The sequence below is a fragment of the Macrococcus sp. 19Msa1099 genome (assembly GCA_019357535.2).
Taxonomy (GTDB): domain Bacteria; phylum Bacillota; class Bacilli; order Staphylococcales; family Staphylococcaceae; genus Macrococcoides; species Macrococcoides psychrotolerans.
This window is the reverse complement of sequence record CP079955.1, coordinates 1,095,760-1,153,430: the sequence shown is the minus strand read 5'-3', so window position 1 is coordinate 1,153,430 and position 57,671 is coordinate 1,095,760. Positions and strand designations below refer to the sequence as shown.

General features: G+C 36.5%; 64 protein-coding genes, 1 other RNA gene and 1 riboswitch (1 of these 66 running past the window's edge). Of the genes, 55 read left to right on the top strand and 10 right to left on the bottom strand.

The window, feature by feature from the left end; translation table 11 throughout:
- Positions 1-38 precede the first annotated feature (38 nt).
- Positions 39-1,517 (bottom strand): glucose-6-phosphate dehydrogenase, encoded by a 1,479-nt coding sequence (zwf, locus tag KYI10_05870; GenBank protein QYA31924.1) that lies wholly within the window; start codon positions 1,515-1,517, stop codon positions 39-41.
- A 106-nt stretch (positions 1,518-1,623) separates the two neighbouring features.
- On the opposite strand from zwf, the gene rnz reads away from it, so the two are divergent.
- Entirely contained in the window at positions 1,624-2,544 is a 921-nt protein-coding gene (gene rnz / locus KYI10_05865) for a ribonuclease Z (GenBank protein ID QYA31923.1), read from the top strand.
- A gap of 82 nt (positions 2,545-2,626) precedes the next feature.
- Here rnz and proC read toward each other — a convergent pair whose 3' ends face one another.
- A complete protein-coding gene (gene proC / locus KYI10_05860; protein ID QYA31922.1) occupies positions 2,627-3,430 on the bottom strand; it encodes a pyrroline-5-carboxylate reductase in 804 nt (267 codons plus the stop codon).
- 78 nt (positions 3,431-3,508) lie between these two features.
- Here proC and KYI10_05855 point away from each other — a divergent pair, with 78 nt between their 5' ends.
- Entirely contained in the window at positions 3,509-4,255 is a 747-nt protein-coding gene (locus tag KYI10_05855; GenBank protein QYA31921.1) for an SDR family NAD(P)-dependent oxidoreductase, read from the top strand.
- On the opposite strand, the gene KYI10_05850 is transcribed toward KYI10_05855, so the two are convergent.
- Both KYI10_05850 and KYI10_05845 read right to left on the bottom strand, forming a co-directional pair.
- Positions 4,256-5,197, bottom strand: coding sequence for an alpha/beta hydrolase (locus KYI10_05850; GenBank protein ID QYA31920.1), 942 nt, complete (start codon positions 5,195-5,197; stop codon positions 4,256-4,258). It lies immediately after the preceding gene.
- A complete protein-coding gene (locus KYI10_05845) occupies positions 5,194-6,105 on the bottom strand; it encodes an aldo/keto reductase (GenBank protein ID QYA31919.1) in 912 nt (303 codons plus the stop codon). The genes KYI10_05850 and KYI10_05845 overlap by 4 nt, the downstream gene beginning before the upstream one ends.
- 65 nt (positions 6,106-6,170) lie before the next feature.
- Here KYI10_05845 and KYI10_05840 point away from each other — a divergent pair, with 65 nt between their 5' ends.
- The 3 genes from KYI10_05840 (at position 6,171) to xerD (ending at position 8,264) form a co-directional block, all read left to right on the top strand.
- Positions 6,171-6,707: an NUDIX hydrolase gene (locus KYI10_05840; GenBank protein ID QYA31918.1), complete on the top strand. Its 537-nt coding sequence runs from the start codon at positions 6,171-6,173 to the stop codon at positions 6,705-6,707.
- A gap of 115 nt (positions 6,708-6,822) precedes the next feature.
- Positions 6,823-7,302, top strand: a complete 480-nt coding sequence (locus KYI10_05835) for a Fur family transcriptional regulator (protein ID QYA31917.1) — start codon at positions 6,823-6,825, stop codon at positions 7,300-7,302.
- A gap of 74 nt (positions 7,303-7,376) precedes the next feature.
- Positions 7,377-8,264 (top strand): site-specific tyrosine recombinase XerD, encoded by an 888-nt coding sequence (xerD, locus tag KYI10_05830; protein QYA31916.1) that lies wholly within the window; start codon positions 7,377-7,379, stop codon positions 8,262-8,264.
- 120 nt (positions 8,265-8,384) lie between these two features.
- Here the strand turns inward: xerD and KYI10_05825 are convergent, their stop codons facing one another.
- Positions 8,385-8,903: a DUF309 domain-containing protein gene (locus tag KYI10_05825; protein QYA31915.1), complete on the bottom strand. Its 519-nt coding sequence runs from the start codon at positions 8,901-8,903 to the stop codon at positions 8,385-8,387.
- A gap of 29 nt (positions 8,904-8,932) precedes the next feature.
- Here KYI10_05825 and KYI10_05820 point away from each other — a divergent pair, with 29 nt between their 5' ends.
- The 9 genes from KYI10_05820 (at position 8,933) to KYI10_05780 (ending at position 17,581) form a co-directional block, all read left to right on the top strand.
- The gene (locus KYI10_05820) at positions 8,933-9,649 is read left to right on the top strand and encodes a segregation/condensation protein A (GenBank protein QYA31914.1); all 717 of its coding nucleotides are present in this window, start codon (positions 8,933-8,935) and stop codon (positions 9,647-9,649) included.
- Positions 9,642-10,187, top strand: coding sequence for an SMC-Scp complex subunit ScpB (gene scpB, locus KYI10_05815; protein QYA31913.1), 546 nt, complete (start codon positions 9,642-9,644; stop codon positions 10,185-10,187). The genes KYI10_05820 and scpB overlap by 8 nt, the downstream gene beginning before the upstream one ends.
- Positions 10,184-10,921: a pseudouridine synthase gene (locus KYI10_05810; GenBank protein ID QYA31912.1), complete on the top strand. Its 738-nt coding sequence runs from the start codon at positions 10,184-10,186 to the stop codon at positions 10,919-10,921. The genes scpB and KYI10_05810 overlap by 4 nt, the downstream gene beginning before the upstream one ends.
- An 84-nt stretch (positions 10,922-11,005) precedes the next feature.
- Positions 11,006-11,539 (top strand): thiol-disulfide oxidoreductase ResA, encoded by a 534-nt coding sequence (gene resA, locus KYI10_05805; protein QYA31911.1) that lies wholly within the window; start codon positions 11,006-11,008, stop codon positions 11,537-11,539.
- Positions 11,540-11,555: 16 nt separating this feature from the next.
- Positions 11,556-13,175: a cytochrome c biogenesis protein ResB gene (locus tag KYI10_05800; GenBank protein ID QYA31910.1), complete on the top strand. Its 1,620-nt coding sequence runs from the start codon at positions 11,556-11,558 to the stop codon at positions 13,173-13,175.
- Complete coding sequence (ccsB, locus tag KYI10_05795; GenBank protein QYA31909.1) at positions 13,168-14,376, top strand: c-type cytochrome biogenesis protein CcsB; 1,209 nt, start codon at positions 13,168-13,170, stop codon at positions 14,374-14,376. The genes KYI10_05800 and ccsB overlap by 8 nt, the downstream gene beginning before the upstream one ends.
- Before the next feature lie 18 nt (positions 14,377-14,394).
- Complete coding sequence (locus KYI10_05790; protein QYA31908.1) at positions 14,395-15,102, top strand: response regulator transcription factor; 708 nt, start codon at positions 14,395-14,397, stop codon at positions 15,100-15,102.
- A complete protein-coding gene (locus KYI10_05785; protein ID QYA31907.1) occupies positions 15,102-16,859 on the top strand; it encodes an ATP-binding protein in 1,758 nt (585 codons plus the stop codon). Before KYI10_05790 ends, KYI10_05785 begins: the two co-directional genes overlap by 1 nt.
- A 24-nt stretch (positions 16,860-16,883) precedes the next feature.
- A riboswitch (FMN riboswitch) is annotated at positions 16,884-17,001 on the top strand.
- 49 nt (positions 17,002-17,050) lie between these two features.
- Positions 17,051-17,581: an ECF transporter S component gene (locus tag KYI10_05780; protein ID QYA31906.2), complete on the top strand. Its 531-nt coding sequence runs from the start codon at positions 17,051-17,053 to the stop codon at positions 17,579-17,581.
- 62 nt (positions 17,582-17,643) lie between these two features.
- Here the strand turns inward: KYI10_05780 and KYI10_05775 are convergent, their stop codons facing one another.
- Complete coding sequence (locus tag KYI10_05775; GenBank protein QYA33920.1) at positions 17,644-17,868, bottom strand: ferredoxin; 225 nt, start codon at positions 17,866-17,868, stop codon at positions 17,644-17,646.
- 132 nt (positions 17,869-18,000) lie between these two features.
- Between KYI10_05775 and KYI10_05770 the strand changes: the two genes are divergently transcribed.
- The 5 genes from KYI10_05770 to KYI10_05750 all read left to right on the top strand — a co-directional run bounded on the left by KYI10_05770 (position 18,001) and on the right by KYI10_05750 (position 23,119).
- On the top strand, positions 18,001-18,945 hold the full coding sequence (locus KYI10_05770) for a helix-turn-helix domain-containing protein (protein QYA31905.1): 945 nt from the start codon (positions 18,001-18,003) through the stop codon (positions 18,943-18,945).
- Positions 18,935-20,317 (top strand): RecQ family ATP-dependent DNA helicase, encoded by a 1,383-nt coding sequence (locus tag KYI10_05765; protein ID QYA31904.1) that lies wholly within the window; start codon positions 18,935-18,937, stop codon positions 20,315-20,317. The genes KYI10_05770 and KYI10_05765 overlap by 11 nt, the downstream gene beginning before the upstream one ends.
- Before the next feature lie 76 nt (positions 20,318-20,393).
- A complete protein-coding gene (locus tag KYI10_05760; GenBank protein ID QYA31903.1) occupies positions 20,394-21,428 on the top strand; it encodes a LysM peptidoglycan-binding domain-containing protein in 1,035 nt (344 codons plus the stop codon).
- A gap of 17 nt (positions 21,429-21,445) precedes the next feature.
- A complete protein-coding gene (locus KYI10_05755) occupies positions 21,446-22,093 on the top strand; it encodes a CBS domain-containing protein (protein QYA31902.1) in 648 nt (215 codons plus the stop codon).
- Positions 22,094-22,138: 45 nt separating this feature from the next.
- Positions 22,139-23,119 (top strand): YpdA family putative bacillithiol disulfide reductase, encoded by a 981-nt coding sequence (locus tag KYI10_05750; protein QYA31901.1) that lies wholly within the window; start codon positions 22,139-22,141, stop codon positions 23,117-23,119.
- A 15-nt stretch (positions 23,120-23,134) separates the two neighbouring features.
- Here the strand turns inward: KYI10_05750 and KYI10_05745 are convergent, their stop codons facing one another.
- Positions 23,135-24,100: an asparaginase gene (locus KYI10_05745; protein ID QYA31900.1), complete on the bottom strand. Its 966-nt coding sequence runs from the start codon at positions 24,098-24,100 to the stop codon at positions 23,135-23,137.
- A gap of 74 nt (positions 24,101-24,174) precedes the next feature.
- Here KYI10_05745 and cmk point away from each other — a divergent pair, with 74 nt between their 5' ends.
- From cmk to KYI10_05635, 22 genes are all read left to right on the top strand, one after another.
- Positions 24,175-24,825, top strand: coding sequence for a (d)CMP kinase (gene cmk, locus KYI10_05740; protein QYA31899.1), 651 nt, complete (start codon positions 24,175-24,177; stop codon positions 24,823-24,825).
- An 80-nt stretch (positions 24,826-24,905) separates the two neighbouring features.
- Positions 24,906-26,069 carry a 30S ribosomal protein S1 gene (gene rpsA / locus KYI10_05735; protein QYA31898.1) on the top strand — a complete coding sequence of 388 codons (1,164 nt, stop codon included), beginning with the start codon at positions 24,906-24,908 and terminating at the stop codon, positions 26,067-26,069.
- Between the two features lie 108 nt (positions 26,070-26,177).
- Entirely contained in the window at positions 26,178-27,488 is a 1,311-nt protein-coding gene (gene der, locus KYI10_05730) for a ribosome biogenesis GTPase Der (protein QYA31897.1), read from the top strand.
- Between the two features lie 10 nt (positions 27,489-27,498).
- Positions 27,499-28,497, top strand: a complete 999-nt coding sequence (locus KYI10_05725; GenBank protein QYA31896.1) for an NAD(P)H-dependent glycerol-3-phosphate dehydrogenase — start codon at positions 27,499-27,501, stop codon at positions 28,495-28,497.
- Between the two features lie 27 nt (positions 28,498-28,524).
- On the top strand, positions 28,525-28,713 hold the full coding sequence (locus tag KYI10_05720) for a DUF2768 family protein (GenBank protein ID QYA31895.2): 189 nt from the start codon (positions 28,525-28,527) through the stop codon (positions 28,711-28,713).
- Complete coding sequence (locus tag KYI10_05715) at positions 28,706-29,407, top strand: hypothetical protein (GenBank protein QYA31894.2); 702 nt, start codon at positions 28,706-28,708, stop codon at positions 29,405-29,407. The genes KYI10_05720 and KYI10_05715 overlap by 8 nt, the downstream gene beginning before the upstream one ends.
- A 111-nt stretch (positions 29,408-29,518) precedes the next feature.
- A complete protein-coding gene (locus KYI10_05710; GenBank protein QYA31893.1) occupies positions 29,519-29,791 on the top strand; it encodes an HU family DNA-binding protein in 273 nt (90 codons plus the stop codon).
- Positions 29,792-29,891: 100 nt separating this feature from the next.
- The gene (gene hexs-a, locus KYI10_05705; GenBank protein QYA31892.1) at positions 29,892-30,323 is read left to right on the top strand and encodes a hexaprenyl-diphosphate synthase small subunit; all 432 of its coding nucleotides are present in this window, start codon (positions 29,892-29,894) and stop codon (positions 30,321-30,323) included.
- Entirely contained in the window at positions 30,316-31,038 is a 723-nt protein-coding gene (locus tag KYI10_05700) for a demethylmenaquinone methyltransferase (GenBank protein QYA31891.1), read from the top strand. The genes hexs-a and KYI10_05700 overlap by 8 nt, the downstream gene beginning before the upstream one ends.
- Positions 31,039-31,043: 5 nt before the next feature.
- Entirely contained in the window at positions 31,044-32,021 is a 978-nt protein-coding gene (gene hexs-b, locus KYI10_05695; GenBank protein ID QYA31890.1) for a hexaprenyl-diphosphate synthase large subunit, read from the top strand.
- Between the two features lie 71 nt (positions 32,022-32,092).
- On the top strand, positions 32,093-32,539 hold the full coding sequence (gene ndk / locus KYI10_05690; GenBank protein ID QYA31889.1) for a nucleoside-diphosphate kinase: 447 nt from the start codon (positions 32,093-32,095) through the stop codon (positions 32,537-32,539).
- A gap of 119 nt (positions 32,540-32,658) precedes the next feature.
- Positions 32,659-33,819 carry a chorismate synthase gene (gene aroC, locus KYI10_05685; protein QYA31888.1) on the top strand — a complete coding sequence of 387 codons (1,161 nt, stop codon included), beginning with the start codon at positions 32,659-32,661 and terminating at the stop codon, positions 33,817-33,819.
- 9 nt (positions 33,820-33,828) lie between these two features.
- Positions 33,829-34,902, top strand: a complete 1,074-nt coding sequence (locus tag KYI10_05680; GenBank protein ID QYA31887.1) for a 3-dehydroquinate synthase family protein — start codon at positions 33,829-33,831, stop codon at positions 34,900-34,902.
- On the top strand, positions 34,899-36,200 hold the full coding sequence (aroA, locus tag KYI10_05675) for a 3-phosphoshikimate 1-carboxyvinyltransferase (GenBank protein QYA31886.1): 1,302 nt from the start codon (positions 34,899-34,901) through the stop codon (positions 36,198-36,200). The genes KYI10_05680 and aroA overlap by 4 nt, the downstream gene beginning before the upstream one ends.
- The gene (locus tag KYI10_05670; protein ID QYA31885.1) at positions 36,200-37,414 is read left to right on the top strand and encodes a tetratricopeptide repeat protein; all 1,215 of its coding nucleotides are present in this window, start codon (positions 36,200-36,202) and stop codon (positions 37,412-37,414) included. The genes aroA and KYI10_05670 overlap by 1 nt, the downstream gene beginning before the upstream one ends.
- Positions 37,401-37,928, top strand: coding sequence for a YpiB family protein (locus KYI10_05665; GenBank protein ID QYA31884.1), 528 nt, complete (start codon positions 37,401-37,403; stop codon positions 37,926-37,928). The genes KYI10_05670 and KYI10_05665 overlap by 14 nt, the downstream gene beginning before the upstream one ends.
- A gap of 2 nt (positions 37,929-37,930) precedes the next feature.
- Positions 37,931-38,356 carry a DUF2487 family protein gene (locus tag KYI10_05660; protein QYA31883.1) on the top strand — a complete coding sequence of 142 codons (426 nt, stop codon included), beginning with the start codon at positions 37,931-37,933 and terminating at the stop codon, positions 38,354-38,356.
- 117 nt (positions 38,357-38,473) lie between these two features.
- Positions 38,474-38,977: a ubiquinol-cytochrome c reductase iron-sulfur subunit gene (locus tag KYI10_05655; GenBank protein ID QYA31882.1), complete on the top strand. Its 504-nt coding sequence runs from the start codon at positions 38,474-38,476 to the stop codon at positions 38,975-38,977.
- An 11-nt stretch (positions 38,978-38,988) separates the two neighbouring features.
- Complete coding sequence (gene qcrB / locus KYI10_05650) at positions 38,989-39,663, top strand: menaquinol-cytochrome c reductase cytochrome b subunit (GenBank protein ID QYA31881.1); 675 nt, start codon at positions 38,989-38,991, stop codon at positions 39,661-39,663.
- 30 nt (positions 39,664-39,693) lie between these two features.
- Positions 39,694-40,482: a c-type cytochrome gene (locus tag KYI10_05645; protein ID QYA31880.1), complete on the top strand. Its 789-nt coding sequence runs from the start codon at positions 39,694-39,696 to the stop codon at positions 40,480-40,482.
- Between the two features lie 53 nt (positions 40,483-40,535).
- Positions 40,536-41,114: a DUF1405 domain-containing protein gene (locus tag KYI10_05640; GenBank protein QYA31879.1), complete on the top strand. Its 579-nt coding sequence runs from the start codon at positions 40,536-40,538 to the stop codon at positions 41,112-41,114.
- A 49-nt stretch (positions 41,115-41,163) separates the two neighbouring features.
- Entirely contained in the window at positions 41,164-41,859 is a 696-nt protein-coding gene (locus tag KYI10_05635; protein QYA31878.1) for a zinc metallopeptidase, read from the top strand.
- A gap of 51 nt (positions 41,860-41,910) precedes the next feature.
- Here the strand turns inward: KYI10_05635 and KYI10_05630 are convergent, their stop codons facing one another.
- Positions 41,911-42,783 (bottom strand): YitT family protein, encoded by an 873-nt coding sequence (locus KYI10_05630; protein ID QYA31877.1) that lies wholly within the window; start codon positions 42,781-42,783, stop codon positions 41,911-41,913.
- Positions 42,784-42,841: 58 nt separating this feature from the next.
- Here KYI10_05630 and KYI10_05625 point away from each other — a divergent pair, with 58 nt between their 5' ends.
- The 9 genes from KYI10_05625 (at position 42,842) to KYI10_05585 (ending at position 52,173) form a co-directional block, all read left to right on the top strand.
- Positions 42,842-43,159, top strand: coding sequence for a nucleotide pyrophosphohydrolase (locus KYI10_05625; GenBank protein ID QYA31876.1), 318 nt, complete (start codon positions 42,842-42,844; stop codon positions 43,157-43,159).
- 14 nt (positions 43,160-43,173) lie between these two features.
- Positions 43,174-44,307: an N-acetyl-alpha-D-glucosaminyl L-malate synthase BshA gene (bshA, locus tag KYI10_05620; GenBank protein ID QYA31875.1), complete on the top strand. Its 1,134-nt coding sequence runs from the start codon at positions 43,174-43,176 to the stop codon at positions 44,305-44,307.
- 2 nt (positions 44,308-44,309) lie between these two features.
- Positions 44,310-45,536 carry a CCA tRNA nucleotidyltransferase gene (locus KYI10_05615; GenBank protein QYA31874.2) on the top strand — a complete coding sequence of 409 codons (1,227 nt, stop codon included), beginning with the start codon at positions 44,310-44,312 and terminating at the stop codon, positions 45,534-45,536.
- A complete protein-coding gene (locus KYI10_05610) occupies positions 45,523-46,488 on the top strand; it encodes a biotin--[acetyl-CoA-carboxylase] ligase (GenBank protein QYA31873.1) in 966 nt (321 codons plus the stop codon). The genes KYI10_05615 and KYI10_05610 overlap by 14 nt, the downstream gene beginning before the upstream one ends.
- Positions 46,489-46,497: 9 nt before the next feature.
- Entirely contained in the window at positions 46,498-49,050 is a 2,553-nt protein-coding gene (locus tag KYI10_05605; protein QYA31872.1) for a helicase C-terminal domain-containing protein, read from the top strand.
- A 73-nt stretch (positions 49,051-49,123) separates the two neighbouring features.
- Positions 49,124-50,419, top strand: a complete 1,296-nt coding sequence (gene asnS, locus KYI10_05600) for an asparagine--tRNA ligase (GenBank protein QYA31871.1) — start codon at positions 49,124-49,126, stop codon at positions 50,417-50,419.
- Positions 50,420-50,547: 128 nt separating this feature from the next.
- Positions 50,548-51,222, top strand: coding sequence for a DnaD domain protein (locus KYI10_05595; protein QYA31870.1), 675 nt, complete (start codon positions 50,548-50,550; stop codon positions 51,220-51,222).
- Positions 51,212-51,865, top strand: coding sequence for an endonuclease III (nth, locus tag KYI10_05590; protein QYA31869.1), 654 nt, complete (start codon positions 51,212-51,214; stop codon positions 51,863-51,865). Before KYI10_05595 ends, nth begins: the two co-directional genes overlap by 11 nt.
- On the top strand, positions 51,862-52,173 hold the full coding sequence (locus KYI10_05585) for a YpoC family protein (GenBank protein QYA31868.1): 312 nt from the start codon (positions 51,862-51,864) through the stop codon (positions 52,171-52,173). Before nth ends, KYI10_05585 begins: the two co-directional genes overlap by 4 nt.
- A 77-nt stretch (positions 52,174-52,250) precedes the next feature.
- Here the strand turns inward: KYI10_05585 and KYI10_05580 are convergent, their stop codons facing one another.
- Together KYI10_05580 and recU are read right to left on the bottom strand one after the other, a co-directional pair.
- The gene (locus KYI10_05580; protein ID QYA31867.1) at positions 52,251-54,599 is read right to left on the bottom strand and encodes a transglycosylase domain-containing protein; all 2,349 of its coding nucleotides are present in this window, start codon (positions 54,597-54,599) and stop codon (positions 52,251-52,253) included.
- Between the two features lie 21 nt (positions 54,600-54,620).
- Positions 54,621-55,226 (bottom strand): Holliday junction resolvase RecU, encoded by a 606-nt coding sequence (gene recU / locus KYI10_05575; GenBank protein QYA31866.1) that lies wholly within the window; start codon positions 55,224-55,226, stop codon positions 54,621-54,623.
- Positions 55,227-55,303: 77 nt separating this feature from the next.
- Here recU and KYI10_05570 point away from each other — a divergent pair, with 77 nt between their 5' ends.
- From KYI10_05570 to KYI10_05550, 5 genes are all read left to right on the top strand, one after another.
- Entirely contained in the window at positions 55,304-55,639 is a 336-nt protein-coding gene (locus tag KYI10_05570; GenBank protein ID QYA31865.1) for a DUF1798 family protein, read from the top strand.
- Positions 55,636-56,187, top strand: coding sequence for a DUF1273 domain-containing protein (locus tag KYI10_05565; protein ID QYA31864.1), 552 nt, complete (start codon positions 55,636-55,638; stop codon positions 56,185-56,187). Before KYI10_05570 ends, KYI10_05565 begins: the two co-directional genes overlap by 4 nt.
- A 10-nt stretch (positions 56,188-56,197) precedes the next feature.
- Positions 56,198-56,512, top strand: a complete 315-nt coding sequence (gene gpsB / locus KYI10_05560; protein QYA31863.1) for a cell division regulator GpsB — start codon at positions 56,198-56,200, stop codon at positions 56,510-56,512.
- Between the two features lie 49 nt (positions 56,513-56,561).
- Positions 56,562-56,929: RNase P RNA component class B (gene rnpB / locus KYI10_05555), an RNA gene on the top strand.
- A gap of 127 nt (positions 56,930-57,056) precedes the next feature.
- Positions 57,057-57,671: the 5' portion of a class I SAM-dependent RNA methyltransferase gene (locus tag KYI10_05550; GenBank protein ID QYA31862.1), read on the top strand. It continues 504 nt past the right edge of the window; the window shows 615 of its 1,119 coding nt (coding positions 1-615); its start codon is at positions 57,057-57,059; the stop codon falls past the right edge of the window.

Genomic DNA, 57,671 nt, shown 5'->3' with positions numbered 1-57,671 from the left:
TGTTCAGGTGTTATTTAATGATAAAGCTGTATATATGTTTAGAAGTCCCACCAATGGAAATTGTCACGACTAAGCAGTAATTCGCTCTTGATTGGTCCGTTGCTCCCTGCTGGGTAGTTTGGAAATGGTGCTGGATTATTATCCCAGTATTCCGCTACTGTATCAACATATGACCAAGTTGCTTTCAATTCTTCCCAATGCGTAAAGTTTGTCGCATCACCACGTAAACAGTCATAGATTAATCCTTCGTATGCATCTACGGTATTCATCTTATCTTGTGTAGTCATCGCATAAGAGAGCTTTACAGGCTCTGTGTCGATACCTTCTATATATTTACGAGCATTTAAATGAAGTTCAATGCCTTCGTTTGGCTGAATGTTGATGATCAGCAGATTTGAATCGAGTTCGTTGTCTTTTTGATAATATAGATTCATCGGCATTTCTTTGAATTCTACAACCACTCTGATTTCTTTTTCTTTCATGCGCTTTCCAGTTCTAATATAAAATGGCACACCGGCCCATCTGAAGTTATCAAGCATGACTTTCGCTGCAACGAAAGTAGGGGTATTACTATCTGGTGCGACATTATCTTCATCACGATATTTTTTTACCTTCTCACCGTTGATTTCACCAGCATCATACTGCCCGCGAACAAAATAGCTTTTGACATGTTCTGGTTTGATCTTACGAATGGAACGTAAAGCTTTTACTTTTTCATTTCTGATATCTTCTGATGAGAGTGAGATAGGAGGCTCCATTGCCAGAAGAGAAACGATTTGCAGCATATGATTCTGAACCATGTCTTTAAGGGCGCCACTCTTGTCATAGTAGCCTCCTCGATCTTCAACACCAAGTATTTCAGATGAAGTGACCTGGATATTTGAGATGTATTTATTGTTCCATAATGGTTCGAACATAGCATTGCTAAAGCGGATGACCTCAATGTTTTGCACCATATCTTTTCCAAGATAGTGGTCGATACGATATATTTCTTCTTCTTTGAATGATTTACGAATCTGCTGATTCAACTGTTCAGCAGATTTCAGATCCTTACCGAATGGTTTTTCAATTATTAAACGTTTGAAACCATCCGTCTTTGTAAGGCCACTTAATTTTAAATGATCGGTAACAGTACCAAAGAATTCTGGAGCCATTGCTAAATAAAATAGGCGGTTACCTTGCAGATTAAATTCACTATCCAAAGTTTCTGAAAGAGATTTGAGCGATGCATAGCTTGCTGCATCATTTACATCATGCGGCTGGTAAAATACGTGTTCCATAAAGGCGTCAATCTTATGTGTATCAGCTACGAAGTTCTCGATAGATGCTCTGATTTCGGCTCTGAATTTATCGTTTGACCAGTCACGTCGGCCGATTCCTATGATTGCAATTTGGTCATTGAGATTTCCTTGTTGAAAAAGATGGAACAGGGATGGAAATAATTTACGATGACTTAAGTCGCCTGTTGCACCAAAAATGGTAATTAAGCAGGGAATATTTTGCTTTTTTATATCCAAGATAACTAACCTCGATTCTATTGTTATTCTTTATATTTTTTCATAGAACACATAAAAATACAATTAAAACATGCTATAATTACGTGATGAAAAGGTGGTTTTTAATTTGAAGATTATTTGTTTAGGAACGAGCGCCGGATTACCTACAAAAGAAAGAAATACGCAGACGACGATCCTTTCTTTAAATCCACTCTATAATGAATACTGGATGTTTGATTGTGGGGAAGCAGCACAACATCAAATATTACATACTAACATTAAACTTGGTAAGCTCACGCATATATTTATTTCTCATCTGCATGGAGATCATATCTTTGGACTACCAGGTGTATTAACTTCAAGAAGTTTTCAAGGGGGTCAGGACAAAAAACTGACATTATATGGTCCAGCTGGGTTAAAACAGTTTGTTGATACAGTACTGACGATTTCCTGTTCACATCTTAATTATCCTCTTGAGATTATCGAGATTGATCATGGTGACGAATTTATTATCAATGATATCGAAATAACAGTTGGAGCATTAAAACATGGGATCCCTTCATTCGGATACAGAGTAGTAATGCCTGATACGGCTGGTAACTTAATAAAAGAAAAGTTGATAGCTGAAGGCATCGCTCCAGGTCCGGTCTATAAAGAGTTTAAGTTGCGTGAACAAGTCACAGTAAATGGGAAAATATATAACACTGAGGATTTTAAGACTGCCGGAAAAAAAGGGAAGAGGCTCGTATTTTTTGGAGATACAATGCCTTGTGAAAACGAAGCTTCTTTGGCAGAGAATGCAGATGTTGTTGTACATGAGTGTACATATCTCGATGGGGATGTAGAATTAAGTCATAAATACTATCATAGTCATATTGATGATGTCCTATCTTTTGTCAGTACGGGAAATGTGAAAAAGCTTATTATCAATCATGTCAGCAATCGCTATACTACTAAAGATATAAATCGATTACTAGCTGAAATAGAAACTAAAACAGAATGTGAAGTTTTTATTGCAGATGATTTTTCTGAGTACGATGTGGAATAAAATCAAAAAGACGGCTGGAAACAAAAATCATTTCCTTCCGTCTTTTTTGATTTTATTCATGTATATCGGTGTCACGACCGTTTTATTCACTTAGTTCTTTGCTTCTGTTCAACGCGTGTTCTAAACAATCAATAAATATTTCTTCTATTGGATGCTTGCGCAGAGCATCTAATCCGGCTTTAGTTGTTCCCCCTTTAGAGGTAATATTTTCGCGTAGCTGATCAATTGAAAGTTCTGAGTTTTCCAGCATTCTTCCAGTACCTATAATCAAGTTTCTCACGGCAATATCCGTATCATCAGGAGACAGTCCAAGATGCTTTGCAGCTTTTATATATTCTTCATATACATAGTAAAGAAACGCAGGTCCACTTCCTGTTATTGCAGTGACATCATGAAGAGATTCTTCTTTCACTTCGATAGATGTACCGAATGCTTCCAGTAGGGCATTAAGATTTGATTTAGCATCTTCACCAAAATTATCAGAATAAGATATGCCGGTAACCGATTGCTGAACATGTGCATTCGTATTCGGCATAATGCGTGCGACTGGATTATGTGCATTTAATTTATTCTTAATTTGATTGATTGGAACACCAGCCATCATTGATACAAAGTGGTTTTCTTCAAAGAGATAAGGTTTGATTCGTTGTGCTACTGAATCAAAGTCGTACGGTTTTACCGCCAGGAAGACGAAATCAGCATCTTTTAACAGAGCCTCGTCGTCATAGCTATAATTTATTTGATAAAGTTGATTAAAGCGTTTTAATTCTTCTTCATTAGAGCGGTTCGTGATAAATATATCCTTGCCTTGAATCGTTTTACTCTCAACAAGTCCGATAAAAATGGCACTTGCCATATTACCAGAACCAAAGAACACGATTTTCATACTATCCCTCCATAAATTGTTCATAGCATTTATTATAGTGTAAACTATATATAATTTACAATTGCGATGGTGAGGATTATGAGTAAAAGAATATTGATAACGGGTGCCTCGGGAGGCATTGGAATTAAACTTGCTGAACAGCTTCTAATAGAAGGAAACACGGTGTATGCATGTGCAAGAACATTAAGTAAGCTCTTTCATCTAAGAGAATCGTTCGTTGATCGATGTGTATTGCTATATGCTGACTTTAAGTCAGAGGAGTCAACTTTGGCCTTTATTGAGGAGGTAGCTCGTATTGACTTTGATGTTGTAATATTTTGTGCAGGATTCGCAAATTATCGATCGCTCGTGTCGATGACACCCGAAATAATGAATGAGATGATGTTCGTCAACTATCAAAGTGTCGTCTATATTATCAAGTCGATGTTAAATGAACAACACAAACCGCATTTCATTATACTAGGTTCATTGGCGGCTCATGCAGCGACCCCAGGAGGGGCAATCTATTCTGCTTCTAAAGCTGCACTCAATCAAACGATAAATGCTTTGCGGCTCGAGATGCCTGAAGCTTCATTTACTGTTGTCAACACAGGTCCAGTAGATACAGAATTTATCTTTAAGGCGAGCGGCAATGTATCTCTCTTAAATCGTCTGATTATGATACGTAGTGATATACTGACACAAGAAATAATAAAGGCAATACACAATCCACGAAGAGAAATTAATCGTCCAAAGTGGATGTATATTGCTTTAAAGGTGTATAACCTCGCTCCACGCTCCATCGAAAAGATGTTCAAACCATTTTTTATGACAAAAGTAAAATGATTATGGCTGAGCTGGAGGCAATAGGTTGTATGTTTCAAGAAAGTTTTGTACGACTTTCTTATATGTCAGAGGGTTGACGTTATAGCTCGCAGCATGACCACCATGTTCCGGATACCAGCGCATCTTAGGTCCAATCTTCTTGTTATAAAGGTCAACGGAATGTGTATATGGGATAAATGTATCTGGTTTTGAATGGATGAACAGGATAGGTTGTTCGACATTGTGTATGACATTGATAGGTGAGACCTGATTTAAGGTGAAATGTGTTCTTAGTCTTAATATTCGATTCATAGAATAGAGAAGGAAGCCGCTTCCTAATCTCGACTTTTGTTCGATGATCTGAGTCAGCAGCTGACTAAAGTTACTAAAAGCGCAATCAGAAATATAGAACTCAGCTTCATTTGCGAGCTCTCCAGCATAGAGCAATGTTGTTGCTGCACCCATAGACTCACCATGAATGCCAAACTTAATATCATAGCCATACTGCTCCTTCAAGAAGGTGATCACACTTTCCAGATCGGTTTTTTCATAGTATCCATATGTTGAGTGATTACCCTCACTTTGGCCATGTCTTCTATGATCAAAGATGATACCATTAAAGCCTAATGATATGAATAGATTTAAATATTTTATGCTTGTTATCTTATTCTCGGTGACACCATGACAAAAAATCATCCAGTAATTATGTTGATAAGGCTTAACCACTGTTCCGCTAAGATTATAGCCGTTGCGTGAGTGAATTGTTACATCGATTGGATTCAATGCTTTAAAGGCTTGTTCATCCAGCCGTTTTGCTTTGATCTCTCTTCTCCTGATTACTTCAACGTCTCTTAGCTTAAAGTTCAGAAGATAATTTGAAGCAATAATACCAGTGATGCTGGAAGTAATACCACTCGCAACAGATAGACCTAACAATGTGTTTATCAGTGTTCTTGATTTCATTTAATATGATCCTTATAATCAATATCTTTAAAAAATCTCCTTACTTGTTCGATGTTTGATCCTTGTTGCTTCAACGCATTTTCGAAATGCTTAATATTTTCCAGTAACTGTTCCTTGCTTGATGCACCGTTTACAATCGATGCTACAGGATACTGCAGTAAATATTGATACGCAAGTTCAGTTAGATTTCCAGAACGCTTAGCGTGATCAATACTCTGTTTTAATGCTTCATAACTCGAATCTAAAATGCCGTCTTTAAATTTAGTATCTAGTATGCGGGATGCATGATCTGTCAGTAGACCTTTCATTAAAGGACCTCTTGCCAATATTCGAACATCGTGCTTCTCGATACTTTCAATAAGCTGCTCTGGTCTATTATCGATTAAACTGAACTGCATCATTATTGAGTCAATATTGCTATGTTCAAGGTAATAATCAATAACGTTCGGTCTGATAGAGCTTATGCCATAAGCACGAATTAATCCTTCTTTCTTTAAGCTTTCAAACGTGTCTATGACTTCATCCTTATTATCTTCAATCGTCCCGCCATGCAGCATATATAAATCCAGATAATCTGTCTTTAAACGGGCTAAGCTGTCAGTAATACTACGTTTTATGTGAGATTTAGAAGGATTCCATTTAACTTCATCGTTAATCATATTAAACTCATTCCCAACTTTAGAAGCAATGGTTACTTCATGTCTGAGCTTATTAGAACTCAGAAATTCCCCAATAGTTTCCTCGTTACGTCCTTTTTGATACAAGTCGGCAGTATCAATATAAGTAATATTATTTTCTAACGCCGTCTTTAAAATTTTATCTGCCTCGGCTTGTGTTTGAGGAAGATTCATTGCTCCTAAGCCGAGCTGTGAAAATATAAGCCCACTTTTCGTATGATTTGTCTTCAAGATTATTCCTCCATTCGTTATAATAAGTATAGTTTAACATGATAAATGAAAGAGAGTGAATTGATATGGATCTGACAGAGCGTACGATTGAAAAAACACAAATATTTGACGGTAAAGTGATTAAGGTTGAAGAACATATCGTTACATTACCCAATGGCAAAGAAACAGTGAGAGAAGTTGTAAAACATCCAGGAGCTGTTGCGATTCTTGCTGTTAAAGACAATAAGATTCTATTTGTAGAACAATTTCGCAAGGCAATGGAGAAATGTCTGATTGAAGTCCCGGCAGGAAAGGTTGAACCAGGAGAAGAAAGAATAGAAACTGCTAGGCGTGAACTTGAAGAGGAAACTGGGTATACGCCTCTGCAATTATCACTTTTAAAAGAATTCTATGTATCTCCAGGTTTTTGTGATGAATTTATTTCGCTTTATTATACTGATACTTTAGTTGCATCTAACGAACTATCTCCTGATGAGGATGAGTTTGTCAGTCATCATTGGCTGACATTAGATGAAGCTCTGCACTGGATAGATGAAGGCAAGATAGAAGATGCGAAGACGATTATTGCGATATTAAATTATCAGCTCAAATTAAGAAAATAAGGTATAAATTAATTATCATTTAATAATTATTCTAATCTGAGAATAAATTTATTTGCATTAATTCTCAATTACTGATATTTTATATATATTAATCGTTACCTTTAGGAGTGAGGATATGCAGGAAAGAATTAATAGAATAAAGGAGCAGTTACATGAAGCTTCTTATAAACTAACCCCTCAAAGGGAAGCGACAGTTACTGTATTATTGGAGAATGAAGCAGATCATCTAAGTGCGGAAGATGTTTTTCTGAAGGTAAAGGAAAAATCTCCTGAAATTGGACTCGCAACGGTTTATCGGACACTAGAGCTTTTAGCTGAACTGAAAGTTGTAGATAAAATAAATTTTGGTGATGGGGTCGCACGTTTTGACCTGAGAAAAGAAGGTGCAAAACACTTCCATCATCACCTTGTGTGCATGAATTGCGGTGCGGTGGAAGAGATTGAAGAAGATTTACTTGAGGATGTTGAGAAAAAGGTTGAACGTGACTATCACTTTCAGATTATGGACCACCGTCTGACCTTTCATGGAATATGTAGAATGTGCACTGAAAAAGGTTACAGAGCAGATGAACTTAATAAACGTATCAATGAATAAAGAGACTGCAGTCTCTTTTTTTATATATTCATATAAAATATTATGGTAAACTTAATCTACAAAGAGGTGAGGATATGCAGGAAATCATAGATGAATTTTTACACTTTATTATGATTGAAAAAGGACTGAGTGAAAATACGATCGCAGCGTACAGAAGAGATTTGAATCATTATAAGAAGTTTTTAGAAGAATCACATATTGGTTCTATAGATAATATCGATAGATTTACGATTTCATTATTTCTCGGCAAGTTAAAGGACGATGGTAAATCGTCAAAGACGCTTGCTAGAATCACTGCATCCGTTCGAGGATTCCATCAGTTTGCACTTAGAGAAAAATATGCAGTGAAAGATCCGACAATCATCCTGGAACCGCCAAAATTTGAAAGAAAACTTCCGGATATACTCACGGTTGAGGAAGTTGACATTTTCTTATCTTCACCTGATACCTCTAAAGTAACAGGTAGAAGGGACCAGGCAATGCTCGAACTACTATACGCAACAGGTATGCGCGTGTCAGAACTTATCAATCTGGATGTCGCGGATGTAAATACTATTATGGGCTTTGTTAAAGTGACAGGTAAAGGTAATAAGGAGCGCATTGTCCCTATAGGAACGCATATGATTAAGCTGATGGATGCTTATATTGCGAACACACGTCATAAAATGCTTAAAAAGGAGATGACGGATAGTTTGTTTCTGAATTTCCATGGAAAGCGTATGACTAGACAGGGCTTCTGGAAGATAATGAAACAGGTCCAGGCAGAGTCAGGAATACAAAAAAGGCTGACACCTCATACGTTAAGGCATTCGTTCGCCACACACCTGCTTGAGAACGGTGCAGACTTACGTGCTGTACAGGAGATGCTTGGGCATGCTGATATTTCATCTACGCAGCTATATACACATATCGATACGAAACAAATTCGTGAAGTTTATAAAAATACACACCCGAGAGCATAGGAGAAATGTATGAATAAAAAAAATGCAAGTGAAAATAAGGCATTCAAACCACAGGAACAACGACAGATACTGAAAACATCTGAACATAAGGATGAAAAGCCTCGAAATAATATGATGCTGCTAACCTTTATTACCATGATGGCCGTTGTGTGGGGACTCGTCTATTGGCTTTTTATTGTATAATGCACTGTGTCTAGCCAAAAGGACTTCGGTTCTATCACGCTTCAAATGTTTGTGAATGATATTTTCGTGGATGTCTGATGAAATGTGATGCGCTTTATCACGCAATAACGAACGAACTTCTGGACGCACTGGAAGAGTGATCTGCTGGTATACTGGTGAGTTTATAAGCATATCAATCTCGGATGCTAATCTTGCAATATCAATAAATCGTTCATAATGGGAATCGATATAGAGTTTGAGGATTCGCTTTGCTTTCGACAGTGAGCGATGTCCGCCTGTAATATTGCCACGGCGCATATGATACTGACCAGTTGCAAGTAGTATTAGGCCAACTTCAAAGTCTTGCTTGGTAAATTCAGGTTTATTTTTCCAGAAGTCTTCCAGCAGTTCATGACATTCGAAATAATCTCTCAGATATTCAAAATAATAGACGTACTCAGCAATAATAGTTTTCAATTTAACCACTCCAGAATATAGGTGAAATAATGTATGAAGTAAAACTCGCGTCCTTTCAGGGACCACTCGATCTACTGCTCCATCTTATAAAGCAGTATGAAATCGATATCTATGATATATCGATGAAAATTCTGACTGAACAATATATCAATTATATCAAAGAAGTCACTGATTTAGATATCAATGTGCATGGCGATTATCTTGTAATGGCGAGTGAGTTGTTGCGCATCAAAAGTAGGATGCTTCTGCCAGAAAGTACAGAAACGGTTGAAGAAACTGAGGACCCGAGAGAGGGTCTGATGAACCAGCTTATTGAGTATCAGAACTATAGAATGTTAGCAGAAATACTCAATGAAAAAAAGAAGGAAGAAGAGCGATATTTTGTTAAACGTGGGAATGACCTTTCTCGATTCGAGAAGATTGATACCTCGTTAGAACTTGATTTGATGGATCTTATAACGGCATATCATAAGGCAAAGCAAAGACAGCATGTAGTAAAACCTACAATATCAATGACAAGGGATACATACTCAATTGAAGATGCAACTAAGAATATTGTTGAAAAGTTGCAGCACAAACAAAAGATTACGTTTGCTGATTTTGTAACATTTTCGGAAACTAAGACGCAGATTGTCACCCTTTTTATGGCTTTATTAGAACTAATGAAGATGGAGACGGTAAAAATACGTCAAGAGCATACATTTGGTGATATTTATATAGAAAGGGGCAGATGTTATAATGGTTGATAAACTAGAAATTATAACTGGGTTATTATATGCAGCCGGAGATGAGGGCGTTGATGAATCGACTTTATGCGAAGTTGTACAGCTAACACCAGTACAAATAAGTGATATGACCAGGAGATTTCACCATAGTGTATTAGAGATAAGAAAGTTAGGAGACAGTTACTTTCTTATGGCTAATGACAGTTTAACACCGTATCTACAACACCTTGTTACACATACGAAAGAGAAGAAACTGACGCAAGCTTCAATGGAAACTTTAGCGATTATCGCATATAATCAGCCTCTGACGAGACAAGATATAGAAATTGCACGTGGTGTAAATTCTGATGGACCGATAAAGACACTCATTGAAAAAGGGCTTATTAAAGCAAATGAACAAAAAGAGGCTCGAGCTAAATTACTGGTGACAACACAGGAGTTTTTAAGAGCATTCGGCTTAAAAAGCCTGGATGAGCTCCCGATGGATGAAGAGGGTAATACAGAATCAGATGAAATTGAACGATTCTTTAAAAATTTAGAGACGGAGGATGAATTATGAATGAACAGTTAGAAAGATTGCAAAAAGTAATCGCAAAGAGTGGTGTTACATCAAGAAGGAAAGCTGAAGTGTTAATTACTGAAGGCAAAGTAACAGTAAACGGACAAACTGTGACTGAGCTCGGCACAAAAGTAAAGCCAAGTGATATTATCGAAGTAGAAGGTATCCCGCTAGAGAACCCAGAGAAAATTTATATTCTTTTCCATAAACCTACAGGTGTCATTACAAGTGTTTCTGATGAAAAAGGAAGAAAGGTCGTTACAGACTATTTTCCAGGTCTCAATTTAAGGATCTTTCCGGTTGGACGTCTGGATTATGATACGTCGGGCTTGCTCTTATTAACGAACGATGGAGACTTTGCAAACCAAATGACGCACCCTAAATATAAGATGAAGAAAAAATACGTTGCTAAACTAAAGGGATTCTTGTTACGTGAACAAGTAAAGCAACTTGAAAAAGGTATTATGCTTGAAGATGGTAAAACTGCTCCTGCACTTGTGAAAGTTAAGTCTCAAGATAAAGAGAAAAACACGACATTAGTTGAAATTACTATTTATGAAGGTAGAAATCGTCAAGTCCGTAGAATGTTTGCTCATTTTGGTCATGAAGTCGTTAAACTATCACGTATTGAGTATGGACCGCTAACACTAAAAGGGTTAAATGCAGGAGATGCAAGAGAATTAAGTCCCCATGAAGTTAAGACCTTAAGAAATATGGCATTAAATAAATCATAGTCCAAAATTCACATAGTTGCCACAGACTATGTGTTTTTGCATGTTATAATAAAAATTATATTGCAAAAAGGAGAATGGGTTTATATGCAAAAGTCACAGAAAAAGTGGATTCAGTATATAATAATGCTGCTGATATTAATTGCTATTGGTTTTATATTATATGTGAGTGTTGTTAAAGATGGTGAGAAGGTTGTGAAAGTCGGAGATAAAGCACCGTTATTTGAACTTGAAAATTTAGAAGGTGAAAAAGTAGCATTAAGTGATTATAAAGGTAAAGGTGTTATTCTAAACTTCTGGGGAACATGGTGTAACCCATGTAAAGAAGAGATGCCTGACTTAAACCGCATGAACAAAATCTATCACTCTAAAGGTGTTGAAGTGCTTACAGTACATGTGAAAGATTCACCACAGCAAATAAAGCAGTTCTTCAGCGAACTGCCTGAAGAAGTAGAGTTAATGGTTGCGCTTGACGGTTCAGGAGATGTGATGAAAGCCTATAATGCAAATGATTTACCGAATACATATGTTATAGATAAAAATGGTATTATAAAGGCACACCATAAAGGGCAGATGTCACGTGCAGACATAAAAAAATATATGGATATGGTACAACCATAAAGGGGTGCAGTATTAAATGAAAGACCAATCAATTCAATGTACATGTGGACATATTAATCCGCCAGGTACACAGCTTTGTCAAAATTGTGGTCGCTTAATCAACGATAATTATGATAAGAAGAAAATCGCTGATATAATGCGCTATGATGGACAGGCCATCCGTAGTAAGACGAAACATAAATCATTGGCAGATAAAGTGTGGAACTTTTTCGCTTCTGTAAAGACGGGAGTTATACTACTTGTATTGACGGTAATTGCTTCTGCAATTGGGACGATGTTTCCACAGCAGTATTTTATTCCGGTCGGAGAAGATCCATCAACATTCTATCAGGACAAATATGGAACACTTGGACTGATTTATTATAGATTAGGCTTTGATAATCTTTATACCTCCTGGTGGTTCTTAATTTTACTTGCGCTTGTTGCATTCTCAATTATCGCAGCAAGTATCGATCGAGGCATACCGCTTCATAAATCGCTGACGAGACAGACAGTAAAAAAACATCCGTCATTTTTTAAACGTCAAAGACTCACTTTGCACGATGATAGATTAGATATGTCACTCATTGAGACATTGAAGGACAATAAATATAAAGTGCGTGAGGAAGCAGGTTTCATTCTTGCAGAAAAAGGAAGAATCAGTAGATATGGGCCATATATCAATCATACTGGACTAATAATTCTGCTTGCTGGAGCAATGCTGCGTTTTGTACCGATGTTTTATGTAGATGAATTCGTAGGTATTGGAGAAGGAGAGACGAAAGTCATTCCGGGTACTGAAAATCAGTATTACATAAAAAATAATCAATTTATCTTTGAACAGTATGATAAAGAATCAATGTCGAATACAAACAGTAAATCAGCTGATGCGACAATGAATAAAATTGCTAAAAACTATGAATCAAAAATTACGCTATTTGAGAATAAATCTGATTCATCAGTTATTGGTAGTAAACCAGAACTTGTAAAACTAAAAGATGATAGTATTCGCGTGAACCATCCAGTAAAGTTTGACCAGTTTGCACTCTATCAGAATAGTTTTGATCAGTCGCAGTTAGAAACGATGCTCTTTAAAGTACAAGATAAACAAGGTAAGCAAATCGGAAAAAACTTTGAGGTCAAGCTCGATAATCCGAAAGATGATTATAAAATCAGTGATACGTTGAATGTGCACCTACGTAACTATGCACCTGATTTTGATAAAATTACGGAGAATGGAGCACTAGCAACAAAATCTCCTTTACCGAACAATCCAGCATTTGTCTTTGAAGTGAATGATGGGAAAAAATCAGAATACAGCCTGCTAAAAATCCGATCATCACAAGATATATCGAAAGATAATCAGTATGATGTTAAATTTGTCAGCGCGACGAATAAAACAATAACGTATTTAACGGTCAAGAAGGATCTGACACTTCCTATATTATTTGTAGGATTTACAATTTTCCTATTTGGACTTGCAATAGGGTCTTATATTAATCATCGTAGAATCTGGATTAATACGAATGAAGGGACGCTCGCAGCTCATACGAATAGAAACTATTATGGATTTAAACGCGAGATAGATACGATGTTACATAAACATCATTTACAAGAAGTAAATGATAAGTATGAGGTGGAGGATAAGAATGAATAATGAAACTTTATTAAATTTTAGTAGTACTTCTTTATACGCAGCATTTATTCTATATTTAATAGCGATTTTACCTTTTTCAGCAAGTATTAAAGCAAAATCGAAACGCTACGAAAATATGGGTGTCTTATTAACAACGATTGGTTTTGCATTGCAGCTTGTTTATTTTATCACAAGATGGATTGCTTCAGGCCACGCACCAGTAAGTAATATGTATGAATTCTTAACGATGTTCGGGATTATGATGGTAGGCGGATTTCTAGTTATCAATTATATCTATCATACACCGATACTTGCACTCTTCTCTTTACCGATTGCGATGCTTGTTATCGTCTATGCAAGTATGTTTTCAAGAGAAGTATCACCGTTAATTCCAGCGTTACAGAGTAACTGGCTTGCGATACACGTTATAACTGTAACTATCAGCTATGGCATTCTTTCTGTAAGCTCAGTGGCGGGATTGATCTATCTTCTGAGATATGTTGATGCGAAAGAGAAATCTAAAGACGCATTCTGGCTTGAGGTAGTCATGTATTTTATCGTATTAGTTTTAGCATTTATATTAACAACGATTGTAATGAAAGGTATTGTTGATTATAAGGAAGAATATTTCTATCAAGATAAAAATGGCATGAATGCAGTTGCTGAATACCATTTACCAGGATTAGTTACATTCAAGGATAGTACACCAGTTGTTAAAGTTGATGGGACGAAAGAAAGCTATAAAGAAGTTAAACGCTTTGACACAGGAATCGAATTACCACCTGTAATCAATGCACAGAAATTAAATACGGTCGTGTGGTCAATCATCATCGGTTCTATCCTTTATGGGATAATCAGACTCATCGCACGCAGAACTATTTTTTCGGTCATCAAACCTTTGACTAATAAAGTTTCGTTGAGATTAATGGACGAAATTTGTTATCGTTCTGTCATCATCGGATTTCCGTTATTTGCTCTTGGAGGATTATTATTTGCGAGTATTTGGGCGCAGATTGCATGGAGTAGATTCTGGGGCTGGGATCCTAAAGAAGTCTGGGCGTTAATTACATTCTTGTTCTATGCGATTTTCCTACATTTAAGATTAGGAAAGGGCTGGGAAGGTAAAAAATCAGCATGGCTTGCCGTTATTGGTCTCGGTATCATCTTATTTAATGTGATTGCGGTGAATCTAATCATTGCAGGTCTCCATTCCTATGCATAATGAAAGGGTGAGCATAATATGAAAGAAAAGATTTTAATAGTTGATGATGAAGATAGAATTAGAAAGCTTGCTAAGATGTATCTAGAAAGAGAAGGCTATGAAACTGTAGAAGCGGAAGATGGAGAGCGCGCGCTCGAGCTTGCGCTGAGTGAAGATTTTCATTGTATTTTACTAGATATCATGCTGCCTGGTATGGATGGTATCCAAGTATGCAAACGATTACGTGAAGAGAAATCTACGCCTGTTATTATGCTGACTGCAAAAGGAGAAGAACATAATCGCGTAGAAGGCTTTGAAATTGGGGCAGACGATTATATCGTCAAACCGTTCTCTCCACGAGAGGTTGTACTACGCGTAAAGGCAATTTTAAGACGTTCGCAATCAACAATGTTCATACAACAGGAAGCGCATGCGAAAGATCTGATCGTTTTTGATTCACTAGTGATAGATAATGATGCACATAGAGTGCTTGCAGATAATAAGGAGGTTAATTTAACTCCAAAGGAATATGAACTATTACTTTTTCTGGCTAAGAGTCCAGATAAAGTATTTGATCGTGAGCAACTGCTTAAAGATGTATGGCATTATGAGTTTTATGGTGATTTACGAACAGTTGATACACATGTGAAGCGATTAAGAGAAAAATTGAACAAAGTATCGCCACATGCTGCAGATATGATTCATACAGTATGGGGTGTAGGATATAAATTTGAGGTCAGAGACTGATGAAATATATCAATAGTGTCGTTATTAAACTGTGGTTAACTATATTGTTTATAGTAACCACAGTTTTAATTATATTATCGGTTGCACTGATGAGCTTTTTTAATGCTTATTTGATGAGTGAATCTGCACATGCATTAAAGCAACAGGCAGAAAAAGTTGAACTCGTCCTTATGAGTCGGCATGACAAAAGTGATGCAATGAACTATGTGAAAGAACTGATCGAAAACCCTGCTGGACTGATATTGATTACGAATAAACAAGATCAACATAAGAACATTGAGGATCCGTTAAAAGCATTGATGTTAAAAGAAATTCAGACGAACAAAGCATTTGATGCTGTGTATAAAAAAGATGAAACTGTTGTTCAGTCAATCGAAGTCAATTATCAGGGCAGCAAACATGAATATCTGCTCGTAGGATACCCTTCTCAGGCATTTGAATATAATGGAAGCGCAATATTTATTTATCAAGATACCAATACGATATCCGATGCTTTCAACTACATCGCAATCATCATATTTTTAGTTGCACTCGTGCTGCTAATTTTGACGACAATATTTGCATTTTTCTTGTCTACACGTATAACTAAACCATTAATTCATCTGAAGCAAGCGGCGTTTAAACTTGCACGGGGTGAGCGAAATGAGAAAATCAAGGTTCAATCACGTGACGAAATTGGAGAACTTGCTCTTGCATTTAATAAGATGGAAGAAGATATTACTTTGAACATGAACAGGATATCTTCTGAAAGAAATTTGAGGGACAGATTAATCAATGCAATGGAGGATGGCGTGCTGAGTTTCAATATGCATCTAGAGAAGCAGCTTCAAAATCCAATGGCAGAGAAATTTCTGGATGACATCAACCAACAGCAGATTGAAGCCTTGAGTGATACTGTGAATAAAGTGATGCAGTCGGAAGATACGGTATATAATGAAATTACAACCAAAGATAAGCACTATGTGCTCATTGTTTCTCCAGTCGACAACCCAGAAATAAAACAAGGTAATGGGGCTGTAGCTATCATTAGGGATATGACTGAAGAGAAGAAGATTGATCAAATGAAACAGATGTTTATTGCAAATGTATCTCATGAACTGAGAACACCGATTCAAATGCTTCAAGGATATACGGAGGCCATTCTAGATGGTATTGTCAGCGAAAAGTCTGATGTGGATGAATTTCTAAATATTATTCTTGACGAATCAAAGCGTCTGAATCGTCTTGTGAATGAACTGCTGAATGTAGCTAGAATTGATGCCGGTGAACAAGTTCTGAATTTAGAAGCTACTGACATAGAGGAGCTGATAGAAAGAACGATAATGAACTTCAAACATGTGGCCGAGAAACATGAGACAGACATTCAAACTCATTATAGGCATCATTCTAAAGCTTGGTTAGACTATGATAAGATGATTCAGGTGATTACCAATATCATTGATAACGCACTACGCTATACTGTTGCAGGAGATGTAATTAGTATTCATACTGATGAAGACGATGAGAACCTCATCATCAGTATTTCTGATACAGGTGTGGGTATTGCGCCGAAACATATCGATAATATATTTGAACGTTTCTACAAGGTGGATCAGGCTAGGACGAGAGGTAAACATGGTACCGGATTAGGATTATTTATCGTCAAATCAATTATAGAAGGTCATCATGGCAGTATAAATGTGGATAGCAAGGTCGGCAAAGGCACAACATTTGTTATCTCAATCCCAAAAGTTGACGATACAAAGAATAACAAGTAAGATATATACTATAAAAAATATATCATTCATCTTCGGGGTCGGTGTAATTCCGAACCGGCGGTTACAGTCCGCGACCTGATTACTCAGCTGAACTGGTGAAATTCCAGTACCGACAGTACAGTCTGGATGGGAGAAGATGGAGGTTTTCCTCCTCTTTGTAAGATGGATAGAAGGAGAAGGAAATGACACAGATTAATAAGACAAGACGACTCATTACGGTGAGTCTATTAAGTGCGGTTGCTTTTTTACTTATGTTTTTAAAGTTTCCGTTACCATTTTTACCACCCTATCTCACAATTGATTTAAGTGATATTCCTGCAATTATCGCACTCTTCACTGTTGGACCACTTGGAGCGATTGGAGTCGAAGTCATTAAGAACTTGCTAAATTTCTTGATGAATATGACAGATCCAATTGGGCCTGTTGCGAATTTTCTTGCAGGGACATCATTGATATTGACATTGTATGCAGTAACTAAAGGGAGAAAGCAACGACTAATCGTTGGATTTTTATGTGCAACAATCGTATTGACGATGGTAATGAGTATTATGAATTATTTCGTATTATTACCGCTTTACGGTATGATAATGAATTTCACTGATATCTCTAATAACTTAAAGGTAATTATTACAGCCGGCATCATCCCTTTTAATATTATCAAAGGCATACTACTCGCGATATTATCGATTATATTGCTCAATGTACTGCCTAAAACCAGATAAAAACAACCCGGACTACTGCAGAAAATAATCTCTATTTTCTACAGTAGTCCGGGTTTGTTATATTATTCGAACTTCAGTGCGTCACCATCAAATGATTCATCTGCCACTTTGATTGAGTCTGTAGGACAACCTTCAAATGCGTCGATCATATCTTCTTCAAGTTCTTCAGGTATTTCTTGAGTCCCTTGGTTGTCATCTAATATTACGTAAGCAATACCTTCGTCGTCGTAATCATATATATCTGGAGCTGCAGCACCACAAGCACCACATGCAATACATGTATCCATATCAACAATTGTATATTTACCTGCCAAAATTTTCGCCTCCCACCAATTTCATGATAAAATATATAAACAATGTACATAACTATTTTAGTGATTGTTTAATGGTTTTTCAACAAAAAGATTCAGGAGATGCCTATGAATTCTATATCAACTTACATACGTACACATTATCGTGAAGATAAATCTATAAAAAGTCTATGGAATATTGTAACCGGAGCAAGAACGCAGCAGACATATTTTGACGCCTCTATGCAGCATCTTTTACCTGTTTACGAGATTGCACCAGGCTATCCTTTTGAAGCATTCACAAGTATGTTAAGTCACAATGATAAGCAACGAGAGCACATGCTTTTCCCTTATTTTTACCTTGCATCTGAGATGAGTTTTGAGACGTTATGTCTACTTATTCAGGCATCTTCAGAAATGAGTTATGGCACAAATAGGTTTGTGCCAGTCTCTAACAACCTGATTGTACAGTCGCAGGTTAAAGAAGTTATAAGGCGGGCGAAAACTAAAGACTTCAACCTTCTGCAGCTAGATTTCTTTAAACTTGTAACTTTAGTGCAAGATAAATTTAAACATAGCTATTTCGTATATAAAATAACGGGCCATGATATACATCCAAGAAACGATGAACAATTGGCACGACTATTAAATGTTGAAACATCTCATTTGAAATTTATGTTATTGGCAGAGAAAAACTATATACTGCATTTGCTTCGGAATGAATCATTCCATCTATTAAATCATCTTTATTACAAGGTGCCCTTACATAAGAATACGGCAAGAACGTACCAGCTGATAAATAGCTATACTATCGATGAAACTGCTCGTTTGCTTCGTTTAAGAGAGCATACTATCCAGGACCATATTATTGAAATGATGATTAAAGATTATCCTGTGGAGATTTCACGTTTTATTAACACGGATGAACTGCAGGCAATTGTTCATCTTTATAGTCAGTTAACATATGGAAAGCTAAAATCATTTTATGAGCATTCAGAGGTTAAAGATTATTTCAAGCTGAAGATTGGTATTGTATACGCCAGTCTGATGGAAAGGAACGATCATGTCGATTGAACATTTGCTAAATAAGCGTTTTGGGATTAAAAAGTTAAATGAGGAACAAAGAATAATAATTGATAGTATATTGAATAATGAAGATGTATTAGCACTGATGCCTACTGGAAGTGGTAAATCAATCACGTTTCAGCTGCCAGTTGTATTTACCGACGGAAAAGCGCTCGTTATCACCCCGTTAATTGCTTTGATGGAGGACCAGGTGATGCAGTTGAAGATGAGTAAAATTGATGCTGTAGCTATTCATGGAGGTCTATCACGTGCGGAACTTTCGATAATTACGCATCGCATTGATAGCTATCAATTTATTTATTGTTCTCCCGAATGGTTACAAAGTGAACTTGCAGAAGCATTATTCTCTCGCATAAGGTTCACGCATATTGTACTGGACGAAGCACACTGCATTTCTCAATGGGGATTTCAATTCCGTCCTCATTACTTACTTGTGAATGAAGTGATTGATAGACATAATGCACAGGTAATCGCTCTAACAGCTACAGCAACAAAAAAGATTGTTCATGATATTGAGGAGATTATCGGAAGGCCATTGAAAGTACATGATTTTCTCAAAAATAAGGACAATATGTACTTGTATAAATATGAAGTGCGTGAAGATGATAAGCTCATATTTCTACAAAAAGTACTTAAAGAAAGTGGACCTACTATTATCTATTTCTCATCGAAGAAGGTATGTGATGCTTTATACGAGGCGCTTTCTGAGGATTTTATTGTGGACAGATATCATGCAGATATGACCTATAGTGAACGTACTGAAGTACAGAGTCGGTTTATGGAAGATGAAGTACATGTAATATGTGCAACCAGTGCTTTTGGAATGGGAATCAATAAGAAAAACATCCGTACGGTGATTCACTATCACATCCCAGCATCAATCCTTCAGTTTATTCAGGAGATTGGTCGCGCAGGAAGAGATCATCACTCTTGTCAATCGATACTCCTATATAATAATAATGATATCGCACAAGCGTCACGACTGCTCGAATTAGACGCTATTGACACAAGCGATCTACATAATTATACTCTGCAAAATATTTATGATGTGGAAAAGAAAGAGAAGCTTGATATTTTTCATCGCAAGTTTGCTAACAACATTATCGCTGATAAATTAAAGGCGCATCAATATGAGCAACAGCAGTTATTATCAAAGATGCTTGCGTATGCGCATAGCGATCATTGCCTACACCATGAACTTTCCGGCATGTTGAGGACATCTTCGATAAATTCAGATGAATTTTATGAACGTAATCAGTGTCATAAGTGCAAAGTGACAGATTTGCAAAGATATGAAAATATTACTAAAAGTATGCAACTTGAGCCTGTGGCATTAATTTTAGAAAGGTTATTTTTATAGCTGTAATACTTTACTAAAGCAATAGTGTTTGTCTATAATAAGAATAGACTATAAATTGATGAGTGGGTGGATAAACGTGTCAAAAAATGATTTTAAAGATGAATTTGAAAAGAATAAACAAAAGATCGAAAGACAACAAGAAGAGACGGTTGAAACTGAAGAAGTAAGTTCAGAAACATATGAAGGAAAAAAAGAAACTGAAGAAGATATTTTTCCGCCTCGTGGAGTCTCACGTCGTAGCCGTTCACAAGAAAGAAAGAAACGTGAAGACAATACTAACGATAACAAAGAAGCAGGAACTATTGGCGCTGGCGCTAAGAAAAAGAACAAAAGAGATAACAGTCAAAAGACTAATAAACAAGTCTCTAACAGTAAAAAAGCAGCTGGTGCAGCAGGGGTAGCAGGAGCGGCTGCAAAAGTAAATAAAGCAAATGCAAAGACTGTCGAAGAAAAGCCAGAAAAGGGAAAACAGCAAGAAGATAAGGATAATAGTGGACTTAAGAAATTTATTCCACTGATTGCTGCGATTTTAATACTACTGCCAATTATGTTGCTGCTTGCAAATTATATCAATTCTCAAAGTGATAATAAACATAATAATACAGAACAAGTAGCAACGAACGACAAGAAGAAAACTGCTGAAGAAAAAACAGACAAAGCTAAGGATAAGACTGTTGAAGAGGCAGAGTCAGAAAAAGCAGCTAAGGAAGAAGCGGCTAAGGAAGAAGCGGCTAAGGAAGAAGCGGCACAGGAAAAAGTGGCACAGGAAAAAGCGGCACAGGAAAAAGCGGCACAAGAACGTCTGGCAGCACAAAAAGCTGCTGATGAAACAGAAGCAGCAAGATTAGCCGAAGAAAAAACAGCAGAAGTTCAGGATAATGCATCACAAACAGACAATGCATCACAATCATCAGCTGCTTCAAATAATAACCAGTCTGACAATCAGCAGGCGCAGGCGACACACGTCGTTAATGCTAAAGAGAATCTTTACCGAATAGCGATTAAATACTATGGTAATGGCTCTCCAGAAAATGTTGAAAAGATAAGACAGGCAAATGGTATTTCAGACAATAATCTTTCACAAGGACAAACGTTAGTTATACCTAAATAAAAAAAGGGGGCGGTACTATGTATTTAAAGTCAATAATGATACCTAAAGAAAAATGTTATGTTGCCAGTCCAGATGACACGGTTAAGAGTGTGCTTGACAAGCTTGAACACCATGGTATTGACGGGATTCCTGTTGTTGAAACAGGAAAATATATTGGCACAGCGACACGTTATAGCATCTTTAGACATTTCTTCTTTATGAAGACACCCAAACTAAGAGATGAATTCATTGAAAACACAAAGATTAAGGATATCCTTCCTCTTGATGAATATAGTGTTAAAGATGATGCGCTATTCGAAGAGTCTTTCTTAACATTACAAGATTTTCCGATTTTAAGTGTTATCAATGAACGCAACGATTTTTTAGGCGTGGTTTCACGATTTGATGTTATGGAGCAGTTTAAATCTGCATTTGGAATGAATCAAAAAGGTGTGCGCATTGCCATTACATCAATAGATGCAGAAGGGCGTATCATGCGTCTTGCTTCAGCATTGAAGAAGTATAAGTTAAATGCTATTTCTTTTGTAACGTTTGACGAAACAGATAAGATGCATCGAAGAATGATTGTTAAAGTTGAAGATAGTAAAAATATTAAGAAGTTTACAAAGTATCTTAAAAACAATGGCTTTAAGATTCTCGATATACAAGAACATGACGAAATCTAGAGGGGGCTCTTTTGAGCCCTTTTTTATTTAAGAAAGGTGAAAAAAATGAAACACGTACAAAGTATTATAATTGGAGCTGGTCCATGTGGATTATCAGCAAGTATAGAGCAAAAAAAGAAAGGCATAGATAATATTATCATCGAAAAAGGGAATGTCGTTGAAGCAATCTACAATTATCCGACACATCAGACTTTTTTCTCGACGAGTGAAAAATTGAGTATCGGTGATATTCCGTTTATTGTTGAAGAACATAAGCCGCATCGAAACCAAGCACTTGTCTATTACAGAAGTGTAGTGAAATATCATGATTTAAAGATTCATTCTGGCGAAGAAGTTCTAAAAGTGGAGAAGCATGAAGACGAATTTATCATCACGACAACTAAAGCACACTATAAATGTAATTACGTTACAGTTGCGACAGGTTATTATGGGCAGCCGAATACATTAGATGTACCGGGTGCTGATTTAGATAAGGTGCAGCATTACTTCAAGGAAGCCCATCCTTATTTTGATCAGGATGTGTTGATCATTGGTGGTAAAAACTCTGCAATTGACGCTGCGATCGAACTCGAAAAAGCTGGTGCACGAGTGACAGCTGTGTATCGCGGTGATACATATTCTAAGAGTGTGAAACCCTGGATATTACCTCTTTACGAATCCCTTGTTAATCATGAAAAAATTAAACTCTATTTCAATAGTCATGTAACCTCTATCAATGATTCTGAAGTGATCATTCAAACCCCTAGTGGAGAAATGGCAATCAAAAATGATACTGTTTTTGCAATGATTGGCTATCACCCGGACTACACGTTTTTAAGTGATATGGGGATAGAACTCATAACAAATGAATTCGGGACAGCACCTTTCTATGACAAAGAGACGATGGAGACGAATATAGACAATTTATATATCGCAGGGGTGATCGCAGCAGGAAATGACGCGAATACGATATTCATTGAAAACGGAAAATTTCACGGCGGACTGATAGCTGATGATATTATAAAAAAAGAAATACGTGGACAATAATTTGTCCGCGTATTTTTAACGTTTGAAGTAATCGTCAAGAAGAGCATCATTTAAGCCATTACTTATTGCGACGATAAGTTTTAAACGCGCTTTCTGACCGTTAAGTCCATTGGAGAATATGAGACCCATCTTCTGTAGCTCATACCCGCCACCTTCGTACTGATAGTTACCACTTGCAATTCCATTGAAACATCGGGATACGATGACAATCGGGATATTTTTATCGATTAGATGCTGGATGCCGTCTAATGAAGAAGGCGATAAGTTTCCTTGTCCAAGCGCTTCTATAACAAGCCCGTCATATTCCTGATCAGCAAAGAATTTAATTAAGTCTGAGTCTAGGTCGCTATGGGCTTTTACGAGTCCAACTTTAATCGCTTCATTGACTTTAACCAGCGGGGGATGTGTTAATGGATGATGATGGAAATAAATATTGTTTTTCGTGATAATACCGAGTGGTCCGTAATTTGGACTTTGAAAAGTACTTGTATTTGATGTATGGGTCTTTGTTACGTTCATAGCTGTATGAATTTCATCATTAAACACAACAAGCACGCCTTTGTTTTTGGCATCACCATGGCAAGCTGTACGTATTGCGGAGATGTAGTTATACAGACCATCTGCCCCGATTTCGTTGGATGAACGCATCGCGCCGGTTAAGATTACTGGAATTGAAACGTTGAGGGTCAAATCCAGAAAATATGCTGTTTCTTCGAGTGTGTCAGTGCCATGTGTGATGACGATACCATCATAGTTTTCTTCGTATATTTCATTGATAATTGATTTTCTTAATATATTCATATGTTTAAGGGTCATATGAGGAGAGGGGATTTGAAATGGGTGTTTTTCAGTAATGTTTGCAATCGACTGAATGATTTCGATATTTGACATAGGATTTGTGTCATTCGTTGTGACGACACCCTGCGCATTTTCAGACATACTGATTGTTCCACCTGTATGCATTACGAGAATATTTTTCATTTTAGTCCTCCAATATACATTGATATAGCTCTATGATAGAATAATTAAGATTAAACAACAAGGTAGGTATATAAATGAATAAGATAAATATCGCAATAGACGGACCTGCAGCAGCAGGAAAAAGTACAATTGCTAAGCGTGTCGCTGAAGCATTAAGCATGATTTATGTGGATACTGGGGCGATGTATCGTGCGATTACACTCGCACATTTAGAGCAGCCTGAAATAGAAATCGATAAGTTGGTTGAGCATATAGATTTGAAGCTGATCAATAGATCTGGTCAGCGCATTTATCTCAATGGAAGTGATGTCAGCGATAGAATTAGAGAGCACGATGTTACATCAAATGTGTCTAGGGTTGCTAGTATTGAAAGTGTTAGAACGAAACTTGTGAATCTTCAGCAGAATATGACAGCGCATAAAGGTGTTGTTATGGATGGTCGAGATATTGGAACGAAAGTTATTCCTGAAGCTGAATTAAAGGTGTATATGGTAGCCTCTGTAGAAGAACGTGCAGAACGTCGTTTGATTGATAACAGAAATAGAGGGATTGCCTCAACATTCGAAGAATTGAAAAGAGATATTGAACGTCGTGACCACCTGGATATGACGCGTGAAATCTCGCCGCTCACAAAAGCAGAGGATGCTATTGAAATTGATACAACGGGAAAGTCAATAGAAGAAGTGACAGCCCAGATTATTGAATTAGCAAAAAGCGCAATGTAAAAAGCGTATTCCTTGACTTTCAGCTCGATTTGTAAGAAGTTTATAATAACACTAGTTGTAATTTCAAGGAGGAATCCACAATGACAGAAGAATTTAACGAAGCAATGATTAAAGAAATTCAAGAAGGAGACAAGGTTAAAGGAACGGTACAAGCGATTGAAGAGAAACATGTCGTTCTTAACTTAGATGGTGCAAAATATGATGGTATCATCCCAATCAGTCAACTTTCAAGTCTACATATTGACAATGCTGAAGAAGTCGTTCAAATTGGCGATGAGATTGAAGCGTTTGTTACTAAGATTGAAGATAAAGAGGAAGATGGTCATTACATCTTATCTAAACGTCAACTAGATGAATCTGAATCATTTGAATCATTAAAAGAAAAGTTCGAAAATGATGAAACGCTAGAAGCAGAAGTTAAAGAAGCAGTTAAAGGTGGTCTTGTTGTTGATGTAGGCCTAAGAGGATTTATTCCGGCATCTTTAATTTCTACGAATTATATTGAAGACTTCTCAAACTACGTTGGTCAAGTATTAACTTTAAAGATTGAAGAACTAGATCAGGAGAAGAACCGTGTAATCTTAAATCACAAAGCCATCGAAGCTGAAGAGAACAAAGTGAAAAAGGAACAACGTCTTGATGAAATTGAAGTTGGTTCTGTAATCGAAGGCGAAGTTTTACGTATTACAAACTTTGGAGCGTTCGTAGATATCGGTGAAGTAGATGGTCTTGTACATATCTCTCAAGTTACGCATGATCATATCGATAAGGTTGAAGATGCTCTGTCTATCGGCGACAAAGTTAAGGTTAAAGTATTAAGCGTCGACAAAGAAGCAGAACGCGTTTCTTTATCAATTAAAGCTGCTTTACCTGGGCCGTTTGAAACGATTGAAGAGAAGTTTAGTATCGGAGACATCGTTGATGGAGAAGTTGTTCGTCTAGCAAACTTTGGAGCTTTCGTTGAAATTGATAAAGGATTACAAGGCCTTGTGCATATTTCTCAAATTAGTCACGAACATATCGGTAATCCATCAGAAGTCCTTGAACCAGGTCAAAAGGTTAAAGTGAAGATTCTGGATATCAACAAAGAAGAGAAACGTATTGGTCTTTCAATTAAAGCGACTCAAGAACAAGTAGAAGATTTTGATACTACATACTTGAGCAATGCTTCAAATCAAGAGAATCAAGATGCTCCAACACTTGGAGATATGTTTGGAGACAAACTTAAAAACTTAAATCTTTAATAGAGTTCTAAGGAGACAATGGCGCTTGCCTTGTCTCTTTTTTTTAAATATTAATAAATGATAAACTATGTTAAAATAATAGGGATATTATTTGAGAGGATAGATAAAATGACAAAACCAACGATAGCGATTGTAGGTCGTGCAAATGTAGGGAAATCTACAATTTTTAATAGAATCGTCGGGGAACGTGTTTCGATTGTAGAAGACACACCCGGAGTTACAAGAGATAGAATTTATTCGAGCGGAGAATGGTTGACACATGAATTCAATATTATAGATACAGGTGGGATTGAGCTAGGTGATGAGCCTTTCCAGGAGCAGATTCGTGCTCAGGCAGAAATTGCGATTGAGGAAGCGGATGTTATCATCTTTATGGTAAATGGACGTGACGGGATTACGAATGAAGATGATTTCGTGGCAAAACTATTATTTAAATCAAGCAAGCCTGTTGTATTAGGTGTCAATAAGATTGATAATCCTGAAATGCGTGCAGATATATACGAATTCTACTCATTAGGATTTGGAGAGCCTATTCCGATCTCTGGATCACATGGTTTAGGTATTGGAGACTTGCTGGATGAAGCGGCAAAGCACTTCCCTGAGCAGCAGGAAGAAGATTATGATGATGATGTTATCAAATTCTCTCTTATAGGAAGACCAAATGTGGGGAAATCGAGTTTAATCAATGCAATCCTTGGTGAGGAGCGTGTTATCGTATCACCAGTCGCAGGTACAACACGAGATGCAATAGATACGGTATACACTTTTGAGGATCAGGAATACGTGATGATCGATACAGCTGGAATGCGTAAAAAAGGTAAGGTATATGAGGCAACGGAACGTTATTCTGTATTACGTGCCTTGAAAGCAATCGAACGTTCTAACGTTGTGCTGGTTGTTATCGATGCTGAAGAAGGTATTATTGAACAGGATAAGAAGATTGCTGGATATGCCCATGAAGCAGGTAAAGCTATTGTTATCGTTGTAAACAAATGGGACACTGTTGAGAAAGACTCAAAAACGATGAAGAAGTTTGAAGATAAAGTGCGTGAAAACTTCCAGTTCTTAGATTATGCACCGATTGCCTTTGTTTCTGCAAAGGAACGCAAACGTCTGAATACATTATTCCCACTGATTAATATGGCAGGGGAAAACCATCGTAAACGAGTTCAAAGCAGTACGCTTAATGAAGTGATCACTGATGCTGTTGCAATGAATCCAACACCAACACATAAGGGCAGTCGATTAAACATCTTCTATACGACACAAGTTGCGATTGAGCCACCAACTTTTGTATTCTTCGTCAACGATGTTGAGATGATGCATTTCTCTTACCAAAGATTTTTAGAAAATAGAATTCGTGCAGCCTTTGGATTCGAAGGAACACCACTACATTTAATTGCAAGAAAGAGAAATTAGGAGTGATTGTATGCTACAAGTTTCAGTAATCGGTACAGGTTCATGGGGTACTGCACTAGCGAATGTACTTTCAGAGAATCAGCACGACGTTTTAATGTGGGGGAAGACCCAAGCTACCGTTGATGAAATCAACACGCATCATACGAATGAAAAGTATCTTAAAGAGATTCAGCTGCACGATGCATTGCAAGCGACTTCAAATATTCAGCAAGCAGTACTGCATGCAAAGGTAATCATAATAGCTGTTCCTACGAAAGCGATTCGTTCAGTCATGCAGCAGATTAATGAGGTTGCGGATGAAAAGAAAATTTTTATTCATGTTTCTAAAGGGATAGAGCCTATAACATTTAAAAGAATCTCTGAAATGATAACCGAAGAGATGGATCCTGAGAAGTTTGAAGGTGTCGGTGTTCTGAGTGGGCCGAGTCATGCTGAAGAACTTGCACTTCAGCATCCGACAACGGTGGCTGTAGCAAGTGACAACAAACAGATTAAGCAGATTGCACAAGATATTTTTATGAATTCGTATTTTAGAATCTATACGAATGATGACTTGATTGGTGTTGAAATTGGAGGTGCGCTTAAGAATATTATCGCACTTGCAGCAGGGATAACAGATGGCCTTGGCTATGGAGACAATGCTAAAGCAGCCTTGATGACACGTGGTCTCGCTGAAATCACACGCCTTGGAACGAAGATGGGAGCAGATCCGTTAACATTTCTTGGGCTTGCAGGGATTGGCGATTTGATTGTGACATGTACATCAGTACATTCACGAAACTGGAAATGTGGCAATATGCTGGGTAAAGGTGCTTCTCTAGAGGAAGCGCTAGCACAAATGGGTATGGTCGTTGAAGGAGTCCGTACGACACAAGCTGCAAACGAAATGGCACAAGCATTTGGTGTTGAGATGCCGATCACACAATCCTTATATAAGGTGCTGTTTGAAGGTCTTGATGTCAATGAAGGAGTTAGGAATTTGATGAACAGAGAAAAAACGAACGAATAGAGGTAGACTATGTTTAATATTTCTAGAATGGATTTAATGTGGGTATCATTTTATTCGCTTGGGCTAATGCTTCTCGCAATGATGCTTATTTATCTCGCAAGGTTTAAGATTGCTAATAAACCATTGAATATGATTGTTACGTTTCTTGCATATGCAGCATTGCTTATAAGTGCACTGCTCATGTTTGTCGTGTTAGGTGGTTCTAGTTATGCGTAAATCTTTATTATTATTACTGGTTTCTTTGCTGCTCAGTGGATGCATGTATCCTAAAGAAGCGCTTGAACAAAATCAAGTCGCACCTCAAGATCAGCTGAACATGGTTCAAAATGCTGTTGAAAGTTATCAGAAGGATACCGGTGGATTGCTACCACTGAAAGATAGAGATCAGACTTATGAAATCTATTTAAAGCATCCAGTTGATTTTGGAAAGTTAAAACCAAAATATCTTTCGCAGTTACCAGGCTCATCATTTGAAATGGGTGGCTATTATCAGTATGTGATGATGGACGTAGATAAAAATCCTAAAGTGATGATTGTAGATCTAAGAACATCAGATACTTTAAAAAATTTAAGAATTCGACTCGAGACGAAATCGAATGAATTGGCATTAGGAAAGAAGATAGGTCCAAACCTTTATAAAATTAACTATAACAAATACGGTCTTGATCAATACCCGACAGTGAAGAGCCCTTATTCGGGCGAGGCATTACCTATTTATATCAACGGGGGGAACGAATTTAAGATAGATTACTCTCTTGATCTTGGTCGTGCACTACAGAAACATCAGGTAAAACAAGGGGAGGATATCCGATATATTCTCTATCAGGACAACCCAATATTACCTGCCTATTCAGTACCTTATACTGTAGATGATAAGAATGAACCCGTTTTCAAAACCGTACAACGCTAAAAAATTGTTGATAATATACAATAACCGTTGCAGTGACAACGTTTATTGTGTTAAAGTCATAACAGAATGATATTTTATATCATTTACATAATGTTGGGGAGGTGAATTGACATGAATAAAACAGATTTAATCAATGCAGTTTCTGATAGTGCAAACTTAACTAAGAAAGAAGCAGGTTTAGCAGTTGATGCTGTTTTCGAATCAATTCAAAAATCACTATCTAATGGTGAGAAGGTACAATTAATTGGTTTCGGTAACTTTGAAGTTCGCGAACGTGCTGCACGTAAAGGACGTAATCCGCAAACTGGTGATGAGATTGAAATCCCAGCAAGCAAAGTTCCAGCATTCAAAGCTGGTAAAGCATTAAAAGATGCAGTGAAATAAATGCATCTAAAGCCCACTATGGGCTTTTTTTATTTGTTCTTATACCATTTTTTATGAATTATCGTTATAATAATGGAAGGACAAAAATTGAGGTATGGCAATGAAATATTTAGTTAACCTAGAAAATCAGATTAAAGAGCTAAAAAAACGATATGCATATTTTCAGATGATCAATTTTGAGCAGGAAATCATTGATATTGTGAGCAATCTTAAAGTAGATGACAATGTTAAAAGTGCAATCGTTGTTATTGATACAAGTATGCGTATGCAAAGTGTGATCAATGATAATAATAAAGACAGGCTTGTGCTATCTACTGACATATTAAGTGCGTTATTTTATCGCTATTTATCACAGCCGTTTTTACAAGATGACTTTAAAGTTTTAACGCGATGTGTCACGCGTATTAATGAATTGAAAGAATTACGTTTAACGATAACTGAACAAGATAAATTAACAGAAATAGATCAGGAAATTCATTATATGTTTGTACAACCTTATATGAATGATGAGAAAGTGGTGGCTTATGAGTAAACAGTTAAATGGACAAGAAAAAAGTGAATTAGTACATGATGTTTTTCAAAATGTTTCAACGAAATATGATCGATTAAACGATATAATAAGTTTCAATCAGCATAAATCGTGGCGTAAATATACGATGAAACAAATGAAAGTTAAAAAGGGCGCAAAAGCACTGGACGTATGTTGTGGCACAGGAGACTGGACAATACAGATGTCTCAGGCAGTAGGTAGTCATGGCCACGTTACAGGCTTGGATTTCAGTGACAACATGTTAAGTGTCGCACATAAAAAAACGGATCATATTGCTAATATTAATCTTATTCATGGTAATGCGATGGATTTACCATTCGAAGACAATACATTTGACTATACGACAATTGGTTTTGGATTACGTAATCTGCCGGATTATAAGAAAGGCTTAGAAGAAATGTATCGTGTATTAAAACCTGGAGGAATGATTGTAGTCTTAGAAACAAGTCATCCAACGATGCCAGTATTTAAACAAGGATATAAGCTGTATTTTAAATACATTATGCCTTTCTTTGGTAAAGTTTTCGCGAAATCAATGAAAGAATACAGCTGGTTACAGCAAAGTGCATTTGAATTCCCGGATAAATACACGTTAGCGCATTTAATGGCTGAAACGGGCTTTACACATATTAAATTCAAAAGCTTTACAGGTGGCGTAAGCGCGATGCATCTCGCATACAAACCAAAAGAAAACTAGAATGGATGATTGCTGTGAGTTATAAAGCATTTTTACAACCATATATATTTGAAGTTGAACAGAGGTTACAGACGTTAATTCAAAGTGAATCTACAGTGATCACCGATGCATCTAAGCATATATTAAATTCTGGCGGTAAACGCGTGAGACCGATGTTTGTACTGTTAAGCGGATTTCTAGCTAAAGGTGATAAAGAACATTTGATTCGTACAGCTGTATCACTGGAACTTATACACATGGCAAGCCTTGTTCATGACGATTATATAGATAATAGTGACAAACGTAGAGGTAATACTTCTGTGCATATGGCTTTTAACAAGGACACAGCAATTCGAACAGGACATTTCTTATTGGCTCGTGCATTAGAAAATATTGCAGAAATTAAGGATTCACAGTATCATCAAATATTCAGTGAAACAATATTAGAAGTTTGTTTCGGCGAATTTGATCAGATGGCAGATCGCTTTAATTATCCCATTACATTCACAGAGTATTTAAGACGCATTAATCGTAAAACTGCAATTCTCATTGAAGCAAGCTGTCATCTAGGAGCCGTGAGTACGAATCTTGATTCATATACAACCTATCATATCAAACAGTTCGGTCACTGCATTGGTATGAGCTACCAGATTATTGATGATATTCTGGATTATACGAGTAATGAAGCGACACTTGGTAAACCGGTAGGAAGTGACATCCGAAATGGACACGTCACCTACCCGCTTATAGCAGCGATTGATGTATTAAATCAGCGTGAGGATTACAGACTGGAACAAAGTGTAATGCAATTACAGCAAGCTTCAGATGAAGCGGTATTTGATTTTATCATTGAACAGGTGAAACGACATGGCGTACACTCTTCGGAAGTATTGAGCAGAAAGTACGGTGATAAAGCGAAATTTCATCTAGATCAACTGCCTGACAGTAACATCAAAAGCTATTTAGTACAAATTCATGAAAAAATGTTGAAACGTATTTATTAGTAATTGCAAGAAATCGCTTACAATGTTAAACTGTTTAAGGATTTACTAAATTAAAAGAGGTAGGGATAACCATGGAAAAAACATTTTTAATGATTAAACCTGACGGTGTAGGTCGCGGTCTTATCGGAGAAATCGTAAAACGTATTGAAAACAAAGGCATCAAAGTTGTAGGTGCTAAATTAATGACGGTGTCAGAGGATTTAGCTAAAACACATTACGGTGAGCATAGCGAAAAACCATTCTTCGGCGAATTAGTTGAGTTTATTACTTCAGGACCTGTATTTGCGATGGTACTTGAAGGTGAAAACGTTGTTGAAATCGGACGTACATTAGTAGGTAAAACAAACCCTGCCGAAAGTGCTCCTGGAACAATTCGCGGAGACTTTGGTATGACTGTTGGTAAGAACATCATCCATGGTTCAGATTCAGTCGCATCAGCTGACAAAGAAATCGCATTATGGTTTAAAGAAGAAGAAATTTTATCCTATGACTTAGTGACATCTGCTTGGGTGTACTAAATCGAAAACGATTAAATACTTAGGTTAAGACATATTTGTCTTGACCTTTTTCTTTTTGATTATAAATATCATTGTAAGTGCGTTATAATAATACTTATTATATATTGTGAGGTTTTAATATGAGATTTCTAACAGCCGGAGAATCACATGGTCCGAAACTAACTGTGATTATTGAAGGTATTCCATCGAACATGAAGTTATCAAGTGACATGATTAATAAAGAGATGTTCAAACGTCAAGGTGGTTATGGGCGTGGCCGTCGTATGCAGATTGAAAAGGATACAGTCATAATTACATCAGGTGTACGCCATGGCATTACACTCGGCAGTCCGATCACAATCGAAGTGATTAACGATGATCATAAACATTGGCTTAAGATTATGGGTGTAGAAGAAAGTGAAGAAATGACGCCGGATAAACGTAAGATTACAAAGCCGCGACCGGGTCATGCGGATTTAGTTGGTGGTATGAAATATCGTCATAGAGATTTACGTAATGTTCTGGAACGATCCAGTGCTCGTGAGACTGCTGCACGTGTTGCTGTCGGTGCAGTGTGTAAAGTGCTGCTTGAATCTTTAGGGATAAGTATCTATTCACGCGTCATAGAGATTGGTGGCGCACGAGATAATGGTGAATATACTCTGGATGAAATTAAGAAGAAAAATGACATAAATGATGTTCGATGCATTGATGAAACAGTGGCACAGACGATGCGTGATAAAATTGACGAAGCAAAGTCGAATGGGGACTCCATCGGTGGAGAAGTACAGGTTATTGCTGACGGCGTGCCAGTCGGTCTTGGCAGTTATGTGCAATATGATCGCAAGCTGGATGGTAAGATTGCACAATCTGTCATCAGTATCAATGCATTTAAAGCTGTGGGTTTCGGTGCAGGATATGATATGAAGCATCTACCTGGATCTAAAGTACAAGATCCAATCAGCTATAAAGAGGGTAGCGGCTACTCTAGAATGACTAACAATCTTGGGGGATTTGAAGGTGGCATGACGAATGGGATGCCGATTATAGTGAACGCTGTAATGAAACCTATACCGACGTTGTATAAACCGCTTCAATCTGTTGATATCGATACGAAAGAAGTATATCAGGCTTCAATCGAACGCAGTGATAGCTGTGCTGTACCTGCAGCATCCATTGTCTGTGAACATGCGGTTGCGTTTGAACTGGCAAAAGAGATATTAAATGAATTCCAGAGCAATGATTTAGAGCAGTTGAAAGAGAGTATTGCACGACATAGACAGGCAATCCTTGATTATTAAGGAGCAGATATGAAGTTAACGACAAACTATATAGACAATAATTATGATATTGTTGTAGAACACGAAGCATTCAATTTAAATCTTGACTTTAAACATTATGATAAACGTATCGCACTGATTGATGAATCCGTTCATCAGCTGCATCAACAGAAAATTGATTTGTTCTTGAGCAAGCATTCTATCTTAAAGTTGTTGATTCCAAGTGGCGAGCAAGTGAAAACAATACATCATTATAGCAAGGTGGTAGAAACGCTATTATCGATGCATGTAACAAGACACAGTTGTCTCTTTGCAATTGGAGGAGGTGCGACAGGTGATTTTACAGGATTTGTTGCAGCAACTGTCCTACGTGGCATTCATTTTATTCAGGTGCCCACAACAATACTTGCTCATGACGCCTCGATCGGTGGTAAAACTGGGATCAATGCAAGCGCAGGTAAGAATTTAATCGGTGCATTTAAACGACCTGATATGGTGATCTATGATCTGGATTTTCTAGATACGTTATCACAAAGCGAAAAGTTAAGTGGCTTTGCTGAAATTATTAAACACGTATTACTCAATGCTAATGGTCGTATTGGTAAAAGTGATACTTTATTAGAAATAATGCATGACGTTCAAGATGGAACTTGTTTGAGTGAGCTGCATGCGATTGATAAGTGGATAACATTTGGTATTCAGACAAAGATGAAAGTTGTGCATGATGATGAATTTGAATCAGGTGTTAGAAAGTTTTTAAACTTCGGACATACTTTGGGGCATGCGATTGAATTTCATCATAAGTTACCTCATGGCATTGCAGTAATGCATGGCATGATCTATGCATTACTTTTAAGTGATGTGACTGAAACTGACATCCTATCACTCATGCGCTGGATGCACCATCTCGGGTTAAAGAAATTAGCCTATGATAACTTTGATATATATTACAAGCTTATGAGACAGGATAAGAAGAATGTAGCGAATGATATTAGTTTTGTATTGTACTGTGAAAATAATGGATATAAAGTAGAACAAGTAGATGTTAAACGACTAAGGAAAGCATTTGAGAGGTTAAGAAAGCTAGAAGGTGAACTGTTGTGAAATTAAAATATAATGGCCCATTAACAGGAGAAGTTTCTGTTCCTGGTGATAAATCGATAACGCATCGTGCAATTATGCTTGCGAGTTTAAGTAAAGGAAAGACGGTTATTTCAAAGCCATTACTGGGAGATGACTGTATTTCAACGATTAATATTTTCAGGAAGCTAGGCGTTCAGATTTCAATAGAAGAGGATAACGTTATCGTTGATTCACCAGGCTATGAGCAGTTTCGTGAGCCTGATGAAATCCTTTATACTGGAAATTCAGGGACTACGACACGATTATTATGCGGCTTACTTGCGGGTCTTCCATTTAAGACGATATTGGACGGAGATGCATCCATTGCGCAACGTCCGATGGGGCGCGTGATCGAACCCTTAAGACAGATGGGGGTAAATATTAAGGGAAGGAATAATCAGTTTACACCGATTATCATCAATGATGGAGATATTTCTAAAGTACAGGGAATAGACTACATGATGCCTGTGAAAAGTGCTCAAGTAAAAAGTGCGATATTACTAGCCGGTCTATATGCAGATGATGAAGTGCACATCACTGAACAAGACATCTCTCGAAATCATACGGAATTAATGTTTAAAAACAGTAATATTGATATTGAGGTTAATGATAGAACAATCCTGTTAAAACCAAATGGTATACATGACATTAAGATGAATGATATACATATTCCTGGAGACATATCTTCGGCTGCCTTCTTTATTGTTGCTGCATTGATTATCCCTGGCAGCATGATTACTCTGCATGATGTTGGAACGAACGTAACGAGAAGTGGTATTCTAGAAGTTGTCAAGATGATGGGCGGTAATATTCAAGTTATTGACAAAGCACAACAGACAGAACCTGTAAGTGATATCATCGTTTCATATACGCATAATCTGACAGGAATTACGATTGAAGGTTCATTAATTCCGAAGCTTATTGATGAGATACCAGTGATTGCATTACTCTTAGCACATGCACAGGGCAGGAGTGAGATAAGAGATGCAGAGGAACTGAAGGTGAAAGAGACCAATCGAATTGATACGGTTGTTTCTGAACTGAACGCATTAGGTTATAAGTTAGAACCAACAACGGATGGTATGATCGTTTACGGTAAAGTAAAGGATGTGCGTGCACGTAATATCTTTGATTCTTATGGCGATCATCGTATCGGAATGATGCTTGCAGTTGCAGCATTACTTGAAAAGGTAGAAATCGAAATCAATCAATTTGAAGCGGTAAATATTTCATATCCGAACTTCATAGGACATATTAAGCAGTTAAAAGGAGATTTGTAATGGATATTAATCAATTAATCGATCAGATTCATCTGCAGCATCTAGAAGGCCTGAACGATAATGTTAAAAGGGCTTTATTTACAGATGATCATGATGCACTTTTTGAACTGGGTACAACCCTCATGCAGTTTGGTATTGTACAAGAAGGTAAACTTGTGTTTGAACGGCTGTTTGAACTATACCCCGATGAGCCTGAGGTACTAAGCTTTTATATCGAAAGTTTAATCGATACGAATGATATGGATCAAGCACTAATGATATTACATGGGCTTCCTAAAACAATAGAAAGATTGATGCTTGAAGCGGATATCTTTCAACAGCAGGATATGCCAGAAGTCGCAATTGAGAAGGTGAAGGAAGCTTATGAACTATCTAGTGAAGATCCAGTGCTTAGCTTTGCATTAGCAGAACTCTATTACTTTGACGGGCAGTATCTACCAGCTGTAAGAAACTACGAAACACTATTAAATAGTGGTATCGATGAAATTAATAATGTTAATTTGAATTTAAGGATTGCAGATAGTTTATTACAGACGGGTGATTATGATCAGGCGGTAGTTTACTATGAGAAAATAGACGAGAAAGATTATACGAGCGATGATTTCTTCAAAAAAGCGATTAGCTATCAAAAATCCGGGCTGATGGATAGAGCAATATCGACACTGCAGTCTTTACTGGATAAAGATCCTGATTTTATGCAGGCATATCTGTTATTAGTTGAGCTGTTAGAAAGTGAACGCAAATATGAAGATGCAATCTTGGTAGGTCAGCAAGGGATACGATTAAATGAATTTTATAAAGAGCTGCTTGTGGATACTGGACGTATTATGATTAAGATGCATAATGAAGAAGGAGCAGACTATCTAATCCAGGCTCTAACAATCGATCCATCATATACTGAAGCAGGATTAGTATTAGCAGACTACTATCGCAAAGAAGAACTGTATGAAGAGATGGTCCAGTTATTCACTGTTATTGACGAAGATGATATTGATCCAGAGATTTTATGGCATTTAGCATATAGCTATCAACAGCTGGAAAAAGATAAAGAAGCAAAGCATTTCTATAAAGAAGCTTATAATAGTCTGAATGAAAATGTCTCTTTCCTGAAAGATTATTATTATTACACCCGAGAAATAGCAGATCGATCTCGCAGCGAACAGCTCTACGAAATAATTATTGGTCTGGAACCGGAGTTTGATGACGCATACTAATATTGTCGATGACCGCAGAAACTATATAAGATATCTGCTACTCAATCATAATATTGACAACAAGAACACGGTGTGGATATTAAACTTATTAAAAGATCGAGATGATATACTCTCCTATATTCATATTATGAGAGCTGATGCATTTATTAATCGTCTGATTATTTATCCAGACTTTAAATGTCATCTCGTACTTGCTCATGGAATTATTACCGATGCTTTTGTCATTTTTCATTATTTATCTTCATTAAATCATGATATTTATCTGGATGTCATACTTCATGATAACAAATATGTTGAAATTGAGATAAAAGAACTGCTGAGCTATGTAGTAATATCATTAAATAACTTTGAATACAAAGAAATTAAGAACAAGCTTCACTATATCCAGCATAATGAAATTATAAAGAAAGAAGTTAAACGTTACATAGAGCCCTTGATTGAAGAAACTTTAGTGAATAAAGATAAGGATAAATTTAATCAACTTACGCATTTATTACAGATGATAGGAGAATAGGAATGCTTTTTAATCATAATGATCTTATGTTGCTGAACGATCAGATAGAATATATTGATACTGCAATCATCCCGGCAATACCAGCCAACTATACTTCTCGACTTTTAGATATAGCAGATCAATATGAAATGATTCAATATGTAACTTTAGGTGCTGAACAACAGTTTAAAGGACGTCTCCTTGTATTGCCTCCAGTGCAAATTTTAGGTGACTATGATCCGATTGGTCTTATAGATACACAACTTAAAGAATATGGATTCAAGAATATCGTTGTCGTATGTCCACAAACATTACAAATTGATGCTGATAATGTCCATAAAGTGAGTATCATTCCATTAGAATCTATGGATAATGAAATGAAACAGGAATTTATTCAGGATAATGTCAAATCGTTGATGAAATTTATTATTACACTTTGGAATAAATAATGACAATTTTAGTACTTAAATTGTGACATCTTATTGACCAAGCTATATTTATAGGCTAAAATTGATATGTCCTAGTATATTTTATAAAAAGAATCGCATTAGAGGGGGGAAAATTAAATGAGCCAACGTGTCACACGACGCCAATTTTTAAACTATTCCTTAATGGGAGTTGGATCATTTATGGCTGCTGGTATGGTTATGCCTTTAGGTCGTTTTGCACTAGATCCAGTATTTAAAAGTGGTGCAGCTGGAGATATGATCACTACTAGCGTTAAAGTTTCAGAAATTAAAGAAGAACCGACAAAGGTTGACTTTAAATTCGAACAAAAAGATGCATGGTACACGAGTGAAGTAACAGAATTTGCATGGGTATATAAAGAAGGCGATGAAATTATTGCTTTATCTCCTGTATGTAAACACTTAGGTTGTACAGTATCTTGGAATGGTGATAAAGGTAATCCGAACCAATTCTTCTGTCCATGTCATAATGGTCGTTATGAGAAGAATGGTAAGAACGTTCCTGGTACACCACCGCTTGGGCCTTTAGACCAATATAAAGTTGGAGAAAAAGGCGGAATGTTAACAATCGGTAAAAAACACGAAAATGAATTAGTGAAATAGGAGGGGACAAAATGATCGATAAAATCTATGATTGGGTCGATGACAGACTCGATATTACACCAATTTGGCGCGATATCGCAGATCATGAGGTGCCTGAGCATGTTAACCCTGCTTATCACTTTTCTGCATTCGTATACTGTTTTGGTGGATTAACATTCTTTATTACTGTAATACAAGTTTTATCAGGTATGTTCTTAACGATGTATTATGTACCAGATATTGTTAACGCCTGGAAATCAGTTTATTATTTACAGCATGATGTAGCAGCAGGTGTTATCGTACGTGGTATGCATCACTGGGGTGCGAGTCTAGTAGTAGTAATGATGTTCTTACACACACTACGCGTATTCTTCACGGGATCATATAAACAACCACGTGAATTAAACTGGTTAGTCGGAGTATTAATTTTCTTCGTAATGTTAGGATTATCGTTTACTGGTTATTTATTACCATGGGATATGAAAGCATTATTTGCGACAAAAGTAGGTTTACAAATCGCTGAATCCGTACCGTTTATCGGTCCATGGGTAAAAACTTTATTAGCTGGTGACCCACATATTGTTGGAGCACAGACATTAACGCGATTCTTCGCGATTCATGTATTCTTCTTACCTGCATGTTTATTCGCGTTGTTAGCAGCTCACTTTATTATGATTAGAAAACAAGGTATTTCGGGGCCACTATAAACACGAATATTCTAAAAGGAGGTTATACAGATGCATCGCGGAAAAGGGATGAAATTTGTTGGTGATTCACGTATTAAATCTTATGAAAAACCAAAGTTAAATCGAGATTATTCAGAATTTCCTGGTAAAACAGAAAGCTTCTGGCCAGATTTCTTATTAAAAGAATGGATGACAGGTGCGGTATTCTTAGTTGCATATTTATGTTTAACAGTAGCGCATCCATCTCCATTAGAACGTATCGCGGATCCATCAGATACAGGTTATACACCTTTACCTGACTGGTACTTCTTATTCTTATACCAAATCTTAAAGTATACGTATGCTTCAGGACCATTTAATACATTTGGTGCGATTGTTATGCCAGGGATTGCATTCGGTGCATTAATGTTAGCACCTTGGTTAGATCGTGGACCAGAGCGTAAATGGAATAAGCGTCCATTAGCTTCAGGATTTATGTTATTAGCGGTAGCCATCATCTTCTATACGACTTGGGAATCTTCACATTACCATGATTGGAAGAAACAAGCTGCACAAGGTAAAATCGTATTCACAAATTTAGATAAGAAAGACCCGACATACGAAAAGATCATTAAATCTAACTGTACTTCATGTCACGGTGGAGAATTGACAGGTGGCGCTGGTCCAAACTTGGTTAAAGCGAATCTACCTGCAGCTGGTGTAGAAGCGTTTGTTAAAAATGGTAGTGGCGCAATGCCTTCATTTAAAGATACGCTGACAGAAGAACAAATTAAAGAAGTTGGAAAGTTCATCGAAGGTTTAGAAGAAACTGACGAGAACGGAAAGCCATTGAAAAAATAATATTTTAGAGAATCATCTTATTCTAGATGATTCTTTTTTTATGAGGTGATCACTTGTCACAATATTATTACTGGATACAAAATAAAAAGTTTCTCACATTGATTATATTTTGTAATATTGTCGGTACGGTGTATGGATACTACTGGTATTTAGGTCAACTTCAGCAGACGAAATGGTATTTTATACCGTTTGTTCCAGATAGTCCGACTGCATCATTATTTTTAGTGATTGCACTGACGGCAATATTAATGAATAAGCATCTTCCGATAATTGAAGTCCTTGCGTTCGTTACGCTGATAAAATATGGTGTCTGGGCTGTCGTTATGAATATCCTCGTCTTTATTACGCTAGATGATGTCACGGCGATGGGAATGATGCTTGTAATCTCACATGCAGTTATGGCAATACAGGCGTTATTATTTGTTCCTTTGTTCAGAGTCAGCTTATTATCAATCGGAATTGCATCAATATGGGTATTTCATAATGATGTCATAGACTATGTTTATATGCAGTATCCGGTTTACAGTATGCTTTCTGACTATATCCAGCATATCGGTTATTTTTCATTCTGGTTATCAGTGTTTAGTTTTGCTTTATTATTTATCTTGAATAGAGATAAATTATTTGATTAATTTTGACCAATAAATTAGAATTAAATTAAATCTATTAAGGAGTGTTTTGATGAGCTATATTCTTTATTTTATTATTATTATGCTGGTGCCGATGTATTTCCAGTATAAAGTAAAATCAACTTATAATAAGTACAGCAGGGTGAAATCTACAAGTGGTAAATCAGGACAGCAAGTAGCAGAGGAAATACTTGCAGCGAATGGTATTACAGATGTGAGAGTAGTAGAAGGCGAAGGCTTTCTATCAGATCATTACGATCCATCAAAGAAGCTTGTCGTACTTAGTCCCTCTAACTTCAGACAGCCAAGTGTTGCTGGTACTGCAATCGCTGCGCATGAAGTTGGTCATGCGATTCAGCATGCGACTGGATATAGTATGCTGAAGTTACGTAGCGCTTTGTTGCCTCTAGCAAATTTAGGAACAACATTCAGTTACTTGTTAATTATGGTCGGAGCAGTATTAACTGGCATTTCTCAGCAAGGCGGAGGAATTGGTTCTATGGCAATCTGGGCTGGTGTCATCTTAATGTCCTTTGCTGTATTATTCTCAATTGTTACACTGCCTGTTGAATTTGATGCAAGTAACCGCGCGATGAATCAAATAGAGAAATTAGGCATTGTGAATGCTGAAGAATATAAGCATGCGAAACGTGTACTATCAGCAGCCGCTATGACATATGTAGCAGCAACAGCAGTAGCAGTAGCAGAATTCTTAAGATTCTTCATGATGGCAAGAAATAGTGATTAATCATTAGTAGAGGTCAGAACAAATTTGTTCTGACCTCTCTTTTATCATCCATTATCTTTCAATGGGTTTTTTAAATTCATCTAATGTAAACCCTTCACCTAATACATCATGTACATCAAGTAATGATACAAATGCATGCGGGTCAATTGAGTGTATGATTTGTTTTAAACGTGTAATTTCATTTCTTGGTACGACACAATAGATGATGGGTCTTTCAGTTTGGGAGTAGTGACCATGAGCAGAGATAATCGTCACTCCGCGGTCAAGTAATGAATTGATTTCGTCTGATATTTCTTTATGTCGTTCTGAGATGATCAGTGCGCCACGAGCAGAGTATCCAGAATCCTGAATGATATCAATCACGCGTGCTCCAACAAAAACGCATACTAACGTATACATTGTTATGATGTAATCACCGATTGTAATATAGGTTGCAATAAGAACTAAGCAGTCAAATGCAAACATCGTTCTTCCCATAGCGATATCGAAGTATTTCTTCATCAAACGTGCCAGTATATCCACGCCTCCAGTAGTGCCTCCGAATCTGAATATTATTCCAAGACCCACGCCTATAAAAACGCCACCAAATAAACTTGCGAGTAGTAGATCTTCTTTTAGGTCGATATGCATCGGATAGCGCTCACAAAGCCATAAGAATAACGATACACTTAGCGTGCCTGTAAGCGTATAGATAAAAGACAGCCTTCCAAGAAGCTTATACCCAACAAAAAATAGTGGAATATTAAAAATTAAGTTCATGAGAGCAGGGCTTGTACCAAATAAATGATATAATATTAACGCAATGCCGGTAAATCCACCTTCAGTCAGTTCGTTTGTCATATTGAAATTTACAATACCAAAACTAAAAATAAATGCACCTATTAATATGAAGAAGATGTTGATTAAATTAAGATGTATTTTCATATTTAATCTCCTTTCAAATTATATTATACATAATATTCTGTTATCTTGGAGGAAATGAATGAAAACATTAGAAGAAATGCAGCAGGAAGTTGATAAATATATTAGCCAGTTTAAGACAGGCTACTTTACACCGATGGAAAATATGGTCCGACTCACGGAAGAGGTAGGAGAGCTTGCGCGTGAAATCAATCATGTGTATGGACCAAAACAAAAGAAGTTAAGTGAACAAGAAAAAGAAATAGGAATGGAGCTCGCAGATAACTTGTTTGTACTCATCTCTCTTGCAAATTCAATGGATATTGATCTAACCCATTATTTCGATAGAACAATGGAGAAATTTAATACAAGAGATTTTAATAGATTCGAAAGAAAATAACTGGAGGTTTTACTATGAAAATTGGAATTACATGTTATCCGACAATGGGAGGTTCAGGTATCATTGCTACTGAACTAGGAATAAAAATGGCAAAACGTGGACATGATGTGCATTTTATTACGTCTAATACACCATTTAGAATTCATTTTCAGATGCCTAATATTACTGTTCACCAGGTGGATGTCAATCAATATTCCGTCTTTCAATATCCACCTTATGATATTACACTTGCTACAAAAATAGCGGAAGTTATTAATCTGTATGATCTTGATGTCCTTCATATGCATTACGCTGTTCCCCATGCAATTTGTGGTATTCTTGCCCGACAAATTGCGAGAAAAGATGTAAAGATAGTAACGACTTTACACGGAACGGATATCACAGTATTAGGCTATGATTCAACGCTTAAGGAAGCAATTAAGTTTGGAATAGAAGATAGCGATGTTGTTACAAGTGTCAGTAATTCGTTAACAGAAGAGACCTATGAAATTGTTGCACCCAATAAAGAGATTCAGACGGTCTACAACTTTATTAACGAAGAAGATTTTAATAATGCATCCAATCCTAAATTGAGGGCCTGCTATGGTATTACCGAAGAAGAAAAGGTAGTTATACACGTATCGAATTTCCGTAAAGTTAAACGCATACAAGACATCTTGAAAACATTTAAGCAAGTGTCTGAAAAGACTGCTTCTAAGTTATTATTGATTGGTGATGGGCCAGAGCTGTCAAATATGCGACTTTGTGCTGAGCAGCTGGGTATAGGTGACAAGGTGTTATTTCTTGGAAAGCAGGAACAAGTAGCACCATTATATCAGATGGCAGATTTATTCTTATTGATGAGTGAAAAAGAAAGTTTCGGTCTCGTATTGTTAGAGGCGATGCATTCCGGTGTCGTATGTATCGGAACAACAGCGGGAGGTATTAAAGAGGTTATCAGACATGGAGAAACAGGTTATATTGTGGATGTTGGAGATACGGAGGCTGCCGGAGAATATGCACTTGCTCTGTTAACAGATGATATACTTTATAAAAGATTCCAGAAAAACATGATAGAAGATATTAACTCAAGATTTTCATCTGAACATATTACAGATCAATACGAAGCAATCTACAGTAATTTAATTGAAGGTGCAAGAGAACAGTGAGGATGCAGATCAAGAATATGATAAAGGCATTACAGCCACATGAGCAGCATCGATTTAAGTGCGCATTCGGTATCATCGAAACTTTAGAATCATATGGATACAAAGGCTATATCGTTGGCGGTGCTATTAGAAATCTATTAATGGGTATCCCAGTCAATGATATCGATATTACCACTGACTGTCTTCCAGAGCAGATGATACGTATCTTCGAACGCACAATTCCTGTCGGGATTGAACATGGAACAGTTATAGTACTTGTTGACGACTTCCCATTTGAGGTGACAACGTTCAGAGAGGATGGCGAATATAAGGATCACCGAAGGCCAGACTCCGTAAACTTTGTAACGTCATTGAAAATAGACCTGGAACGAAGAGATTTTACTGTCAATGCGATTGCAGCAGACAAATATCAACTTTATGATTATTTTGACGGAACAAAACATATCGAAGACCAATTAATTCAAGCGGTTGGTAATTCTGCATTAAGATTTGAAGAAGATGCATTGCGGATTATACGTGCTTTAAGATTTATGAGCGTATTAGATTTTAAAATTGAGCAAGAAACTTTAGAAAATATGAAGGAAAGCGCACAATATCTTGAGTCTGTATCAATTGAAAGAATAATAATAGAGTTATGTAAACTTTTATCAGGGGTAAATGTAACAAGATCATTAAAGTTATTTTTTGAACTTGGAATTAATCGCTATATTCCGTTTTTTAAAGACATGAAGCCTTATATCGTTACCCAGCCGGTACTACTTTATGAATACATCTCAAGTTACATATTTCTTCATGATCAGACACTTTCACAGACACTTCCGCAACTGAAGTTGTCAAATGCTGAAAAGAAAAATATTAAACAGACAATAACGCTACTGCATCATTTGGTAGAAGGTGATAGAACAATCGAATATCTACTTTATCATTTTGGATTAGATTTCTTGAAACATACACTGAGTCTTGCAAGGACGGTTAATATTGAAAATCTTCATATTAACTATAAGTCTTATGATGAGAAGTCACTTTCTGAAATATACGACGGGCTACCCATTCATTCGAGAGAGAGTCTTGCAATCAATGGTACAATACTAATGGAATATTATAAAAGAAAAGGTGGTCCGTGGATAAAAGATATCCTGAGCATCACCGAGAATGCGGTTTTACACAACGAGGTGCAGAATACAAAAAATACTTTGCTGGAATGGATTGATTGTAATGTCGAAATATGAAAATGATATCGTTAAAATGTTGCTCGAGTCGAATACTTCTGTGTCAGGACAAAAGATTGCTGAACAATTAAATATATCACGAACTGCTGTATGGAAAGCGATTGACCAACTAAAGGACAGAGGATATAAGGTTGAATCTATCAGTAATAAAGGTTATCTGCTTGTTGCTTTTCCAAAACAGTGGGACAGTCATCTTCTCAGTAGCATATTAGAAAGGTCTTCATTATTTAATAAAGGATATATTTTTGAAGAACTTAAGTCTACTCAGGATGAAGCAGAAAAGATTGCTTTGTTAGAATCACAGCCTTTTATAGTGATTAGTGAGAAGCAGACGGAGGGTAGAGGTCGTTTTAAACGTCATTGGTCATCGCAGCCCAATACAGGGTTATGGATGAGTATCGTATTACAGCCTGACATCAGTTTGCAGAAACTAACAACATTTAATCTATTTATCGCACTTGCGCTCGCTAAAACAGTTGGATACTATCATCCAGATGTTAAAATAAAATGGCCCAATGATATTTATCTGAATGAAAAGAAATTAAGTGGATTCTTAACAGAAATTAAAGGGAGCCAGGATAATATCACTCAAATTATTTGTGGTATTGGTGTTAATTTAAATACCCAGCGCACTGATTTCCCGAATGAACTTGAATCAACTGCTACTAGTTTACATATTGAAACAGGTGATAATATTGATAGATATGAATTCCTTGAAAGACTAATACTGAATGTTGAGAAATATTATTATTTGTTCTTAACAGGAACATTTAGTGAAATCAAAGATGAATATGAATCATATGCCTTAATATTTGACCGAACATTAAAGTATACTGAAGGAAGTCGTGTAATTATTGGTCAAGCCGAGTCCTTGAATAATGATGGCACATTGAACGTAAAATCAGCAGAGGGTGATATGCATCGATTTATCAGTGCTGATATTGAATTGTAGGTGAAATTTATGAATAGAAAGTATGCCGTTGTCGATATTGAGACGACAGGAAATAATCTGGATAGTGATGAAATTATCCAAGTGGGTATTGCAATCGTTCAAAATAAAAAAATAATAGAGACATATGATACGTTTATTGCTTGTAATAACGAAATACCGGCCTTTATACAGTCTCTCACCAAAATTGACGCCATCGACCTTGTAGATGCACCAAACTTTAGTCATGTCGCATCACATATTATCAAACTTCTAGATGGCTGTGTGTTTGTTGCTCATAATGTACAGTTTGATCTAAGGTTCCTACAGAAGTACTTCAGTGAATCGGGACATAAATTTCAGCCCCGTTATATCATTGATACGGTTGATTGGTTTAAGATTGTCTATCCATCGCTAGAGCGATACCAATTGAAATCTATTGCTGATGATCTTGGAATTAAGTTAAGCAGTGCACATCGTGCAATCGATGATGCAATCGCAACTGCAGAAGTATTTATTGAAAGTATAAAAAAAGTTGCGACTTTCCCTTCGGATACGATCAAGATGCTCTATCAATTCGCTAAACGAATGCGTTATTCAAGTGATGAACTTTTGTTCGAAATCTTAGTTTCACAAACACAAGCGCATCATTATGAATGCTGGAATGGACTCTACTACAATAAAGCAACAAAAAAGAATCCAAGTTTATATCCATTCGAAGAAGAATATCGCACCTATTTTAAACGTGCGATCAGTCAGCTGGGATATACATTTCGAGAGAAGCAGTGTGAGCTTTCTGAGCACATATACAGACAATTACGTGAAGACAGCGTTCTGACGATTGAAGCCGATCTTGGTGGTGGTAAGACTATAAGTTATTTACTGGCAGCTGTTTATTATTTAAGTACCTATAGGAAGTCGCTATTAATTTCTACATCTACGATTTTTCTGCAGAATCAACTCATTGATGAAGATTTAAGACGAATTGAACATGCATTGAAGATAAAAGTGCCTTTTCAGATTATCAAGAGTAGGCGCCATTACTTATCGTTAGAATTTGTATCGTTTATTCTAGATGATCAGAAAGAGAATCATGATATTCTTCTTTTAAAGATGCAGCTTATTGTATACCTGCTGGAACCACATGGTGGAGATATTGATCGACTGAATTTAAATGGCGGGAGAAAAATTTATTTTGAATTGATGACTTCCATGTTCGATAGCGCTCAGCATCAACATTTTTCGTATGAGGATTCTAGTGAAACATTGCATATCGGTATAACGAACCATGCGCATCTTTTAAGTAGAAGAAAAGATAATATATTTAATCATTATGAACACCTTATTGTTGATGAAGCTCATCAGCTCTTGGATTATGCATTAAACAATTCTTATGATGCACTGAATTATCAAACAATCAAATATATTATTGGACAGACGATAAAGTCGGTTCCAGATAATACTTCTAACACTTTGGATACGCTTGTAGATATGGATTTTGAAATTAGCCAGCTCAATCATAAAATTGATGATATGTTTGACCATCTTCTGGAGAATTATTCCTCTAAATCCGTGGTAAAGGTAAAAGTAGAAGAGAATGATGATATATATATATTATTCAAAGAGATTCATTCGATGATTAATGTTTTGCTTTCATATGAAATGGATGTGTCTATACGAACGAGATTAGAGACCGTACAGCAATATTTCTTATCGGTATGGATACAGATAAAGGTCTATAAAGAATTGTATATTCATATGAAGAATAATAGTAAATCGGGAATGTCACTTATAAGTAAATCTATTAAATTAAATGAAATATTAACCAACAGAATCTTTGACCGTTTTACATCAAAGGTCTTTGTATCAGGTACGATGCAGACATTGTCGTTTCTAGAGCAATTCCATCCATCGCTAGACCATTTTTACAAGTATGAAAATACCTTTTCTAAATATAAGGCAACACTCTTTGTACCATCAGATATTCAGAACTACCACTATATGAAACAGGACCAGTATATTGAGTCATGTCTGCAATATATTCATTATTATCTTGAGAATATGTCTTCCAAAGTATTGATTCTGATGAATAGTTATCGTCAGATCGAGATACTAAGAAGTTATCTTGTAGAGCTGTATGATCCATCGTTAATTATTACTCAGACATCAGATGTTAATACATCGAAGTTAAATGAACAGTTTAATACGCTTGACAATGGAATATTCTTAGCAACGCAGACTTTCTATGAAGGAGTAGACTTTAAGTATGATGGATTTAAGACAGTGATGATTATTTCATTACCATTTATGCACCCAGATGATCTGAATATTATGCTGATGCGAGATGAAGTGAATGATGTATTTATGGATTATCAGCTACCTGGTGCTGTAAATAAGCTGCATCAGGCAACAGGACGCTTAATTCGTAATGAACAGGATAGAGGTATGCTTATCTGTTTTGATCGTAGGCTACTTGAAGGACGTTATGCAAACTACTTTAGTCATGTTCTAAAGTCCTTTCATGTCAAATCCGGAACAATTGAAGACTTTACAGAAATTATCGAACAAATTAATCAAGAAAAGTAATGCACACCCCTTATCTTTCATGCAGATAATTGGTAAACTATAATTATAATAACAATGAAATGGAGAATTTTTTATGACGAAGATTACAATTAATCAATCACCTAATTACGTGGGTCAAACAGTTACGATTGGTGCATGGATCTTAAACAAGCGCTCTAGTGGTAAAATTGCCTTTTTACAGCTACGTGATGGTACAGGATTTATGCAGGCAGTTGTTGTTAAAGAATCCATTGGTGAAGATTTATTTAAAGTAGCCAAAGGTATTACACAGGAATCATCACTATTCATTACTGGTGTGATTAAAGAAGATGAACGTTCTGACTTTGGGTTTGAAATGGAAGTAACCGATCTCGAAGTTATTCATGAAGCGGTAGATTATCCCATTACACCTAAAGCGCATGGTACAGATTTCTTAATGGATCATAGACATCTTTGGTTGCGTTCTAAACGCCAGCATGCCGTTATGAAAATTAGAAATGAAATTATTAGAGCGACGTATGAATTTTTTAATGAACAAGGATTTACAAAGATTGATCCACCAATACTAACTGGTTCAGCACCAGAAGGTACGAGCGAACTTTTCCATACGAAATATTTTGATGAAGATGCATTCTTATCTCAAAGCGGCCAGCTTTATATGGAAGCAGCAGCGATGGCACATGGAAAAGTATTCTCTTTCGGACCAACATTCAGAGCTGAGAAATCTAAGACGCGTCGCCACTTAATTGAATTCTGGATGATTGAGCCAGAGATGGCATTCTATAGACATGAAGATAGTCTGGAAGTGCAAGAGCAATATGTTACACACCTTGTAAAATCAGTACTTAAAAATTGTCAGTTGGATTTAAAGATTCTAGGACGCGATACAACAAAATTAGAACAAATTACGACACCGTTCCCAAGAATAACATACACAGACGCAATCAAATTCCTAAAAGAACAAGGATTCGATGATATCGAATGGGGGGATGATTTCGGTGCACCTCATGAGACTGCAATTGCCAATCATTATGATAAACCAGTCTTCATCATCAATTATCCAACAAGTATCAAGCCGTTCTATATGCAGCCGAACCCGGAAGAAGAGGGTACTGTTAAATGTGCAGATATGATTGCTCCTGAAGGTTATGGTGAAATCATCGGAGGTTCGGAACGTATCGATGATCTTGAGCTATTACAACAACGTATTAAAGAACATGGTTTAGATCCAGAAGCCTATAGCTATTATACAGATTTAAGAAAGTATGGTAGCGTACCGCATTCAGGTTTCGGATTAGGTCTTGAACGTACAGTTGCATGGTTATCAGGAGTAGAGCATGTTAGAGAAACAAGTCCGTTCCCTCGTCTGTTGAACCGTCTCTACCCATAATTATTTCTATCCATTAAGTTAAATGAGAATCCGAACAATGTTTGAAAATGTTTATATTTTCTAGATTGTTCGGATTTTAATGTACAGCTAGCAATTATTAATATAAACAGTTGAAAGGAGCATGCATTATGGAACTGTTTAAAAAACCGGTGATCATACCACATCAGCTATTTAAATATTATCCGTTGTTAAACATTAGCGAAACTGAGTTGATGGTAATATTGAAAATTATAGAATTATCAGATGACCAACAGCTTCCCTCTTTTGAAATGCTTGCAGAACAGATGAGTATCAATCAAAATGAAATCATGCTGATTATCCAGAATTTAATTAGTAAAGATCTATTAAAGATAACCGTCGTTAAAGACAATCACGCACAGTTTAATGAAATTTTTGATTTTTCTTCCCTGGAAGAACAGTTAGATCGACTTCTAAAAAAACAAGCTAGAGTCGCAGATCAGCACAATAATCAATTGAATTTTGAGAAGGTGTTTGAACGTTTTGAAACGACATTCGGTAGACCGTTGACACCACTTGAAATTCAGACGATCAATCATTGGCTAGATAAAGATAACCATCATCTGGATCTAATCAATGAAGCATTAAATGAGGCATCTGTGCATAATAAACTAAGTATAAAGTATATCGATAGAATTCTGTTAAACTGGAAAAAGAAAAATGTTAAAAGTGTCGTGGATTCAAAAGAAGTAAGTAAACAGTTTAAGCAGAAAAATTTGGTAAAGCAAGTGCCAGATATTCCTGTATTTGACTGGGTAAATGGGGAGAGTCCTTATGATAAGTAAGAAAAAGACATTAGAAATGTTAGATATTATAGATGAGATGTTTCCGGATGCTGAATGTGAACTTGTGCATGACAATCCATTTGAACTAACGATTGCTGTGCTGCTATCTGCTCAATGTACGGACGTATTAGTGAACAAAGTGACAAAATCTTTGTTTCAGAAGTATAAGACTCCGGAAGATTATTTATCAGTTTCAATTGAAGAACTAATGGATGATATACGCTCAATAGGACTATATAAAAATAAGGCTAAAAATATTCAGGCATTATGTCGGATTCTAATTGATCGATATGAGGGTCAAGTTCCACAGTCTCATAGTGCGCTCGTTGAACTTCCAGGAGTAGGGCAGAAAACTGCAAACGTTGTCGTTTCTGTTGCATTTGGTATTCCCGCGCTTGCAGTAGATACACATGTAGAGCGTGTTTCAAAAAGACTTGGCATTTGCAGATGGAAAGATAATGTAAAACAAGTAGAAGCGACACTGACGAAACACATTCCGATGGAGCGATGGAATAAGACACATCATCAGCTGATTTTCTTTGGGCGTTATCATTGTACCGCACGTAATCCGAAGTGCCTTGAATGTCCATTATTACAGATGTGCAGAGAGGGCCGTAAAAGACATAAGGTGATAGTCCAATGAAAGAAGAACTGATTGAACTTGAAGCATCGATTGACGAAGCAATTAAGAACAGAAAAATGAAACAGAAGGAAAATCAGCAAAAAATTGATCGCTATTACCTATTGCTTATTAACATTTTGAATGAAATAAATGAAATTGATAGTACAGAAAGACAGTTAGATTATAACAAGAAACCTTTAAACTTCCATGACCGAATTGAATACTTTGAATCTCATAAATATCAGTATATGGGATATGAACAAATTAAAACGATGATGAAAGAAGTTTTAAAATTAAAGGCAGTCCATGATTTGAAGAAGAAAAAATAAAAAGAAGCCCTTATTTCATTCAATTAACAGCGTTGAAATGAAATAAGGGCTTCAATGTATAATATATTCGTTTTTAATTACGGTTCACTTGTAGCAGGCTGTGTTGCACGTTCAGTTGTTGCCGGTTGCGTTGCCGGTTCGGTTGTTGCTCGCTCAGTCGTAGCGGGTTGTGTAGTCGGACGTTCAGTTGCTGCTTCTTGTGTAGTCGGACGTTCAGTTGTCGGGCGTTCAGTCGTAGCACGTTCAGTCGTCGCACGTTCAGTTGTCGGACGTTCAGTCGTCGTACTTTCTACTGTACGAGCTTCAGTTGTGTTGGGTTCACGTGTCGTATTATAGTTCGTGTCATTTTGATAAGTATTTGTAGAAGCTGCCCGAGAATTATCCCGAACAGCATCATTTGTATTATTTGGTTTTACATTACTTGTATATCCATTATCTGATTGTCCTTTAACCTGTAGAAAGCCACCATATTTCTCCACAGAAGAAGGCATTTCAAAATCTTGACCATCAATTGGACTGATTTCACTCATGACTTGTCTGAAAAGTTCTTTTGGGAGCGATTGTTCTTCAGGACCTACAAAAGAATTCTCACCATATTGTGCCATTTGTGTGAAGCCCATCCACACAGACATCGTATATTGTGGTGAATACCCTACAATCCAAACATCTTTTGCTGCACTATCAGGTAAATTATATTTTTTGTAAGTTTCATCGCCATAAGTTCCTGTTCCTGTCTTCGCAGCAAGATTTAAACCAGGGATCTGACTACCGTAAGCAGTACCATATGGTTCAAATGTCCCTTTTAACATATCAGTAATCATATATGCTGTATAATCTTCCATTGCTTTTCTAGAATTAAAATCAAATTTTATAGTTTCATTATCTTGCGTTTCAATCTTTCGAATCGCATGAGATTCATTATATGTTCCGCCATTACCGAACGCAGCATATGCACTGGCCATCTGTAAAGGAGTAAACTCCGAAGATGATCCCCCTAGTGCCTCTGAAGGACCGAGATCGTTAGATGGATAATTTAATCCTAAGTTCTTTGCAAATTTATATGAGGCGTCATTTCCTGCCTCAGACTGTACCGCCTGGAATATCTTTAATGCGGGTATATTTAAACTTCGTCTTATTGCATCTCTCATTGTAACATTACCATGATTCTGAGAGTCATAGTTCTTAAATTTAATGCCGTGAATATCATATTCAGCTTCATCCTGAATTCTGTGTCCTGTTGACCATTGTTCGTTCTCGATTATAGGTCCATAGCTTAAAAACGGTTTAATTGTTGAACCAACTGGATGTACATCTGTAGCTAAATTTCTATCGACAACATCTGTATAGTTTCTTCCGCCACTAATTGCAATCAGGGCACCTGTTTTCGTATCAACGATAGAAGAAGCAGCCTGATGATATTTATTCTTGTAGATGTTCATGTTATCAGTGTTATTCTGAAGTGATAATTGCACATTATTATCCATGGTAGTATAGATAGATAAACCACTTGTTAATATATCTTGTAAATCTTTACCCTCAAATTCTTTATTCTTCTTAATTTCTTGTTTTATCACGTTAATATAAGATGCATAATCCGGATCATTTTCTTCAAGGTTCTGTCTTTGTGCGGCTGTGCGCTGCACTAAAGTTTGCGAAAGGTCTGTATTTTGTGCATCTTCCATTTCAGCCTTTGTTATTCTTCCATGACGGTTCATCAAATATAGAACAGTATCCTTGCGCTTTTCAGCAGCCTCTGGATTATCATATATATTATAGGTGTTAGGAATCTGAGGTAGACCGGCAAGATATGCTGATTCAGCGAGTGAAAGCTGATTTAAATCTTTATTAAAATAATATTTTGCAGCTGTTTTTACGCCGTAGATACCATCAGAATAATAAATTTTATTAAGGTACATTTCAAATATTTCATCTTTACTGTATTCTTGTTCTAATCTGTAGGAAAGATACGCTTCCTGAGCTTTTCTTTCGATAGATTTTTTATCTGTCAGAAAGGATCGTTTAACAACTTGCTGTGTTAAAGTAGACGCACCCTGTGACCCGAAACCTCCGGAGACGTTTTTAAATATTGCACCAGATAACCTTTTGAAATCGATAGCACCATGCTCATAAAAACGATTGTCTTCAGTTGCGAGTACAGCATTCTTTACTTGGTCAGGAATGTCTTTAAACTTGACCTGTTCTCGTTTTTGTCCCATTTGTAGAACGGTGACTAAGTTATCATCCTTGTCGTAAATTTTTGTAGGAAGCTGATCACGAAGCGATGCTTCATTAAACTTTGGTGCTTTGTATGCATAATATAGGAAAAGAAGCATCCCACAAATAAAAAGTGCAGCAAATAAAAGAAATATGCCGCCTGCAATTTGTAGAATTAACTTTTTTATATTACGTTTCTTCTTTCTAGCCATTAAAATTTCCTCACTCTCGATTTATTCATTAAAATATATGTAATCTATAACTTTTAAATAGTCGATTCTAGGCTGATATTTTTTTTCCACATGATAACCGTATTTTTTTATGTCATTCATAGGGATGGATTTCTTCTTCTCATTCTTATACAGGTCCCAATACTTTAAAAATGGTTCGATTGGAAGTAAGAAAACTTCTTCATGAAATGAAAAATAAAATAATATAAAACATATAGCGCCATGTTTTGAAACCTGCTGCATATGCTCTACTTGATGTTCATGTATATTATTTAACGGAAAACTAGTTTTATTTTGCGTTGCTTTTGCTTCAAAGTCAATATATTTACCTCTATAAATACCATTGTAATCAGTTGTAGAGGCTTTTCTGAAATATGCTTCTTTTATTACGGCCCGAGAACGTTTTGGATAATCTACATCAACAATCTGTATCGGCGTTGGTTTCTTATGGATAACTGCGATATCCTGCTTCAAATAATATTGATTGGCATGGTCGATTGCTTCTTCAAAACGCATTCCTCTTTTTCCATATTCTATTTTACTATGATTATTTGTTGTTGTAACTAGTGCTTTAGACGTATTTCGCTTGCCATTTGGGTAATTGACCATATAGATTCATCCTATTTGTGAAGATAATAAATATAATATACAATGAGTGTATCATAAAACTGATGAGGAGCCATTAAATGTTACAACAATGTATTGAAAGTTTAATGAATGATATCATTAGAATAGAGCATTATTTTAAAGCTTCTAAAGATGGGCAGCAATTTAATTTTGTTATGGATGTTCAACCTTTTACAGAAAAAGTTGATAAGCATCTTTCTATGCTTGAAAATTATAAAGTACAAGTCATCAGTCTACCTTTAATGAATGAAAAGAAATATCAGCTAATGGTTGCCCATATTAAAGAATTATCTGTAAGTTGTTTCTTTAGTAAGACGAGTAAGAAAGTTTTTATTGATCAGTTTAAGGCTGTAAAACATGAACTCCATTATTTGAATCGAATGATAAATACATGAAATCTATCTATATAACGGGTTATAAACCATACGAACTCAATATATTTAATAACAAGCAACCTGAAGTGCGTTACATTAAATTATTTCTTCAGCAGAAACTTAAAGAATATATCGAAGATGGATTGGAATGGGTCATCATAGAAGGTCAGCTCGGTGTTGAACTGTGGGCAGCTGAAGTTGTTATTCGTCTAAAGAAAATGTATGATGTTAAATTGAGTATCATCACACCGTTTCTGGAGCATCATAGCAAATGGAATGAAGAGAACCAGCTTTATTACAATCAGATTTGTGCGCGTGCTGATTTTATAACCTCTGCACACAACGATGTCTATAGAGGTGGATTTCAATTTAGGAATACAGATCAGTTTGTGCTTGATAACACTGAAGGTACAATGCTTTTCTATGATGATGAACATGAGGCTAGCCCAAAATTTTTCAAGCAGACACTGATTGATTTTGCGGCAGAAAATCAATATAATATTGATGTTGTGACGTTGGAGGATTTATCAGATTTTGTAAATGAATATATGAGAGCAAAAGAATATTAGGAGTGAGCATATGGCGGATATTACATTGAAATTATCAGCAAAGGATATATACGAAAAAGAATTTGAACGTACCGCGTTCAGAGGATTTAAGCCAGAAGACGTGGACAGTTTTCTGGATGATGTCATTGAAGATTATCAGAAGATGGCAGATATGAATCAGCAGCTTCTAAAATTAAATGATGAGAATGTTAAATTAAAACGTGAAATTGAAGACTTAAGAATGAGACTTGCTACTGGTAGAAGCGAGAACACTGTATCTACTACAAATAATTTTGATCTATTAAAGAGAATATCTAATTTAGAGAAAGCAGTCTTTGGTAAATAGTATGGTGAAATCAATAGAGTCATGCTATAATAAATAGAATTATTAAAGATATCTCGGATAATCGCTATATTTATTTATAGAGGAAAGTCCATGCTCACACATGCCTGAGATGGCTGTAGTGATCGTGCCTGGTGAAACAATAAGCCAGGGCATTAATTTGACGGCAACGAACGAACCTAAGTCTATGATATGGTTTTAGTAGTTTGAAAGTGCCACAGTGACGTAGCTTCTTTAGAAATAAAGAAGGTGGAACGCGGTAAACCCCTCGAGTGAGCAATCCAAATTTGGTAGGAGCACTTTTCTAGCGGAAATGAACGTATAGAAGAGGTATGAAAGTACAGACAGATGATTATCACCGGCGTACGAGAGTAACTAGGCTCGCTAGCAGTACTATGGGACAGAACATGGCTTATAGAGATATCTTTCTAGTTTAAGCTCTCCAATATGGAGGGCTTTTTTTATTGAATACATCAATGGTAAAATGAAGTGAATCAAATTTACAATAAAAACACAATAAAAATATTATGTAAACAAGGAGTAGATTATGTATCAATTATTAGCAACAACCCCTATGGGAATGGAAGCTGTCGCAGCGAAAGAGGTTCAGGCATTAGGATATGAAACAATGACTGAAAATGGTAGAGTACTATATCAAGGTGATGCACGTGCAATTGTAAAATCTAACCTTTGGCTCAGAAGTGCGGATAGAGTGAAGTTAGTAGTAGGACGTTTTTATGCCACGACATTTGAACAGCTTTTCGATAAGACGAAGGATATTCCGTGGGAAAATTTCATTTCTGAAAATGGACAGTTTCCTGTGCAGGGCCGTAGTCTTAAATCCAAGCTATTTAGCGTGCCTGATTGTCAGGCGATTGTAAAAAAAGCGATTGTCGAGCGTTTGAAAAAAGCACATAACAAGCAAGGATGGCTTTCAGAAAGTGGTGCTTTATACAAAGTAGAGGTCGCAATTTTAAAGGATGAAGTATTGCTGACAATCGATACATCAGGAGCAGGTCTGCATAAACGCGGATATCGTCTTGCTCAAGGTGAAGCGCCGATGAAAGAAACTTTGGCGGCCGCACTTGTATTATTATCTAACTGGAAAGGGGAAACACCATTTATCGATCCATTCTGTGGTTCAGGTACCATTGCGATAGAA

Bases quoted from the DNA above. Each gene is read 5' to 3' on its own strand.
- KYI10_05720 (QYA31895.2), top strand. From the start codon at position 28,525: ATGGATTTAATGTGGGTATCATTTTATTCGCTTGGGCTAATGCTTCTC.
- ndk (QYA31889.1), top strand. From the start codon at position 32,093: ATGGAAAAAACATTTTTAATGATTAAACCTGACGGTGTAGGTCGCGGT.
- KYI10_05755 (QYA31902.1), top strand. From the start codon at position 21,446: ATGTATTTAAAGTCAATAATGATACCTAAAGAAAAATGTTATGTTGCC.
- KYI10_05645 (QYA31880.1), top strand. From the start codon at position 39,694: ATGCATCGCGGAAAAGGGATGAAATTTGTTGGTGATTCACGTATTAAA.
- KYI10_05565 (QYA31864.1), top strand. From the start codon at position 55,636: ATGAAATCTATCTATATAACGGGTTATAAACCATACGAACTCAATATA.
- ccsB (QYA31909.1), top strand. From the start codon at position 13,168: ATGAATAATGAAACTTTATTAAATTTTAGTAGTACTTCTTTATACGCA.
- cmk (QYA31899.1), top strand. From the start codon at position 24,175: ATGAATAAGATAAATATCGCAATAGACGGACCTGCAGCAGCAGGAAAA.
- xerD (QYA31916.1), top strand. From the start codon at position 7,377: ATGCAGGAAATCATAGATGAATTTTTACACTTTATTATGATTGAAAAA.
- KYI10_05750 (QYA31901.1), top strand. From the start codon at position 22,139: ATGAAACACGTACAAAGTATTATAATTGGAGCTGGTCCATGTGGATTA.
- KYI10_05625 (QYA31876.1), top strand. From the start codon at position 42,842: ATGAAAACATTAGAAGAAATGCAGCAGGAAGTTGATAAATATATTAGC.
- KYI10_05745 (QYA31900.1), bottom strand. From the start codon at position 24,100: ATGAAAAATATTCTCGTAATGCATACAGGTGGAACAATCAGTATGTCT.
- KYI10_05855 (QYA31921.1), top strand. From the start codon at position 3,509: ATGAGTAAAAGAATATTGATAACGGGTGCCTCGGGAGGCATTGGAATT.
- recU (QYA31866.1), bottom strand. From the start codon at position 55,226: ATGGTCAATTACCCAAATGGCAAGCGAAATACGTCTAAAGCACTAGTT.
- KYI10_05605 (QYA31872.1), top strand. From the start codon at position 46,498: ATGAATAGAAAGTATGCCGTTGTCGATATTGAGACGACAGGAAATAAT.
- KYI10_05665 (QYA31884.1), top strand. From the start codon at position 37,401: ATGACGCATACTAATATTGTCGATGACCGCAGAAACTATATAAGATAT.
- KYI10_05715 (QYA31894.2), top strand. From the start codon at position 28,706: ATGCGTAAATCTTTATTATTATTACTGGTTTCTTTGCTGCTCAGTGGA.
- scpB (QYA31913.1), top strand. From the start codon at position 9,642: ATGGTTGATAAACTAGAAATTATAACTGGGTTATTATATGCAGCCGGA.
- KYI10_05595 (QYA31870.1), top strand. From the start codon at position 50,548: ATGGAACTGTTTAAAAAACCGGTGATCATACCACATCAGCTATTTAAA.
- KYI10_05850 (QYA31920.1), bottom strand. From the start codon at position 5,197: ATGAAATCAAGAACACTGATAAACACATTGTTAGGTCTATCTGTTGCG.
- gpsB (QYA31863.1), top strand. From the start codon at position 56,198: ATGGCGGATATTACATTGAAATTATCAGCAAAGGATATATACGAAAAA.
- bshA (QYA31875.1), top strand. From the start codon at position 43,174: ATGAAAATTGGAATTACATGTTATCCGACAATGGGAGGTTCAGGTATC.
- KYI10_05670 (QYA31885.1), top strand. From the start codon at position 36,200: ATGGATATTAATCAATTAATCGATCAGATTCATCTGCAGCATCTAGAA.
- KYI10_05835 (QYA31917.1), top strand. From the start codon at position 6,823: ATGCAGGAAAGAATTAATAGAATAAAGGAGCAGTTACATGAAGCTTCT.
- KYI10_05840 (QYA31918.1), top strand. From the start codon at position 6,171: ATGGATCTGACAGAGCGTACGATTGAAAAAACACAAATATTTGACGGT.
- rpsA (QYA31898.1), top strand. From the start codon at position 24,906: ATGACAGAAGAATTTAACGAAGCAATGATTAAAGAAATTCAAGAAGGA.
- KYI10_05580 (QYA31867.1), bottom strand. From the start codon at position 54,599: ATGGCTAGAAAGAAGAAACGTAATATAAAAAAGTTAATTCTACAAATT.
- asnS (QYA31871.1), top strand. From the start codon at position 49,124: ATGACGAAGATTACAATTAATCAATCACCTAATTACGTGGGTCAAACA.
- KYI10_05570 (QYA31865.1), top strand. From the start codon at position 55,304: ATGTTACAACAATGTATTGAAAGTTTAATGAATGATATCATTAGAATA.
- KYI10_05765 (QYA31904.1), top strand. From the start codon at position 18,935: ATGTCGATTGAACATTTGCTAAATAAGCGTTTTGGGATTAAAAAGTTA.
- nth (QYA31869.1), top strand. From the start codon at position 51,212: ATGATAAGTAAGAAAAAGACATTAGAAATGTTAGATATTATAGATGAG.
- KYI10_05630 (QYA31877.1), bottom strand. From the start codon at position 42,783: ATGAAAATACATCTTAATTTAATCAACATCTTCTTCATATTAATAGGT.
- aroC (QYA31888.1), top strand. From the start codon at position 32,659: ATGAGATTTCTAACAGCCGGAGAATCACATGGTCCGAAACTAACTGTG.
- KYI10_05635 (QYA31878.1), top strand. From the start codon at position 41,164: ATGAGCTATATTCTTTATTTTATTATTATTATGCTGGTGCCGATGTAT.
- KYI10_05655 (QYA31882.1), top strand. From the start codon at position 38,474: ATGAGCCAACGTGTCACACGACGCCAATTTTTAAACTATTCCTTAATG.
- proC (QYA31922.1), bottom strand. From the start codon at position 3,430: ATGAAAATCGTGTTCTTTGGTTCTGGTAATATGGCAAGTGCCATTTTT.
- KYI10_05710 (QYA31893.1), top strand. From the start codon at position 29,519: ATGAATAAAACAGATTTAATCAATGCAGTTTCTGATAGTGCAAACTTA.
- hexs-a (QYA31892.1), top strand. From the start codon at position 29,892: ATGAAATATTTAGTTAACCTAGAAAATCAGATTAAAGAGCTAAAAAAA.
- KYI10_05800 (QYA31910.1), top strand. From the start codon at position 11,556: ATGAAAGACCAATCAATTCAATGTACATGTGGACATATTAATCCGCCA.
- KYI10_05680 (QYA31887.1), top strand. From the start codon at position 33,829: ATGAAGTTAACGACAAACTATATAGACAATAATTATGATATTGTTGTA.
- der (QYA31897.1), top strand. From the start codon at position 26,178: ATGACAAAACCAACGATAGCGATTGTAGGTCGTGCAAATGTAGGGAAA.
- KYI10_05725 (QYA31896.1), top strand. From the start codon at position 27,499: ATGCTACAAGTTTCAGTAATCGGTACAGGTTCATGGGGTACTGCACTA.
- resA (QYA31911.1), top strand. From the start codon at position 11,006: ATGCAAAAGTCACAGAAAAAGTGGATTCAGTATATAATAATGCTGCTG.
- KYI10_05820 (QYA31914.1), top strand. From the start codon at position 8,933: ATGTATGAAGTAAAACTCGCGTCCTTTCAGGGACCACTCGATCTACTG.
- KYI10_05660 (QYA31883.1), top strand. From the start codon at position 37,931: ATGCTTTTTAATCATAATGATCTTATGTTGCTGAACGATCAGATAGAA.
- KYI10_05770 (QYA31905.1), top strand. From the start codon at position 18,001: ATGAATTCTATATCAACTTACATACGTACACATTATCGTGAAGATAAA.
- KYI10_05790 (QYA31908.1), top strand. From the start codon at position 14,395: ATGAAAGAAAAGATTTTAATAGTTGATGATGAAGATAGAATTAGAAAG.
- KYI10_05700 (QYA31891.1), top strand. From the start codon at position 30,316: ATGAGTAAACAGTTAAATGGACAAGAAAAAAGTGAATTAGTACATGAT.
- KYI10_05785 (QYA31907.1), top strand. From the start codon at position 15,102: ATGAAATATATCAATAGTGTCGTTATTAAACTGTGGTTAACTATATTG.
- KYI10_05610 (QYA31873.1), top strand. From the start codon at position 45,523: ATGTCGAAATATGAAAATGATATCGTTAAAATGTTGCTCGAGTCGAAT.
- KYI10_05775 (QYA33920.1), bottom strand. From the start codon at position 17,868: ATGGATACATGTATTGCATGTGGTGCTTGTGGTGCTGCAGCTCCAGAT.
- KYI10_05810 (QYA31912.1), top strand. From the start codon at position 10,184: ATGAATGAACAGTTAGAAAGATTGCAAAAAGTAATCGCAAAGAGTGGT.
- qcrB (QYA31881.1), top strand. From the start codon at position 38,989: ATGATCGATAAAATCTATGATTGGGTCGATGACAGACTCGATATTACA.
- KYI10_05615 (QYA31874.2), top strand. From the start codon at position 44,310: ATGCAGATCAAGAATATGATAAAGGCATTACAGCCACATGAGCAGCAT.
- hexs-b (QYA31890.1), top strand. From the start codon at position 31,044: ATGATTGCTGTGAGTTATAAAGCATTTTTACAACCATATATATTTGAA.
- KYI10_05585 (QYA31868.1), top strand. From the start codon at position 51,862: ATGAAAGAAGAACTGATTGAACTTGAAGCATCGATTGACGAAGCAATT.